Origin of the sequence: Shinella sp. HZN7 (genome assembly GCF_001652565.1) — a bacterium.
GTDB lineage: Bacteria > Pseudomonadota > Alphaproteobacteria > Rhizobiales > Rhizobiaceae > Shinella > Shinella granuli.
Genome location: NZ_CP015736.1, coordinates 2810543 through 2864353 on the forward strand (window position 1 = coordinate 2810543; position 53811 = coordinate 2864353).

The 53811-nt window shown below is 63.2% G+C and carries 67 protein-coding genes and 1 tRNA gene (2 of these 68 only partly in view); 13 read left to right on the forward strand and 55 right to left on the reverse strand.

The features are described 5' to 3' along the window. On the forward strand, nt 1-294 hold the final stretch of the coding sequence (locus shn_RS13500) for a LysR family transcriptional regulator (protein WP_064330869.1). It extends 714 nt beyond the left edge of the window; 294 of the gene's 1008 nt are visible here — the last part of the coding sequence; its start codon lies beyond the left edge, outside the window; it ends in the stop codon at nt 292-294. An 11-nt stretch (nt 295-305) separates the two neighbouring features. Next, on the forward strand, nt 306-809 hold the full coding sequence (locus tag shn_RS13505) for a hypothetical protein (RefSeq protein ID WP_064330870.1): 504 nt from the start codon (nt 306-308) through the stop codon (nt 807-809). A 114-nt stretch (nt 810-923) separates the two neighbouring features. Here shn_RS13505 and shn_RS13510 read toward each other — a convergent pair whose 3' ends face one another. The 5 genes from shn_RS13510 to shn_RS13530 form a co-directional block, all read right to left on the reverse strand. Next, nucleotides 924-1148, reverse strand: coding sequence for a hypothetical protein (locus tag shn_RS13510; protein ID WP_064330871.1), 225 nt, complete (start codon nt 1146-1148; stop codon nt 924-926). A 61-nt stretch (nt 1149-1209) separates the two neighbouring features. After that, nucleotides 1210-2004, reverse strand: coding sequence for a 3-methyl-2-oxobutanoate hydroxymethyltransferase (locus tag shn_RS13515; protein WP_064330872.1), 795 nt, complete (start codon nt 2002-2004; stop codon nt 1210-1212). Nucleotides 2005-2024: 20 nt separating this feature from the next. Beyond that, nucleotides 2025-3248 carry an NAD(P)/FAD-dependent oxidoreductase gene (locus shn_RS13520; RefSeq protein WP_064330873.1) on the reverse strand — a complete coding sequence of 408 codons (1224 nt, stop codon included), beginning with the start codon at nt 3246-3248 and terminating at the stop codon, nt 2025-2027. A 52-nt stretch (nt 3249-3300) separates the two neighbouring features. Beyond that, nucleotides 3301-3615 carry a MocE family 2Fe-2S type ferredoxin gene (locus shn_RS13525; RefSeq protein ID WP_064330874.1) on the reverse strand — a complete coding sequence of 105 codons (315 nt, stop codon included), beginning with the start codon at nt 3613-3615 and terminating at the stop codon, nt 3301-3303. A 26-nt stretch (nt 3616-3641) separates the two neighbouring features. After that, nucleotides 3642-4727: a fatty acid desaturase family protein gene (locus tag shn_RS13530; RefSeq protein WP_064330875.1), complete on the reverse strand. Its 1086-nt coding sequence runs from the start codon at nt 4725-4727 to the stop codon at nt 3642-3644. Between the two features lie 163 nt (nt 4728-4890). Between shn_RS13530 and shn_RS13535 the strand changes: the two genes are divergently transcribed. The 6 genes from shn_RS13535 (at nt 4891) to iolG (ending at nt 11918) form a co-directional block, all read left to right on the forward strand. Then, entirely contained in the window at nt 4891-5922 is a 1032-nt protein-coding gene (locus shn_RS13535) for a LacI family DNA-binding transcriptional regulator (protein WP_064330876.1), read from the forward strand. A gap of 163 nt (nt 5923-6085) precedes the next feature. Next, the gene (locus shn_RS13540) at nt 6086-6898 is read left to right on the forward strand and encodes a TIM barrel protein (protein ID WP_064330877.1); all 813 of its coding nucleotides are present in this window, start codon (nt 6086-6088) and stop codon (nt 6896-6898) included. Between the two features lie 256 nt (nt 6899-7154). Further along, nucleotides 7155-8084 carry a sugar ABC transporter substrate-binding protein gene (locus shn_RS13545; RefSeq protein WP_064330878.1) on the forward strand — a complete coding sequence of 310 codons (930 nt, stop codon included), beginning with the start codon at nt 7155-7157 and terminating at the stop codon, nt 8082-8084. A 103-nt stretch (nt 8085-8187) separates the two neighbouring features. After that, nucleotides 8188-9726, forward strand: a complete 1539-nt coding sequence (locus tag shn_RS13550) for a sugar ABC transporter ATP-binding protein (RefSeq protein ID WP_064330879.1) — start codon at nt 8188-8190, stop codon at nt 9724-9726. A 52-nt stretch (nt 9727-9778) separates the two neighbouring features. Continuing rightward, nucleotides 9779-10798, forward strand: a complete 1020-nt coding sequence (locus shn_RS13555) for an ABC transporter permease (RefSeq protein ID WP_064330880.1) — start codon at nt 9779-9781, stop codon at nt 10796-10798. A gap of 127 nt (nt 10799-10925) precedes the next feature. Then, nucleotides 10926-11918: an inositol 2-dehydrogenase gene (iolG, locus tag shn_RS13560; protein ID WP_064330881.1), complete on the forward strand. Its 993-nt coding sequence runs from the start codon at nt 10926-10928 to the stop codon at nt 11916-11918. Nucleotides 11919-12156: 238 nt separating this feature from the next. Here iolG and shn_RS13565 read toward each other — a convergent pair whose 3' ends face one another. Then, nucleotides 12157-13377: an ROK family transcriptional regulator gene (locus shn_RS13565; protein ID WP_064330882.1), complete on the reverse strand. Its 1221-nt coding sequence runs from the start codon at nt 13375-13377 to the stop codon at nt 12157-12159. A gap of 244 nt (nt 13378-13621) precedes the next feature. On the opposite strand from shn_RS13565, the gene xylF reads away from it, so the two are divergent. From xylF to shn_RS13590, 5 genes are all read left to right on the forward strand, one after another. Further along, nucleotides 13622-14662: a D-xylose ABC transporter substrate-binding protein gene (gene xylF, locus shn_RS13570; RefSeq protein WP_064330883.1), complete on the forward strand. Its 1041-nt coding sequence runs from the start codon at nt 13622-13624 to the stop codon at nt 14660-14662. Between the two features lie 177 nt (nt 14663-14839). Then, complete coding sequence (locus shn_RS13575) at nt 14840-16153, forward strand: sugar ABC transporter permease (RefSeq protein WP_064330884.1); 1314 nt, start codon at nt 14840-14842, stop codon at nt 16151-16153. 14 nt (nt 16154-16167) lie between these two features. Beyond that, nucleotides 16168-16953, forward strand: a complete 786-nt coding sequence (locus shn_RS13580; protein ID WP_064330885.1) for an ATP-binding cassette domain-containing protein — start codon at nt 16168-16170, stop codon at nt 16951-16953. Nucleotides 16954-17122: 169 nt separating this feature from the next. Next, a tRNA-Arg gene (locus tag shn_RS13585) sits at nt 17123-17199 on the forward strand. Nucleotides 17200-17790: 591 nt separating this feature from the next. Then, entirely contained in the window at nt 17791-18699 is a 909-nt protein-coding gene (locus shn_RS13590; RefSeq protein WP_084437990.1) for a tyrosine-type recombinase/integrase, read from the forward strand. Between the two features lie 54 nt (nt 18700-18753). Here shn_RS13590 and shn_RS13595 read toward each other — a convergent pair whose 3' ends face one another. From shn_RS13595 to shn_RS13825, 49 genes are all read right to left on the reverse strand, one after another. Next, nucleotides 18754-19224 (reverse strand): thermonuclease family protein, encoded by a 471-nt coding sequence (locus tag shn_RS13595; protein WP_371328564.1) that lies wholly within the window; start codon nt 19222-19224, stop codon nt 18754-18756. 241 nt (nt 19225-19465) lie between these two features. Beyond that, nucleotides 19466-19690, reverse strand: a complete 225-nt coding sequence (locus shn_RS13600; protein ID WP_145925923.1) for a hypothetical protein — start codon at nt 19688-19690, stop codon at nt 19466-19468. Between the two features lie 130 nt (nt 19691-19820). Next, nucleotides 19821-20138 (reverse strand): hypothetical protein, encoded by a 318-nt coding sequence (locus shn_RS13605; RefSeq protein WP_064330888.1) that lies wholly within the window; start codon nt 20136-20138, stop codon nt 19821-19823. 42 nt (nt 20139-20180) lie between these two features. Continuing rightward, nucleotides 20181-20468, reverse strand: a complete 288-nt coding sequence (locus shn_RS13610) for a hypothetical protein (RefSeq protein WP_064330889.1) — start codon at nt 20466-20468, stop codon at nt 20181-20183. A 72-nt stretch (nt 20469-20540) separates the two neighbouring features. Further along, nucleotides 20541-23099 carry a hypothetical protein gene (locus shn_RS36795; protein ID WP_064330890.1) on the reverse strand — a complete coding sequence of 853 codons (2559 nt, stop codon included), beginning with the start codon at nt 23097-23099 and terminating at the stop codon, nt 20541-20543. 11 nt (nt 23100-23110) lie between these two features. Continuing rightward, nucleotides 23111-23551, reverse strand: coding sequence for a hypothetical protein (locus shn_RS13620; RefSeq protein ID WP_064330891.1), 441 nt, complete (start codon nt 23549-23551; stop codon nt 23111-23113). Nucleotides 23552-23556: 5 nt separating this feature from the next. Continuing rightward, the gene (locus shn_RS13625; RefSeq protein ID WP_084437992.1) at nt 23557-24672 is read right to left on the reverse strand and encodes a phage tail protein; all 1116 of its coding nucleotides are present in this window, start codon (nt 24670-24672) and stop codon (nt 23557-23559) included. Then, nucleotides 24665-25801: a baseplate J/gp47 family protein gene (locus tag shn_RS13630; protein ID WP_084437994.1), complete on the reverse strand. Its 1137-nt coding sequence runs from the start codon at nt 25799-25801 to the stop codon at nt 24665-24667. Before shn_RS13630 ends, shn_RS13625 begins: the two co-directional genes overlap by 8 nt. Beyond that, complete coding sequence (locus shn_RS13635) at nt 25794-26201, reverse strand: GPW/gp25 family protein (protein WP_064332595.1); 408 nt, start codon at nt 26199-26201, stop codon at nt 25794-25796. The genes shn_RS13630 and shn_RS13635 overlap by 8 nt, the downstream gene beginning before the upstream one ends. A 101-nt stretch (nt 26202-26302) precedes the next feature. After that, nucleotides 26303-26812, reverse strand: coding sequence for a phage baseplate assembly protein V (locus tag shn_RS13640; RefSeq protein WP_064330893.1), 510 nt, complete (start codon nt 26810-26812; stop codon nt 26303-26305). Then, complete coding sequence (locus shn_RS13645) at nt 26799-27797, reverse strand: phage late control D family protein (protein WP_064330894.1); 999 nt, start codon at nt 27795-27797, stop codon at nt 26799-26801. The genes shn_RS13640 and shn_RS13645 overlap by 14 nt, the downstream gene beginning before the upstream one ends. Continuing rightward, nucleotides 27797-27988, reverse strand: a complete 192-nt coding sequence (locus shn_RS13650) for a hypothetical protein (RefSeq protein WP_064330895.1) — start codon at nt 27986-27988, stop codon at nt 27797-27799. Before shn_RS13650 ends, shn_RS13645 begins: the two co-directional genes overlap by 1 nt. Before the next feature lies 1 nt (nt 27989). Continuing rightward, nucleotides 27990-28259: a tail protein X gene (locus shn_RS13655; RefSeq protein ID WP_064330896.1), complete on the reverse strand. Its 270-nt coding sequence runs from the start codon at nt 28257-28259 to the stop codon at nt 27990-27992. Then, nucleotides 28256-28732, reverse strand: coding sequence for a phage tail protein (locus tag shn_RS13660; protein WP_064330897.1), 477 nt, complete (start codon nt 28730-28732; stop codon nt 28256-28258). The genes shn_RS13655 and shn_RS13660 overlap by 4 nt, the downstream gene beginning before the upstream one ends. Next, nucleotides 28729-31320: a tape measure protein gene (locus tag shn_RS13665; RefSeq protein ID WP_064330898.1), complete on the reverse strand. Its 2592-nt coding sequence runs from the start codon at nt 31318-31320 to the stop codon at nt 28729-28731. The genes shn_RS13660 and shn_RS13665 overlap by 4 nt, the downstream gene beginning before the upstream one ends. A 75-nt stretch (nt 31321-31395) precedes the next feature. Continuing rightward, nucleotides 31396-31530, reverse strand: coding sequence for a hypothetical protein (locus tag shn_RS37435; protein ID WP_256388466.1), 135 nt, complete (start codon nt 31528-31530; stop codon nt 31396-31398). Between the two features lie 29 nt (nt 31531-31559). Beyond that, nucleotides 31560-31895, reverse strand: coding sequence for a hypothetical protein (locus tag shn_RS13670; RefSeq protein ID WP_064330899.1), 336 nt, complete (start codon nt 31893-31895; stop codon nt 31560-31562). A gap of 81 nt (nt 31896-31976) precedes the next feature. Then, nucleotides 31977-32285 carry a hypothetical protein gene (locus shn_RS13675; protein WP_064330900.1) on the reverse strand — a complete coding sequence of 103 codons (309 nt, stop codon included), beginning with the start codon at nt 32283-32285 and terminating at the stop codon, nt 31977-31979. Nucleotides 32286-32325: 40 nt separating this feature from the next. After that, on the reverse strand, nt 32326-32832 hold the full coding sequence (locus shn_RS13680; protein WP_064330901.1) for a phage major tail tube protein: 507 nt from the start codon (nt 32830-32832) through the stop codon (nt 32326-32328). 14 nt (nt 32833-32846) lie between these two features. Next, a complete protein-coding gene (locus shn_RS13685; protein WP_064330902.1) occupies nt 32847-34115 on the reverse strand; it encodes a phage tail sheath subtilisin-like domain-containing protein in 1269 nt (422 codons plus the stop codon). Between the two features lie 3 nt (nt 34116-34118). Beyond that, a complete protein-coding gene (locus shn_RS13690; RefSeq protein ID WP_064330903.1) occupies nt 34119-34337 on the reverse strand; it encodes a hypothetical protein in 219 nt (72 codons plus the stop codon). Between the two features lie 11 nt (nt 34338-34348). Continuing rightward, a complete protein-coding gene (locus shn_RS13695; RefSeq protein WP_064330904.1) occupies nt 34349-34849 on the reverse strand; it encodes a Gp37 family protein in 501 nt (166 codons plus the stop codon). Then, nucleotides 34846-35313, reverse strand: coding sequence for a phage protein Gp36 family protein (locus shn_RS13700; RefSeq protein WP_064330905.1), 468 nt, complete (start codon nt 35311-35313; stop codon nt 34846-34848). Before shn_RS13700 ends, shn_RS13695 begins: the two co-directional genes overlap by 4 nt. An 82-nt stretch (nt 35314-35395) precedes the next feature. Then, entirely contained in the window at nt 35396-35815 is a 420-nt protein-coding gene (locus shn_RS13705; protein ID WP_064330906.1) for a hypothetical protein, read from the reverse strand. A 13-nt stretch (nt 35816-35828) separates the two neighbouring features. Further along, entirely contained in the window at nt 35829-36782 is a 954-nt protein-coding gene (locus shn_RS13710) for a major capsid protein (RefSeq protein ID WP_064330907.1), read from the reverse strand. 11 nt (nt 36783-36793) lie between these two features. Then, nucleotides 36794-37129 carry a capsid cement protein gene (locus tag shn_RS13715; protein ID WP_064330908.1) on the reverse strand — a complete coding sequence of 112 codons (336 nt, stop codon included), beginning with the start codon at nt 37127-37129 and terminating at the stop codon, nt 36794-36796. Between the two features lie 14 nt (nt 37130-37143). Beyond that, nucleotides 37144-38265, reverse strand: a complete 1122-nt coding sequence (locus shn_RS13720) for a hypothetical protein (RefSeq protein ID WP_064330909.1) — start codon at nt 38263-38265, stop codon at nt 37144-37146. Nucleotides 38266-38540: 275 nt separating this feature from the next. Continuing rightward, nucleotides 38541-39005 carry a phage virion morphogenesis protein gene (locus tag shn_RS13725; protein ID WP_064330910.1) on the reverse strand — a complete coding sequence of 155 codons (465 nt, stop codon included), beginning with the start codon at nt 39003-39005 and terminating at the stop codon, nt 38541-38543. Nucleotides 39006-39107: 102 nt separating this feature from the next. Then, nucleotides 39108-41966, reverse strand: coding sequence for a DUF935 family protein (locus shn_RS35025; protein WP_084437998.1), 2859 nt, complete (start codon nt 41964-41966; stop codon nt 39108-39110). A gap of 74 nt (nt 41967-42040) precedes the next feature. Then, on the reverse strand, nt 42041-43696 hold the full coding sequence (gene terL / locus shn_RS13740; protein WP_064330911.1) for a phage terminase large subunit: 1656 nt from the start codon (nt 43694-43696) through the stop codon (nt 42041-42043). Next, entirely contained in the window at nt 43693-44196 is a 504-nt protein-coding gene (locus tag shn_RS13745; protein ID WP_064330912.1) for a DUF1804 family protein, read from the reverse strand. Before shn_RS13745 ends, terL begins: the two co-directional genes overlap by 4 nt. After that, nucleotides 44186-44431, reverse strand: coding sequence for a hemolysin XhlA family protein (locus shn_RS13750; RefSeq protein ID WP_064330913.1), 246 nt, complete (start codon nt 44429-44431; stop codon nt 44186-44188). Before shn_RS13750 ends, shn_RS13745 begins: the two co-directional genes overlap by 11 nt. Next, entirely contained in the window at nt 44428-44592 is a 165-nt protein-coding gene (locus tag shn_RS36405; protein ID WP_168168909.1) for a hypothetical protein, read from the reverse strand. The genes shn_RS13750 and shn_RS36405 overlap by 4 nt, the downstream gene beginning before the upstream one ends. Before the next feature lie 37 nt (nt 44593-44629). Beyond that, nucleotides 44630-44977, reverse strand: a complete 348-nt coding sequence (locus shn_RS13755) for a hypothetical protein (RefSeq protein WP_064330914.1) — start codon at nt 44975-44977, stop codon at nt 44630-44632. After that, on the reverse strand, nt 44974-46032 hold the full coding sequence (locus shn_RS36800; protein WP_064330915.1) for a peptidoglycan-binding domain-containing protein: 1059 nt from the start codon (nt 46030-46032) through the stop codon (nt 44974-44976). Before shn_RS36800 ends, shn_RS13755 begins: the two co-directional genes overlap by 4 nt. Before the next feature lie 72 nt (nt 46033-46104). Beyond that, nucleotides 46105-46479, reverse strand: coding sequence for a hypothetical protein (locus shn_RS13765; RefSeq protein WP_064330916.1), 375 nt, complete (start codon nt 46477-46479; stop codon nt 46105-46107). Beyond that, on the reverse strand, nt 46476-46922 hold the full coding sequence (locus tag shn_RS13770) for a regulatory protein GemA (RefSeq protein WP_064330917.1): 447 nt from the start codon (nt 46920-46922) through the stop codon (nt 46476-46478). Before shn_RS13770 ends, shn_RS13765 begins: the two co-directional genes overlap by 4 nt. Next, the gene (locus shn_RS35825) at nt 46919-47203 is read right to left on the reverse strand and encodes a hypothetical protein (RefSeq protein WP_145925926.1); all 285 of its coding nucleotides are present in this window, start codon (nt 47201-47203) and stop codon (nt 46919-46921) included. The genes shn_RS13770 and shn_RS35825 overlap by 4 nt, the downstream gene beginning before the upstream one ends. Further along, nucleotides 47196-47453, reverse strand: a complete 258-nt coding sequence (locus tag shn_RS35830; RefSeq protein ID WP_145925927.1) for a hypothetical protein — start codon at nt 47451-47453, stop codon at nt 47196-47198. Before shn_RS35830 ends, shn_RS35825 begins: the two co-directional genes overlap by 8 nt. After that, nucleotides 47450-47905: a hypothetical protein gene (locus shn_RS13780; RefSeq protein ID WP_064330919.1), complete on the reverse strand. Its 456-nt coding sequence runs from the start codon at nt 47903-47905 to the stop codon at nt 47450-47452. The genes shn_RS35830 and shn_RS13780 overlap by 4 nt, the downstream gene beginning before the upstream one ends. Further along, the gene (locus tag shn_RS13785) at nt 47902-48375 is read right to left on the reverse strand and encodes a hypothetical protein (RefSeq protein WP_064330920.1); all 474 of its coding nucleotides are present in this window, start codon (nt 48373-48375) and stop codon (nt 47902-47904) included. The genes shn_RS13780 and shn_RS13785 overlap by 4 nt, the downstream gene beginning before the upstream one ends. After that, nucleotides 48372-48872 (reverse strand): hypothetical protein, encoded by a 501-nt coding sequence (locus shn_RS13790; protein ID WP_145925928.1) that lies wholly within the window; start codon nt 48870-48872, stop codon nt 48372-48374. Before shn_RS13790 ends, shn_RS13785 begins: the two co-directional genes overlap by 4 nt. Continuing rightward, nucleotides 48829-49578 (reverse strand): DUF3164 family protein, encoded by a 750-nt coding sequence (locus shn_RS13795; RefSeq protein WP_084438000.1) that lies wholly within the window; start codon nt 49576-49578, stop codon nt 48829-48831. Before shn_RS13795 ends, shn_RS13790 begins: the two co-directional genes overlap by 44 nt. A gap of 20 nt (nt 49579-49598) precedes the next feature. Then, complete coding sequence (locus shn_RS13800) at nt 49599-49847, reverse strand: hypothetical protein (protein WP_064330922.1); 249 nt, start codon at nt 49845-49847, stop codon at nt 49599-49601. Then, the gene (locus shn_RS13805; protein WP_064330923.1) at nt 49844-50062 is read right to left on the reverse strand and encodes a hypothetical protein; all 219 of its coding nucleotides are present in this window, start codon (nt 50060-50062) and stop codon (nt 49844-49846) included. Before shn_RS13805 ends, shn_RS13800 begins: the two co-directional genes overlap by 4 nt. Next, on the reverse strand, nt 50052-50444 hold the full coding sequence (locus shn_RS13810) for a hypothetical protein (RefSeq protein WP_064330924.1): 393 nt from the start codon (nt 50442-50444) through the stop codon (nt 50052-50054). Before shn_RS13810 ends, shn_RS13805 begins: the two co-directional genes overlap by 11 nt. Then, a complete protein-coding gene (locus shn_RS13815) occupies nt 50429-51028 on the reverse strand; it encodes a hypothetical protein (protein ID WP_145925929.1) in 600 nt (199 codons plus the stop codon). The genes shn_RS13810 and shn_RS13815 overlap by 16 nt, the downstream gene beginning before the upstream one ends. Further along, nucleotides 51025-51792, reverse strand: coding sequence for an AAA family ATPase (locus shn_RS13820; RefSeq protein WP_064330925.1), 768 nt, complete (start codon nt 51790-51792; stop codon nt 51025-51027). Before shn_RS13820 ends, shn_RS13815 begins: the two co-directional genes overlap by 4 nt. A gap of 26 nt (nt 51793-51818) precedes the next feature. Further along, nucleotides 51819-53811, reverse strand: partial view of a Mu transposase C-terminal domain-containing protein gene (locus shn_RS13825; RefSeq protein ID WP_064330926.1) — the 3' portion only. Its footprint extends 278 nt past the window's final position; 1993 of the gene's 2271 nt are visible here — the last part of the coding sequence; its start codon lies beyond the right edge, outside the window; it ends in the stop codon at nt 51819-51821.

A 53811-nucleotide genomic window follows, 5' to 3' on the forward strand; every position in this document is an offset into this window, starting at 1 on the left:
TTCCTCGCCGCCGGCGTGCCGCTGCCCTCCACCGTAGTCAACACCTCGTCCATCCTGCTGACGACCGCGATCGTGTGCGGTTCGAACGCGATCGCCCCCGTCGCCCGCGACATGGCCGTCTTCATCGCCGATGTCGGCGCGCAGGCCGGCGAAATCAGCATCCTCAACACCGATTTCGAGATCGACATCAAGCCTTACAGCCTTATCTCCATAAAAGGCAGGGCGCTGCCGCCGAGCGCCAAACTGCTTTATGATCTGATCCTGCAACGCAGCCGGATGCTTTCGCCGGACTGAGGAGGTCTTTCATGTTCGGCATGACCGTTTTCGAATCCGTGCTGGAGCGGCTGAAGGCCGAGGCGCGCCAGGCGGCCGAGGATGCCGCGGAGGACGAAGCGCGCGAGGACGACGGCCCGGCCGAGGTGCGCGGCCTGCCCTCCGGTTTTGCCGGCCTCGGCACGGGCGGCGCCTTCGTCTCCGGCTCGCAGGCGGCCGCCGCCTATCTCGATCTCTACGAGGAACCCGCTCCGGCCGAGCCGGAGCAACCGGCGCCCGCCGAACCGCCTCCGCCCCCGCCGCATCTCCTGCGCATCGCGCCGGAGGAGGTGGCCAGCGACCTTGGCCTTGACGGCAGGGAAAGCGTGGACGAGCTGCTCGCCCGCCGGCGCGGTTTTGCCCGGGAAAACCATCCCGATCGCGCACCGGAGGAGCTGCGTGCCAATGCGACGCTGCGCATGAAGATCGCCAACATGCTGATCGACGAGACGATCCGGCGGATCAATGTCGAAAGGAGCCTCGGCCTGTCGCGCTGATGGCGATGCGCCTGAAAGCGTTTCCGCTTTTCCTCGAATCGCGAAAACGCTCTGACTCTTTGTTTTTACGCAATTCCGAACGCAAGGCCGCTCCGCACTTTTGCTGGAATTGCTCTAGCCCTTCGGCTCCTGCTCCGGCGGCTTTGCGGCCGGATCGGAGGGCTTGAAGAAGAGGATGAGCTGCGCGAAGGCATAGGCCGAGACGACGAGGAAGATCGTGCCCCAGGTCTGCTCGCCATTGTAGAATTCCACCGCCGTCCACGCCGCACAGGCCCCGACCAGAAGCAGCCGCCGCCAGAGCGGACGGTAGAACGGATGATCGGGATCGATGAACTTCATGAACGTCTCCTCACGCTTCAGCGCCTACATAGGCGGTTTTCCCGCGCGAGGGAACCGGCTTTCAGGCATCGACCCGTTCCAGGAACGCTGCAAGCTCGGCCGGCGCGATGCCGACGAGATGGCCCTTTTCGGGATAGGCGCCCGAGCGCACGTCGTCGGCATATTCGCGGAAGGCGGCGATGCGCTCCTGCTGCAGCCGGTCGTATTCGGCGGCGAAGTTGCGGTAGACCTTCGCATGGCGCGGAGTGTGCCCGCGGTTCTGGCCGAGCACGTCCTCGGCGAAGAGATATTGCGCATCGCAGCCCGTGCCCGCGCCCATGGAGAGCATGACGAGCCCCGTCCTCGCGCTGATCGCCGCGGCGATCTCGCCGGGCACCACCTCGATCTCAGCCGCGAAGGCGCCTGCCTCCTCCAGCGCCTTGACCTGCCGGAAGATCTCCAGCGCGCTCTCCGCCGTCTTGCCGACGGCGCGGAAGCCGCCGGTCCAGGTGGCCTTGGAGGGGATGAGCCCGACATGGCCGCAGACCGGGATGCCCTCCTCGCGCAGGCGCCGGACGGTGGAAAGCCCGGCGGCGCAATAGACGGCATCGCCCCCCGCCTTCATCGCCTGGAAGGCGCCGCGCAGGTAATCGTCCGCCGTGACGAAATCGCCGTATTCCAGCCCCGGAAAGGCAAAGACCGTGGGCGCGGCCTCGCGGAAGGCCGGCCCCAGCAGCGCCGGCGGCACCGAGACGAGGTCGATGCCCGCCTTCTCGGCAGCCTCCGCCTCCTCCAGCGTCACGACGCGCAGCATGGTGAGCTGTCGCTTGCCCTTCATCGCCTTGAGGTCGGCAACGGTTGGTCTCCTGGTCTTCATCCTGTCCTCCGGGCCGCCCTTCAGGCGGCAAGCAATGTCTTCAGTCTGGTTTCCGGCGCGGCAAGCGCGGCCGGATCGGGATGCCGCCGGGCGGCGATCAGCATTTCCGCAAGGCGGATGTCGCGGGCGACCGCATTGCCCTTGCCGATGCCGCTCGCCGCGATCAGCCGGCCCTCGGCATCGAGATGGAAGAGGAGGAAGGCGCCCTCGCCGAGATCGCGCCGCACGGTCGCCGCCGCACCGTCGGCAAGCCCCGCGATCTGCAGCGTCATGTCGTACTGGTCCGACCAGAACCACGGCACGGCACAATGCGCCTTGCCGCCGCCGAGCATGTTGGCCGCCGCAAGCTGGCCCTGCTCCTGCGCATTGCGCCAGGATTCGAGCCGGACGCGCCGGCCGCCGTAGAGCGGCAGCGGATAGGACGTGCAGTCGCCGGCCGCGAGGATATCGGGATCTGAGGTGCGCAGCAGGCCGTCGACGGCGATGCCGTTGTCCACGGCGAGCCCCGCCGCCTCCGCCAGCTCCGTGTTCGGCACGGCGCCGATGCCGACGACCAGCAGGCTGGCCGCGATGACGCGGCCGTCCTCCAGCGTGAGGCGAACCTCGCCCGGCCGCTCCGCGATGCCGGCAACCTTCGCGCCGCACAGCACCTCGACGCCTTCGGCCGCATGGCGGCTGGCGATAATCGCGGCGATCTCCGCCGGCACGCCGCGGCTGAGGATGCGCGGCAGGCCCTCGATGAGCGTCACGCTCGCACCGAGCTTGCGGGCGCTCGCCGCCAGCTCCAGGCCGATGAAGCCGCCGCCGAGAATGGCGACGTGGCTTCCTTCCACGAGATGGGCGCGAATGCGCGTCGCATCGTCATGGCTGCGAAGGGCGGCGATGCGCCCGCCGCAGGCCATGCCCGGCAGGGTGCGCGGGCGCGCACCGGTCGCCAGCAGCAATTTGTCATAGGGAAGCGCCGTGCCATCGCCGAGCCGCACCCGCCGGCCGGCCCGGTCGATCTCAAGGACCGTGCGGCCGGAAAGCACCGCGATACCGGCGGCGGCATAACGCTCCGCGTCCGCGACGAGTTTCGGGCCGGCGCCGGCGACCAGCACCTCCTTGGAGAGCGGCGGACGCTCATAGGGCAGATGCGTTTCGCTGCCGATCAGGGTGATCGTGCCGTCGAAACCCTTTTCTCTCAGCGCGAAGGCTGCGCGTGCGCCGCATTCGCCGGCGCCGACGATGACGAAATCCGCCATGGCATGATCCTCCCGGACGGTTCCGGCAGCCGGAACCGCGAAAACAAGAAAGCTAGAGCCCGATGAAGACCGTGCCGCCCTCGACCTTGACCGGATAGGTCCTGAGGTCGATGCAGACCGGTGCGCCCTTGGCCTCGCCGGTCTTGTAGTCGAAGCGGCCGTTATGCTTGGGACATTCGATAATGTGATCCATCACCAGCCCGTCGGCGAGGTGGATCTTCTCGTGGGTGCAGAGCCCGTCCGTCGCGTGGTAGGTGTCATCCGGGCTGCGATAGATCGCGAAGGTACGGCCCGCATGGTCGAAGCGGATGACATCCTCCTCGTCGATCTCGTCCGCTGCGCAGACCTCGATCCAGGTGTCGCTCATGGTCTCTCCTCCGATGACGTGCTGGTTTATTCGGCAGCCGCGACGGCCGGCTCGCTGTGGAATTCTTCCTTGTAGGGCCGCGCCGTCGCGGGCAGGTCGCGCTTGAGGAAATAGTCCTCGTTGCGAAGCTGGCGCAGGAAGGCGGGGATCATCTCCCGGTAGCCGTGCCACATGGACGGGTTCGGCGCCGGCAGGTCGTGCTTGATCATCGCATGCAGCCGCGGCAGCGCATGGTAGGGCACCATCGGGAACATGTGGTGCTCCACATGGTAGTTCATGTTCCAGTAGATGAAGCGGCTGACCGGGTTCATGTAGACGGTGCGGCTGTTCAGCCGGTGGTCGATGACATTGTCGGCAAGGCCGCCATGCTGGAGCAGCCCCGTCAAAACGTGATGCCAGGCGCCATAAAGGCGCGGCAGGCCGATGAGCATGGCCGGCAGGATCGAGCCGAGCGCGAAACAGAGGGCGATGGTCGCAACGTAGATGGCGAACCAGATGCGGGCGATACGGATCGCCTTCGGCTGCTCGGAGGCGGGAATGAAGGTCTTTTCCGCCGCGCTCATCACGCCCGCCGCATTGCGCAGCATGTCGATGACGGCGTGCCAGGCATCGAGCAGGCCGAAGACGTTGAGCACGAGGCGCGCGAGATCCGGCGGGCGCATCACGGCGATCTCGGGATCGCGGCCGACGATGACCGTATCGGTGTGGTGGCGCGTGTGGCTCCAGCGCCAGGTCACCGGATTGCGCATGATCATGAAGCAGGCGATCTGGTAGACGGCGTCGTTCATCCACATCGTCTTGAAGGCCGTGCCGTGGCCGCATTCGTGCCAGCGGCTGTCGGAGGCCGAACCGTAGAGCACGCCATAGACGAGGAAGAACGGCACCGCCCACCAGCTGCCCCACAGCCAGATGCCGGCAGCCCCGGTGACCAGCATGGTGCCGAGCCAGATCGCGGTGTCGCGGATCGCCGGCGCGTCGCTGCGCTGCATCAGCGCCTTCATGTCCTTGCGGGCGATTTCGGTGTGATACCATTCGGCCGCGGCCAGGCCATTGGCCACGGCGGCCTCGGCATCGCGGCCAAGAAGGCTGTAGTCCCGCTTCGTCGGCTTCATCCCTCGTCTCCTCCCTGCGGCGGCGCTTGCAGGCACCCGCCTCGTCTGATGTACAAACGATACCGCCCCTGCTTGCATCTCTCAATCCTGCCATGATAGAATGCATCAAATTCCATCATTCTCTATCATTCCGCTTTGATGGAAAGATTTCAGGGAGGGGATCATGGCATCGCGACCCACCATTACGGATCTGGCGAAAGCCGCCGGCGTCAGCGTGGCGACAGTCGATCGCGTGCTGAACGGGCGCCACAAGGTGCGCGAGGAAACGGCGCGACGGGTCTACGATGCCGCCAATACGATCGGCTATCACGCGATCGGGCTCATCCGGCAGCGGGTCTTCGAGGACCTGCCGCAATACCGGCTGGGCTTCAGCTTCCAGCGCCCGGGCCAGGCCTTCTACCAGAACTTCGCGCGCGAGATCGAGATCGCCTGCAATGCCTGCACCACGGCGCGCATCGTGCCGCAGGTCGATTTCATCAACGCGCAGACGCCGGCCGCGATGACGGACATGCTGCGGCAGCTCTCCGCCCGCAACCAGGCCCTCGCCGTCGTCGCCCCCGACTATCCGGCAACCACCACCATGGTGGAGGACCTGAGGAACCGTGGCATTCCCCTCTTCTGCCTGCTCTCCGACTTCGCCATGGACGTGCGCCAGGGCTATATCGGCCTCAACAACATGAAGGTTGGCCGCACGGCGGCCTGGATGATCGCCCGCAGCGCCCGCCGGCCCGGCAAGGTGGCGATCTTCGTCGGCAGCCACCGTTTCCACGGCCACGAACTGCGCGAGATGGGCTTCCGCTCCTTCTTCCGCGAGAAGGGCCAGGATTTCGAGGTGCTGGACACGCTCGTCAATCTCGACACCAGCGAGATCACCCACGAGGCGACCGCCAACCTGCTCGCCCAGCACCCCGATCTCGTCGGTCTCTATGTCGCCGGCGGCGGCATGGAAGGCGCGATTTCCGCCATCCGCGAAGAGGGTTACGGCGGGAAGATCCAGCTCATCGTCAACGAACTCACCCCCGAATCGAAGGCCGGCCTTGCCGATGACGTCGTCACCATGGCGATCAGCACGCCCCTTCCCGCCCTCTGCCGCGAACTCGTCTCGCTGATGGTGACGGCCATCGAGAAGGGCGAGGCGGCCGTGCCCGGGCAGACATTCCTGCCCTTCGACATCTTCCTTCCGGAGAATATCTGACGGGCTGAATGATGGTTTTCCATCATCCGCCCGATGAATCTGTCAGCAATGAGGGCGTGGTCGGCGCCTTCGGCTTTGACGCCCGTCAAGCGCTTCCCGATCCTCATGCGTGCATGCGAGGCCGTCCTGTCGGCGGCCCCGAAGACCGGAGGACCCCCATTCCATGCCGCCCCTTGATTTCGCCCTCAACCACATGACGGCGCCCGCGCTGAACCTCGACGCCTTCTTCGCCCTCGCCGCTTCGCTCGGCATCACGAAGGTCGAGATTCGCAACGACCTTACCGGCAACGCCATCCTGGACGGCACCACGCCAGCCGAGGTGAAGACGCTCGCCGCCCGCCACGGCGTCACGATCATCTCGATCAATGCGCTCCAGCGCTTCAACGAATGGACACCCGCCCGCGCCGCCGAGGCCAAGGACCTCATCGACTACGCGGCGGCGGCGTGCGCCCGCGCGCTCGTGCTCGTGCCGAAGAACGACGGCACCGGCCAGGCCGACGGCGAGCGCCAGGCCAACCTCGCCGAGGCGCTGGCCGCCCTGAAGCCGATGCTGGCCGCGGCCGGAATCATCGGCCTCGTCGAGCCGCTCGGCTTCGAGATCTGCTCGCTGCGCTCCAAGCGCGAGGCTGCCGAGGCGATCGAGGCCGTGGGCGGGGAACAGACATTCCGCCTTGTGCACGACACGTTCCACCATCACCTCGCCGGCGAGCCAGACCTCTTCGCGGCGCTCACCGGCCTTGTCCATATTTCCGGCGTCGAGGATGCCGATGTCACCGTTCCCGCCATGCGCGACGGCCACCGCATGCTGGTCGGCCCGCAGGACCGGCTCGGAAACATCAGCCAGATCAAGGCCCTGGCTGCCGCCGGCTATGCCGGACCGCTCTCCTTCGAGCCCTTCTCGCCGTCCGTGCACGACGTCGCCGACCCCAGGGCGGCCGTGGCGCAGAGCCTCGCCTTCATCCGCGAAAACATCTAGGCCCGGCGGGGCCGGCGGCCTGTCCGCCGGCACTTTTCCCCAGGCCTTGCGGGATTCCCGGTCCTGAAAAATGGAACGGGCTTGACGTCCCGAACAGAAAATGGAATAAACATTCCGCAATACGGAATTCGCGGTTTGTTTATTCTGTTTTGGCCTCTTGCCTCCCGGGAGGAGCAAGGGGCCGGCTGCCCGCAAGGGTCAGCCGTCCGGACAATCGAGTGGCGCTGCCGGACGCCACGTTGAGGAGGAGAACGACATGAAAAAATTCATTCTGAGCTCGGCGCTTGCCGTGATGATGTCCACCGCCGCCCATGCCGAGACGATCGGCGTGTCCATGGCGCTGTTCGACGACAACTTCCTGACCGTCCTGCGCAACGGCATGTCCGACTACGCCAAGACCCTCGACGGCGTCGATCTGCAGATCGAGGACGCCCAGAACGACGTCGCCAAGCAGCAGAGCCAGGTGCAGAACTTCATCGCCTCGGGCGTCAGCGCCATCATCGTGAACCCGGTCGACACCGACGCGACCGCCGCGCTCTCCAAGGCCGCCGCCGATGCGGGCATTCCGCTGGTCTATGTCAACCGCGAGCCGGTCAACGTCAACGAGCTGCCGGAAAAGCAGGCCTTCGTCGCCTCGGACGAAAAGGAATCCGGCACGCTGGAAACCAAGGAAGTCTGCCGCCTGCTGAACGGCAAGGGCAAGGTCGTCGTCATGATGGGCGAGCTTTCCAACCAGGCCGCACGCGTGCGCACCCAGGACATCAAGGACGTCATCGCCACCGACGAGTGCAAGGGCCTCGAAATCGTCGAGGAGCAGACCGCCAACTGGTCGCGCACGCAGGGCTCCGACCTAATGACCAACTGGCTCTCCGCAGGCCTGGAATTCGACGCCGTCATCTCCAACAATGACGAAATGGCGATCGGCGCCATCCAGGCGCTGAAGGCCGCCGGCCGCTCGATGGACAGCGTCGTCGTCGCCGGCATCGACGCCACGCAGGACGCGCTTGCCGCCATGGCGGCCGGCGATCTCGACGTGACGGTGTTCCAGGACGCCGCCGGCCAGGGCAAGGGCTCGGTCGACGCCGCGCTGAAGCTGGCCAGGGGCGAGCAGGTCGACACCAAGGTGTATATCCCCTTCCAGCTCGTGACCCCGGCCAATATCGCCGACTTCCAGGCCAAGAACTGACCGGCTCACCGGTCGCTTGAAAACGACCAGTCTGTGAAGGACGCGCGCACGCCGGCGTGCGCGCGTCCGACCCGTTTCAGGTTGCTCCGGGAGGGAGGGGACGATGGTCAGTCCGACCACCATGGCCGCGGTTCGTGCAAGCGGCGCCATTCCGAATGCTGAATATCTGCTGTCTGCGGAAGGTGTCCGCAAGGAATTTCCGGGCGTCGTCGCGCTCGACGACGTCGAGTTCAAGCTGAAGCGCGGCACCGTTCATGCCCTGATGGGTGAAAACGGCGCAGGCAAATCCACGCTGATGAAGATCCTCGCCGGCATCTACACGCCCGACCAGGGCGAGGTGCTGCTCAAGGGCCAGAAGATCCGCCTGCAATCGCCGCTCGACGCGCTGGAGAACGGCATCGCCATGATCCATCAGGAACTCAACCTGATGCCCTTCATGACGGTCGCCGAGAACATCTGGATCCGCCGCGAGCCGAAGAACCGCTTCGGCTTCGTCGACCACGGCGAGATGCACCGCAAGACGGCCGCGCTCTTCAAGCGCCTCAACATCGTGATGGACCCGGAAACCCAGGTGCGCGACCTCTCGGTGGCCAACCGCCAGATGGTCGAGATCGCCAAGGCCGTCTCCTACGAGAGCGACGTGCTCATCATGGACGAGCCGACCTCGGCGCTGACCGAACGCGAGGTGGAGCATCTCTTCACCATCATCCGCGACCTGCGCGCGCAGGGCATCGGCATCGTCTACATCACCCACAAGATGAACGAGCTGTTCGAGATCGCCGACGAGTTCTCGGTGTTCCGCGACGGCAAGTATATCGGCACGCATGCCTCCACCGACGTGACGCGCGACGACATCATCCGCATGATGGTCGGCCGCGAGATCACCCAGATGTTCCCGAAGGAGGAGGTGCCGATCGGCGATGTCGTCCTGTCGGTGAAGAACCTTACCCTCAAGGGCGTCTTCCACGACGTCTCCTTCGACGTACGCGCCGGCGAGATCCTCGGCCTTGCCGGCCTCGTCGGCTCCGGCCGCTCGAACGTTGCCGAAACGATCTTTGGCGTCACGCCGGCAAGCTCCGGGACGATCGAGATCAACGGCAAGCCGGTCGATATCGACAGCCCGAACACGGCGATCCGGCATCGCATGGCCTTCCTGACGGAAGACCGCAAGGACACCGGCTGCCTGCTGATCCTCGACATCCTGGAAAACATGCAGATCGCCGTCCTCCAGGACAAGTTCGTCAAGAACGGCTTCGTTGCCGAGCGCGAACTGACCAGGGTCTGCGAGGAGATGAGCCGGAAGCTGCGGGTCAAGACGCCGAACCTTCACGAGCGCATCGAGAACCTGTCGGGCGGCAACCAGCAGAAGGTGCTGATCGGCCGCTGGCTGCTCACCCATCCGCGCATCCTCATCCTCGACGAGCCGACCCGCGGCATCGATGTCGGGGCGAAGGCGGAGATCCACCGCTTCGTCACCGAGCTCGCCCGCGACGGCGTCGCCGTCATCATGATCTCGTCGGAAATGCCGGAAGTGCTCGGCATGAGCGACCGCGTCATGGTCATGCACGAGGGCCGCGTCACCGGCATCCTCGACCGGGCGGAGGCGACGCAGGTCAAGGTCATGGAACTGGCTGCCCAGTGAAATCAGCCCAAGGGATATTCAGGGCCGCCGAGCGGCCGCAAGGGAGGTAATCATGAGCACGAATTCCGCCGCGCAGGCCCAGGCCGCTGCGCAGAAATCTGCCCGCCGGCTCCCGCCGGAACTCAACATCTTTCTCGTCCTGATCGGCATTGCGCTGGTCTATGAAATCCTCGGCTGGATCTTCGTCGGCCAGAGCTTCCTGATGAACCCGCAGCGCCTGACGATCATCATCCTGCAGGTCTCGGTCATCGGCATCATCGCCGTCGGCGTCACGCAGGTCATCATCACCGGGGGCATCGATCTCTCCTCCGGCTCGGTCGTCGGCATGACGGCGATGTTCACCGCCTCGCTGGCGCAGGCCTCCACCTGGCCGCGCGCGCTCTATCCCTCGCTCACCGACATGCCGGTCATCGTGCCCGTCGCGCTCGGCATCGGCGTCGGCCTGCTCGCCGGCTTCATCAACGGCCAGCTCATCGCCAAGACGAAGATTCCGCCCTTCATCGCCACGCTCGGCATGATGGTCTCCGCCCGCGGCATCTCCAAGTGGTACACGAAGGGCCAGCCGGTCTCGGGCCTGACGGAACAGTTCAACTTCATCGGCACCGGCATCTGGCCCGTCGTGATCTTCCTCGTCGTCGCCGTGATCTTCCACATCGCGCTGCGCTACACCCGCTACGGCAAGTTCACCTACGCGATCGGCGCCAACGTGCAGGCCGCCCGCGTGTCCGGCATCAATGTCGAATCCCATCTGGTCAAGGTCTACGCCATTGCCGGGGCGCTCGCCGGTCTTGCCGGCGTCGTCACCGCCGCCCGCGCCCAGACCGCCCAGGCCGGCATGGGCGTGATGTACGAACTCGATGCGATCGCCGCGACCGTCATCGGTGGCACCTCGCTTGCCGGCGGCGTCGGGCGCATCACCGGCACGGTCATCGGCACCGTCATCCTCGGCGTCATGACATCGGGCTTTACCTTCCTGCGCGTCGATGCTTTCTACCAGGAGATCGTCAAGGGCATCATCATCGTCGCCGCCGTCGTCGTCGACGTCTACCGGCAGAAGAAGCGCAAGACGTAGTTTTAAAGAGCGAATAGGGAATGGCGAATAGCGAATAGTTACCGGCGCAGACCGCTTGCTCTTGCCTATTGCCTACCCCCTATTCGCTCCTCCCTATTTGCTATTCGCCCCACATAACGAGGACAACATGACTGTAAGATTTGGTCTTCTCGGCGCAGGCCGCATCGGCAAGGTCCACGCCAAGGCCGTGACCGGCAACCCGGACGCCGTGCTCGTCGCCGTCGCGGATGCCTTCCCGGCCGCCGCCGACGCGATCGCCAGGCAATATGGCTGCGAGGTCCGCACCATCGAGGCGATCGAAGCGGCGAAGGACATCGACGCCGTCGTGATCTGCACGCCGACCGACACCCATGCCGACCTCATCGAGCGCTTCTCCCGCGCCGGCAAGGCGATCTTCTGCGAAAAGCCGATCGACCTCGATGTCGATCGTGTGAAGGCCTGCATGAAGGTGGTCGACGAGACCAAGGGCAAGCTGATGGTCGGCTTCAACCGCCGCTTCGACCCGCACTTCATGGCCGTCAGGCAGGCGATCGACGACGGCCGCATCGGCGATGTCGAGATGGTGACGATCACGTCCCGCGACCCCGGTGCCCCGCCGGTCGACTATATCAAGCGCTCCGGCGGCATCTTCCGCGACATGACGATCCACGACTTCGACATGGCCCGCTTCCTGCTCGGCGAAGAGGTCGTCTCGGTCTTTGCCACCGCCGCCGTGCTGGTCGATCCCGATATCGGCAAGGCCGGCGACTATGACAGCGTCTCCGTCATCCTCCAGACGAAATCCGGCAAGCAGGCCGTCATCTCGAACTCCCGCCGCGCCACCTACGGCTACGACCAGCGCATCGAGGTGCACGGCTCGAAGGGCATGGTGTCTGCCGAGAACCAGCGCCCGGTCTCCATCGAGGTCGCAAACGGCGACGGCTACACCCGCCCGCCGCTGCACGATTTCTTCATGACCCGCTACACGGAAGCCTACGCCAACGAGATCGCGGCCTTCATCGCGGCCATCGAAAAGGGCGCGACCATCTCGCCCTCGGGCGCCGACGGCCTCGCGGCCCTTGCGCTTGCCGATGCGGCCGTGAAGTCGGTCGAAGAAAAGCGCCAGATTTCCGTCGCCTGACGGAAACCACCTCCCAAGCAACTGGCCGGGCGATTTTCTCGCCCGGTCTTTTTGTTTGGAACGCCTACCCCACCCTCCACGTCATCCTCGGGCTTGACCCGAGGATCCAGGCCACAAACTCCAGGTGAGCGGTGATGCGTGGATCCTCGGGTCAAGCCCGAGGATGACGGAGGAGAGGTGGGTGCCTCCGATCATTGAAGCCGAAGTTCAGTTCCGAAATCCCGCGGTCCCCGCGCCCTCAATCCCCATCGCTCTTGGCCGCTATGATATCGTGGTCCATCTCGCCCAACGCCCGCGCAAGATGCCCCTCCAGCACCAGTGTCGCCTCCTCCGGCACGACGGAGATCGGCGGCGCGCCGAAGAGGCGGACCTGCTGGGATTGCGCAAGGCCTTCCTCCAGGCCCCGCTGGATGAGATCGAAATAGCGCGTTCCGGGGCCGGTGATGGCGATCGGCATGTTCTCGTAGAGGCTCACCACCCGCGAAAGCCCCTGCCCCAGCGCCAGCCCGGCCTGGCGGAAGGCATATTCCGACATGCGGTGGCCCTGGCGGGCGCGCAGCGCGATCTTGTCCATCTCCACGAGCGGCACGAATTTCGCCGGGATCGTGTCCGGCGGCACTTCGAAGGCCGTGCGCAGGATGCCGTAGAAGCCGGCGGAGGCCTCGATGCAGCCCTGCGCGCCGCAGCGACACAGTTTGCCATCCGACGAATTCAGCATGTGCCCGAAATTCGGCGCCGTGACCGAGAGCTCCCCCGACCGGTCGAACCGCGCAATGCCAAGACCGATGCTGTGGCCGAGCGAGAGCGCGGCGACCGCCTGCAGGTCGCGCGCCCCCGCCTTCTCCATGCGCAGCGCCATGGCATGGGCGACGAGCAGCGTCTCGTTGCTGATGAGGATCTTCGCCCGCCAGGGCGGCTGGAGCAGCGCGGCAAAATCCACCTGCTGCGCGCCGAAGACCGGCGACCAGACGAGCCGCGCCGTCAGGGGATCGACAAGGCCCTTGCTGCTGATCGAAACGACCAGCACCTGCCCGCGGTCGATCCGCGACCGATCCGCCAGCCTGTCGAGCGCGGCGACGAAGGCCTCCGTGAAGGGCCGTGTCGCGGTGTCGGCATGGTTGCGCGGCTCCTCGAAACGGTCGAGCAGCGTGCCGCCGTAATCGGCGAGCGAATATTGCACCATGTCGGAGGAGATGCGCACGGTGACGAGATAGCCGGCATCGCGCCGCTGGCCGAAGATGACGCGCGGCCGCCCGCGCGAGGCCGACGCCTGCTGCTCGCGCCGCTCCAGCACTTCGGCCTTCTCCAGCTCCGCCGTGATCACCGAGACGGTCGCCGAGGCGAGCCCCGTATGATGGGAGATGTCGGTATGGGCGAGCGGCCCGTGCCGGCGCAGCGAGGCGAGCACCAGCGCGCTGTTCTGCTGACGCACAAGCTCCGTGCTCGACTTGGTCAGCATCGTCGGTTTCCGCTCGCTTTCACAGGATGCAACACATGCCCCTCCCAAAGCATCTGTCACGCCGTCGTTCAAGGCCTTTCAAGCCGTGTTGACAGCCTCCGAAACTTCTGCCATTTATTTTCTCGACTGTCGAGAAAAAAGTCCCGGCACCGTCGGGAGGGGCATCGAGACAGTGTTATCGTGGCCGGTCGTTGATTGGGCGGGAGGTTCGTCCAGGCGGCCGGTGTTCACTTGGGAGGATATCATGAAGTTCGTTCTGAAGCTGATGGCAGGGGCTGCCGTCATCGTTTCCCTGCATTCCGTCGCGCACGCCAAGGACCTCGTGGTCGGCGTTTCCTGGTCGAACTTCCAGGAAGAGCGCTGGAAAACCGACGAAGCCGCCATCAAGGCAGCACTCGAAGCCTCCGGCGACAAGTACATTTCGGCTGACGCCCAGTCGTCCGCCGCCAAGCAGCTGACCGACGTCGAATCGCTGATCGCCCAGGGCGCAAACGCCATCATCGTTCTCGCCCAGGATAGTGAAGCCATCGGCCCGGCCATCGAAAAGGCCGCCGCGGAAGGCATCCCGGTCGTCGGCTACGACCGCCTGATCGAGAACCCGGCCGCCTTCTACATCACCTTCGACAACAAGGAAGTCGGCCGCATGCAGGCCCGCGAAGTGTTCAAGGTGAAGCCGGAAGGCAACTACGTGTTCATCAAGGGCTCCTCGTCCGACCCGAACGCCGACTTCCTCTTCGCTGGCCAGCAGGAAGTGCTGAAGGAAGCCATCGACGCCGGCAAGATCAAGACCGTCGGCGAAGCCTATACCGACGGCTGGAAGCCGGAGAACGCCCAGAAGAACATGGAACAGTTCCTGACGGCGAACGACAACAAGGTCGATGCGGTCGTCGCCTCGAACGACGGCACGGCCGGCGGCGCGATCGCCGCGCTGACGGCCCAGGGCCTTGCCGGCTCCGTCCCGGTCTCCGGCCAGGATGCCGACCACGCCGCGCTCAACCGCGTCGCGCTCGGCACGCAGACCGTCTCGGTCTGGAAGGACTCGCGCGACCTCGGCAAGCGCGCCGCGGAAATCGCGGCTGAACTCGCCTCCGGCAAGACCATGGACGAGATCGAGGGCGTCACCACCTTCAACGGCGGCCCGAAGGGCGTCGAGATGAAGTCGGTCTTCCTCGCGCCGGTGCCGATCACCAAGGACAACCTGAACGTCGTCATCGAGGCCGGCTGGATCCCGAAGGAAACGGCCTGCCAGGGCGTCGCCGCCGGTTCGGTCGCGGCCTGCGACTGAGCCGCCGCGAATCCGGTACTGACCTGACCATCGCCAGGCGCCGCAACGGCAACCGTTGCGGCGCTTGCGCAAGATGGGCAGCGGGCGGAGGATGAGGCGGCGATACATCCTCGAGGCGGGATATCAACCGAGCGCCCGAACGACACGTTCAACAAAAGTGGGGGGGACGGCAAAGCCATGGCCGACATCACGAATACCACGCATGCCAATCGCGCACGATCGGCAAGCGAGAACCCGGTGAAGCGCTTCTTCCGCGCCACCGAGATCGACACGCGCCTGCTCGGCATGGTCGGCGCCATGCTGATCATCTGGATCGGCTTCAACATCCTGTCCGGCGGCCTGTTCCTGACGCCGCGCAACCTGTGGAACCTCTCGGTCCAGACCGCCTCCGTCGCCGTGATGGCAACCGGCATGGTGCTCGTCATCGTCACGCGCAACATCGACCTCTCCGTCGGCTCGATCCTCGGCTTCGTCGGCATGATCATGGGCGTGCTGCAGGCAGAACTGCTGCCGCAACTGCTTGGCTTCAACCACCCCGCCACCTGGATCGTCACGCTGCTCGCCGGCCTCCTGCTCGGCGCGGGCATCGGCGCCCTGCACGGCGCGATCATCGCCTTCCTCAACGTGCCCTCCTTCATCGTCACGCTCGGCGGCCTGCTCGTCTGGCGCGGCGCCACCTGGTTCGTGACGAGCGGACGCACGGTCGCCCCGATGGACGCGACCTTCCGCCTTATGGGCGGCGGCACGGAAGGCTCGATCGGCGCCACCGCCAGCTGGATCGTCGGCGTCGTCGCCTGCATCGCCATCATCGCGACCATCGTCAATTCGCGCAAGCAGCGCCAGCGCTTCGGCTTTCCGCTGCGCCCCATGTGGGCCGAATATTTCCTGACCGCCGTCGGCTGCGCGCTGGTGCTCGGCGCCATCGCCGTGGTCAACAGCTATCCCTGGCCGGTCGCCATCGCCCGCCGCTATGCCGATGCCAACGGCATCGCCTGGCCGGAGGGTGGCCTCTTCATCCCGCACGGCATCGCCATTCCCGTGCTGATCGCCATCGTGGTCGGCATCGTCATGACCTTCATCTCGACGCGCCTGCGCTTCGGCCGCTACGTCTTCGCGCTCGGCGGCAACCCGGAGGCGGCGGAGCTTGCCGGCATCAAGACCCGCTGGGTGACGGTCAAGATCTTCGCGCTGATGGGCATGCTCTGCGCCATCGCCGCGGCGATCTCCACCGCCCGCCTCAACGCCGCGACCAACGCGCAGGGTGAACTCGACGAACTCTACACCATCGCCGCGGCCGTCATCGGCGGCACCTCGCTTGCCGGCGGCATGGGCACAATCGCAGGCGCCATGCTCGGCGCCCTCGTCATGCAATCGCTGCAATCGGGCATGGTGCTGGTCGGCATCGACACCCCGTTCCAGCGCATCGTGGTCGGTATGGTCCTCGTCGTCGCCGTCTGGCTCGACACGGTCTACCGCGCCCGCGCCAAGTAAGAGGAGCCCATCCAATGACGGACACCCGTACGCCCCTCGTGGAGATGAAGAACGTCTCCATCTCCTTCGGCGGCATCCACGCCGTCGACAATGCCTCGGTCGATCTCTATCCCGGCGAGGTCGTCGCCCTGCTCGGTCACAACGGCGCCGGCAAGTCGACGCTGATCAAGATCCTCTCCGGCGCCTACAAGCGCGACAGCGGCGAGATCCTGATCAACGGCGAACCCGCCGACATCAACAACCCGCGCGACGCCAAGAAATACGGCATCGAGACGATCTACCAGACGCTGGCCGTCGCCGACAATGTCGACGCCGCCGCCAACCTCTATCTCGGCCGCGAACTCAGGACCCCCTGGGGCACCCTCGACGACGTCGCGATGGAAGCGAAGACCCGCGAGGTAATGGGCCGCCTCAACCCCAATTTCCAGCGCTTCAAGGAGCCGGTCAAGGCCCTCTCCGGCGGCCAGCGCCAGTCCGTGGCGATCGCGAGGGCCATCCTCTTCAACGCCCGCATCCTGATCATGGACGAACCGACCGCCGCGCTTGGACCGCAGGAGACGGCGCAGGTCGGCGAACTGATCAAGCAGCTCAAGAAGGAAGGCATCGGCATCTTCCTGATCAGCCACGACATCCACGACGTCTTCGATCTCGCCGACCGCGTTTCCGTCATGAAGAACGGCCAGGTCGTCGGCCACGCCCGCACCGAGGATGTCACCAAGGACGAGGTTCTGGGCATGATCATCCTCGGCAAGGTCCCCGAAAAAGCCATCCCCGGCCCCGGCGCCATGCAGACCGCCTGACCCAAATCACCAAAAGCCGCCGGATACCCCCGGCGGCTTTTCCGCAAGGGTGGCTCCAAAGCGCGCGTCCCCTCAGAACAGATTGCCCTTTCTGCATTTTCCCGATTGAAGCCCGCCCCCACCTGGGTTAAGAACCCTCTCATCGGACAGGCGAGTCATCGCCTTGGGAGCACCCGTAGCTCAGCTGGATAGAGTGTTGGATTCCGATTCCAAAGGTCACAGGTTCGAATCCTGTCGGGTGCGCCATATCTGATTGCCATCATATTGAATTAACTACGCATTTTTAATCTCGGCAATCGATCTTCCCCCATTCCCTCCCCCAATTCGCACAGGAAGGCCATAAATCTCTCTGGACGCCGTTGAACTGTTCACGGCTTTGTTACCAAAGTCTGGAGTCTAAGTTGGTCATCGGCGGGTAAGCCTGACGCGATTGCCGCCGGCATGCTCCATCCGCCTTTCAGGGATTTTACCATGACCTTTAAGCAGGCGGAAAAATGGGCTCCATGTCAGGTTTTGTGGGGTTCTCATCCACCCTGAATTGGTGCGCTGCAATCCTGAATTGGTTCCGCCTATTGATCCGCCACTGATGCAGGATTGATCGGCTCTCGACCTTTTACGGCTTGTGGCGCGGCGCTGCCTTCTGGACACAGCGGCTTTAGCTTCTGGACAGAAAATTTTCCTGAATAGGTGAAAGCGGCCGGATCGGCCCTGCTGGCTTAACGTTAATGCCAGCCTTCGGTTGAGCTATCCGACATCCCGGTTAGGCTCGTCGAGCGTGCCGCCCGGATGGACCCCGGATGACACGCTCTAACCAGCCGAACCTATAGGGAGGCCAAGATGGCTGATGGCATTCTATTGCCCGCGCTCAGCGCCGGCAATGCTCAAACTATCGCGCAGAGCAACCACCATATCCTGCCCGCCGGCAGAACCTTCGCCGAGGCGGCGCAGAGCTACGTCCACCATGGCGGCGAAGGCCGCTACCTGAAGCGCGTCGTCGCCTATTTCGGTGATCGTACCCTCGCGACCATCTTCCCCTTCGACATTCGTCAGATGGCCTTATCGCTCTATCCCGACCACTCTGGCGCAACACGCAACCGGCAGGCCATTGCGCCCGCCCGTGCGGTGATGATCCACGCCTATGAACGAGGATGGTGCGGTCTACTTCGCCTCCGCCGGTTCAAGGAGGAGGCTCCACGGCGCAAGAAGCCGGCATCCCAAGCATGGCTGCACGCCTTCGCGAGGCAATGCCACCACGACGGCCTGGACAACCTTGCTTGCCTCGTCCTCTTCATGGCGACGACAGGCGCGAGGGTGTCGGAGGCGATCAACCTTCGCTGGAGCGAAGTCGATTTCGCGCAACGGACTGCGCTCCTGCTGAAGACAAAAACCGAGCGGAATTCGCCGAGAACCCTGACCGATGAGATGATAAACCGGCTCTCGCAACTTCAGCCCGGCAAAAAGGCGGAAGAACGCGTCTTCCGTTATGCCTGCCGCCAGAGCGTCAACACGCGCATCCGAGCGGTTTGCCAGCGTGCAGGCATCAGCTACAAGTCCAGCCATGCCTGCGGGCGTCATTCCTTCGCCACCAATGCGCTCGATCTCGGCCTCGATATCAAGACAGTGATGCATGCGGGACGGTGGAGAAGCTCCGCCGTGTTCCTTGGCGTCTATGTCCACCCGAGGAAAAACGCAGGGCGCATCGTCGCTGATCGCCTGAGCCAGTACGCGTACGATACCGAGATTTGACGAAGGGTCACGATTTCAAAGAGCAACCGCCCGGTCGATGCCGGGCGGTTTACATCAGCAGCTCGGCTTGCGCTTCGCCCTCTCACCACGGGCGATGCAGGGCTCGGTAAAGGTGCCGCGCCAAATTCCAAGGCGATTGGCTTTGGCGCGAGCCTGAGCGTCAGCATAAAGGCCATCGCTGTAGCGGGGCCAGTCCAGGGAATTACCGGTTTCCACGAGCCAGCGGTTGACCTCGTACCCGTCCGACCGAAAGCACGTTCCGACAAAACGACGATAGCGATCCCGCTCTACAAAGACACATCGTGTCGGCCGGGATTCCGCGAGCCATTGATCCAAGGCAAAGGCTGCTTCCTTGCCACAACGGTATTCGGCGGCATTTTCGTCTTGGCATCTCTGCCAGCTTTCCGGCGCGTCGATACCGTTCAAACGGATACGTTCCCCAGCGATCTCGATCGTGTCACCGTCGATAACGGAGGCTCGGCCTATGATGGGTTCCTCCACAGAAGCTGGGACCGCCATGATCATTGACATTCCGAAGAAGGTGCAGGCCAAAAATCTCAATGGCAATGAACTTCACCGGCTTTCTTATCCATGTGGCAGCACTCCCCCGGCGGGGAGCTTTTCCGGCACCCGCCACCATGGGCTTCAGCGTTTGTAATGAAAGCGAACAGCGTGGCCATCACCAAAACCAGCGTCTTCATAATTCCCCCTCTTACTTGCAATGGGCGGATAATTACACGCAAGGGATGGAGGCGCAATCGCTGGCTTACAGCCTTCCCTTGGACTTTGCAGCATCGCGCAAGGTGGTGAACTCGCTCAGGTGCAGCATAACGATATCGGCATTCTCCATGATCCGGAGGCAGTCAAACCAATCCAGCACCTTTGCGTTAGGATTGGCCGGGGATTTCGCCAGCGCCGCATGCAGATCGTGCGCCTTAGCCCGATCCAGCGCTTCCTCCAGATTGCCGTTATCGGACTTGTAGACTTCCACCCGCCTCATCGCCGGGCCTCGTATTCAAGGATGGTCTGAAGATCGCGGAACTGCCGGTCGGTAGCAGTCTGGCATCCGGCGACCAGAAACACCACGATGCCGATGACAAGAGCACGGATCATCATGGCCGTCACCCTCGCGTGAGATACACGGCCCAAACGAGCGCGTAGACAATCATGTTGCCGGCCATGTCGGTGACGTTGCTCCACCGGGTCCACATGAGATACCACGCTCGGGGCGAGCCGGCCGGCAGCTTGAGGCCCGTCTCGCAGTCCCTCTTCTCGCGGCCCCAGTAGAAGGCGATGCCGAACGCGCCGCCCCAGAAGTAGGCCGTCCACGCGTCCAGGCGAAGCCAGTTGACGAGGATGAGGACAACGATCAGGGCGATGAGCTGGCCTTCGATAATGTGGCCGATAAACGATTTGTCGAGTTTGAATTCGCCTTTCAAGGGCGGCTCCTATGGTTTCAAGCGGGCGGAACGGGGCGGCGGTCAGGCCGCCAGCACCTCGGGATGGGCATAGAAGAGGACGGCATCGCCCTCGGGCGGGAGGCTGAAATGCGCCAGCAGGAGCGTGTCGCGCACGAGGCTCGGCGGGACTTCCTCGACTTCACCGCTGATCGTCTCAACGATGAAGTACCGTTCGGGTCTAACGGTCTCCGGAACCGAATAGACCTTGATCGAGCGATAGGCACCGCTCTCCTCGAATTCATGCGCGAAGGCGTCCAGCCCAAGCACCGGGATGGCGTCCCATGTGGTTTCAAGTCCGAATTGAGCCATGATCGATCTCCGTCAGAGGTTTGAAGTGGTCGCCCTGCCGTGTGGCCGGCAGGGCTTGATTGCAAAGACCGCCTAGACCTTGGCGAGGCGGCTACCCAGATCGCTGTAGGAAGAGGTGCCGTTCCAGGTGAGATCGAGGCAGAACAAGCCCATACGAGCGGCTGCGGACCCGTCGAAGACGCCCCCGAATGCAGCGATCATGACGCCTCCGGACCGCGAGTGATAATCGCCGAAAGTGCCGTTCGCCTGATTTGCGTCGATCGTCTTGGGGAGAAAGATGTCACGCATGTCCCAGAGCCCCGGTGCGACTGCGTCATTCAGGCTGACAATCCAGCCGGTGGAGGGCGGCGTGATCCCCACCTGGACGAAGCTTCCGAACCCGGTGCGGTCCCAGATTTCGAGGGTCCCATCGGCCGCCTGCCGCAGGCCGTCGACAATTTGCCGGGTGTTCGTCCAGAGGCCGACGATGCCGCGCCACGTCGCGGTCGCCACGCTCGCGGCGTTCGTGTTTGCCGCGACCGATGTGGTGTTCCCCTGCCCGATGAGCGCCTGGCTGTCCGAGCCGCCCATTTCGATCAACGCCAGCATCTGGATGGCCGCAAGCTGGTAGACACTCCAGAGCATGAAGCCCTCGACGCCGCCGACGTTGCGCGCCGTGGCCATTGCCTTCAAGGGTGTGAAGTGGGTAGACCCGCGAGGAGTGCCGGCGGCTGACCCAAGCTTGCTGCCATCGGTCGTGGCCGCATACTTTCCGACGTAGAAATGCGGAATAGGCTCATTGGCGTCGTAAAACGCCGGGTGAAGCACATATCCCGGCAAGGGCTGATCGGAAATCCACCAGCAGCGCCGACCGGCGCGGTCGGAATTGATCGGCGCGTCAGCCACCTTGTAGTAGAAGGCCGGGATCTTCACCATCGCCTGCCCGTCGATGGTGACATCGGTAATGCCCGCATAGACCGGGTGATTGTTGAAGTAGCTGGCATCGGCCGCACGGTTGTTGCCGTCGTCATCAACCCGCGCCCAGACACCAGCGCCACCGCCGGAGTTGACGAGAGCGAGGCCAACGACGAGGGCGAACAGTTCCTTCGTCGAGAACCGCGTTTCAACCGACCATTCGGAAAAGCCCTTCTCGGTGCCCTTGTGACGCGCCCGCCAGTAATAGACGGTCTGCCCCTCCAGCAGGAGACCTGCCGGCACCTGAACCTGAAGCTTGTTGACGGCATCCTCGCCACTGTCCCAGACCGGCGCGGCGTAGGTGCCGGTTGCGCGCCTGATCTGCCATTGCGTTGCCGCGTGCGTGTCGGCTCCGCCGTTGACGGCGAAATCCGAGGTGTAGAGCGTCGGCTGTGCCGCGATCTCGGTCGCCGCATTCGCCGGACTGGTGTTGGCCGGCGTCTGGACATAGATGAAGTCGGCCGCCGTCGTGAACCCCGTAGCGACCGACCAGGGCGACCACGCGCCTTCGGCATCCTGCACCTGGGCGCGCCAAAGGTAGGCGGCACCCTCGTCCAGAATACCGGCCGGAACGCTCCAGGCGAGACCGGGCGGCAGGAGATCGCTTTCGGCAAGCGGCGCATTGAAGTTGCCGGCTGCGGTGATGAGCTGGAAGCGAACCGCTGCCTGCGGGCTGTTGGCGGGGGAACTGTAGCTGGCGATCGAGAGCGTCGGACGCTCCGACAGGCCGACAGCGCCGGCAGCCGGCAGGGCATTAACGGGCTGGGCCGGGCCGTTGTGCACGCCGCCGAGCATGGTCGGTTCGGAAATGCCGACGAGGTTCCAGATCGTCACGTCGGTTTCGCTTTCGCCATGATGGCTGGTGATCTTCAGGTTGTGATCGCCCGTCGCCGGCACATGATATTCGATGTCGACGATGTCCGGCCCGATATCGCGGCGGAAGGTCCACAGAGCTTCCGTCCAGTCCGGATGGGCGTCGTCACGGAAATAGACCCGGATTTCCGCGTCATTGGCCTCGCGCCGCAGGATCACCGCACGCGGCCCGGACCCGACGCCGAGATTGATCGGCTGCGAGAAGTAGACGCCGTTGTCGCCGGCAATGGCCTTGCCGTGCTCGATCTGCCAGTTGGTTCGGGCGATGACGGCGCTGGCGCCGTAGGTGTGCGCCAGCACGTCCTTCGCCCGGAAGCGGTTGGCCGTTAAGATATCGTCGATGACGAAGGTCTCGGCGTGCGCGCTGTCGAAGATGACGTATTCTTCGCCCTCGCGAAGGGTCTCGGTGTTTTCGGCGTCCACGCTTTCGTCACCGGCAACCGTCGCCACGACGCCCACCTGATTGGTGTCGAGCAGCGTCCAGCCTTCGAGGAAAAGCTCGATCGCGATCCGATAGGACGAATAGAGCCAGTCGAGCTTGACGGCGCGGGTGAGTGCTCCTTCGCTGGACGGGTCGTTCGGATCGCCGCCGAAGCCGAGGCTGGCGAGCTTCGCGGCAAGCGACGGTGCGCTGCCGCGCGCCGTCGTCACCTCGTCAGCGAAGAGCTTCAGGAACTTCGTACGGTTGGCGAGCTGCTTGGCCTGGATGTTGTCAATGCCGTCCGGGCCACCGACGACGGGGTCATTGACCTCGATCTGATAGATGCCCTCTTCGAAGACGGGACTTTCGGGAAGATTTGCCACGCGGATGCTCCTTAAAAAATGATGGTCCAGATGCCGTCGATGGAGATGTCAGCAGCCTTCTCGATCGCCGCGCGCGCCTTGCGGGCGAACAGGGTGTCGTCCACGGTGAGGAGGCCGAATTCGCGGATGGCCATGCCGTTGGCCTCGCCGACGCCGATGCTCCATTTGAAGCGGACGCGACCGGTCTCCGGATAGTCATGGCTGAGGAGCGGCTTGACGAAGGCGTCCGTCAGGGCGAGATCGGCGGGCGTCGGCGGATTGGCACCCGTGCCGACGCCGATCTTCGTCACGACCTTGTCGGCACCATCGCCGGCAACGAGGCGGGCCAGCGCATTGCGCGCGGCCGTCATGATCATGTTGTTGTCGGCCCAATGCTCAACCAGGACGCCGCCGCGTCTAACGTTCATTTCAAGGGCACCGCGCAGGGTGATGGTGTCGGAAATCTGCATCATGCTCCTCATGCGGAAAGGATCAGCGGGAGCGCGCCCGCGTGGAAAATGCCGGTGAAGTGGGTAGCCGCGCCGTCGTGAAGCAGCGAACCGTCGCGAAGGTCACCGGCATGGAGATAGGTCCCGTCATGGCGAATGTGCCGCCAGACGATGATCTGCATGTCGATATCGGCGACGGAGGGCTGACGGCCGCCATGGGTGTAAGCGCCATCGCGGCGGGCGGTCCCGTCGTGGAAAAGGACGATGCCGGCCGTGTCTTCCGCCTCGTGCGCGAGCTCGGCCGAGAACTGGATTTCCTCGTTGTCGTGCAGCGCGCCATCGCCTTCCCAGCGATCGGGCTGCCAGCCGCTATGGGTGTAAGAGCCGTCGCGGCGGATCATGCCGCAATGGGGCAGACGCATGAGCCGGCCAACCGCCTCGGCCGCGACACGCCGACGCCGCCCGCGATACTCGGCAACGCCGTCGTGATCGTGATCGCCGTCGTGCCGGACATAGGCCGCGTGGTTGCGGCTGGTGGTGCCGTCATGGCGCAGGCCATTCGGCCAGCGATCGACGGGTTCGACAACGGCGGCAATCGCCACCTCGTCGTCAGGTTCGAACGGCTCCTCAAAGCCGGCACGAAAACCAATGCGAAAGTCGATGCCCTGACTTTTCCGCTTCGTCGCCTCAACCACCTTGCCGATCGCGCGGCGCGACGCCGTCGAGAGCAAGGGATGCTCGGCCGCAAGGACGCCGTCTTCCATCCACGCGGTGACGATATGGGTGTTGTGGTGCCCGCGCGGCTCCTGCTGCCACCATTGCTGCCATTCGACTTCAATGCCCATGGCGGAGAGCGCACGGATCGTGCCGGCGACCAGACCTGTGAGGGCATGGATATCGGGCGCGGCGTCGATCAGCGCGCGAACAAGGTCTTCGCGAAGATCGGGCGACACGAAATCCGTCAAGCTCGCCTCAATGACCATGATCGGCAGCATGTCGGAAGGAGCTGTCCAGGCATCGTGCAAAACAAGACGGGCCGGCCTGAATTCGGACAGGCTGGTGGAGAAAGCGGCGATGAAAGCGCGGTTGCGCTCATCGTTGACGCCGGGCGCGATCAGGAGGGGCGAAATCAACGGCTCAGTCATCCGCGTCCACCACGATGTTGACGGTGACCGTGCCGAGGCGGGCGAACTGGTGAGGCAGGAGGTTGGTGTAGGCGTAGCCGCTGGGCTCGACCTCAATGACGGTCGGCAGCTTCTTAACGGCGACCGTGATGTCTGCCCGCGCGATCTGCGGCCCGAGCTGGTCGCGCCATGTCTCGAATACCTCGGCCGTCTTTGCCTTGGCGCGATCGTCCAGGCCGAACGACGCCTCGGAAACGACGATATTCAGCGTCGGATTGAAAACGACCGCCTCCGGATCGTGGATCGACACATAATCGCCCATCGGGCGGCGGGTGTCCGGATCGAGATATTCGAGGATTTCCGCCTTCAGCTCGGCCGACGGAAGAACCCCGCCCTTCATCAGCGGGTAGATCTCGATATAGCCCGGCTCCGGCTTGATCACGGCCACATCGACGATGTCGGGATGAACCTCCTTGACATACTCGCGGTAGCCACTGCCGGGGCCGGCCTTGGAGATTTTGTAGAGCGCATTGGCGGCGCGGCCGCGAAACCGCTCCTGCTCCTCGATGTCAGCGCCGCCGCTGATATCGGTGATGTTGCCGGCGCTGACGACATAGGCGATCGGATCGAGGATTTCCGTCACCTTGCCGAGGCCGAGGCCGTTCCAGCGCCCGCCCGCCGCCTCGGCCGTGGCCGGTATCGCCGCCGCTTCCATGCCGGCCGGGATGATCAGATCGGCGTCCGTCGCGAAGGTGATCGCCGTGCCGGCCGCGACACGCGTGCCTTTCGGGATCGCGGTATCGAGAAGGCGCGGTTCGGACAGGCGGAATTCCAGCGTCGTGGTCGCCTGCTGCGCCAGAAGGCGGAAGGTGGAAACGTTGGCGGCGCGGTTCTCCAGGTGGACGCCCTCGGCGAAGACGACGGTGTTCTGTTCAACCCCGGTCTGGCAGGCCTCGCCGAGGATCGAGAGCGCATACGCCGCCGTCTCGATCAGAAACATCTCTGTTTGCGCCGGATAGAGGGTGCGGCCCGATTCAGCTTCGAAGGTGGCTTTCAGCTTCGCCTTCCAGGCCTCCGGATCGCGTTCGAAGAACTTCGGCGCACCGGCCGCGCGAAGCTCGGCGATCGTGCGCATGACGGGATCAGCCATTGAAGGTGACCTCCGTAACCTGCAATTCGGAAACCACGCCCTCGGCCGGGCGCCAGAGGATTTCCGCCTTGAAATGAGCGAAGGAGATTTCGCTGATCGTCACTTTCTCGACGATGACGCGCGGTTCCCAAATGGTGATTGCATCCCAGATTTCCCGCGCGAGGTAGGGAATACCGATGTCCGGATGCTTGTCGATCGCGCCGAGGATATCGACGCCCTTTTCCGGCTCTGTCGGGACGCTGCCCTTGGGCGTCAGCACGAGATTGGTGATCGACTGCGACAGATCGTTGAGGGAAACCTCGATCTCGCCATAGGTCTTCGGCGCAACGCGCGTCTCGGGATCGGCGCGGCCGACCCTGAGAGACCAATGGCGGTGGGTGATGGTGTCCTTGTCGATCATGCCGGCGACAATGGCGCGCGGCAGAAACAAAAACGACCGGACATATGTCCGGTCAGTTCGCTGCATGAACTACGGTAGCGGCAAACCGCCGAGGTGACAAGTCAGACGGCGCGCACCCGGCTGGCGGAGCCAACGGCGGCATCGCCGTCGCTGTCCATATCGCCCTTGCGGTGGAGGAGCTGGCCGCCTTCGCCGCCGAGATCGACCTCGCCATCCAGGATGATTTGCGCCGCCGTGATGCGCACCGTCCCATTGAAGTTCAAGGTTAGGTTCCCGGAGGCCTGATCGAGATGCATCGAACCGCCCGGAAAGACGCCGCCAACATCGTCGTTGCCGTCATACGGCGTCGGGTCCTTCCGATTATAGCGCGATCCCAGCAGGCACCCCGCTTCTCCCTTCGCATCCATACCGACCCAGACTTCATCATCCTTGCCGGGCATCATGAAGGATCGGAAGCCGGTCGATGATTTGGACGTGACGTCGATCCATTGCGTGACCACGTCGTCTTCATCCTCGAACCGGACCTTGACCTTCATCTTCTTCGGATCGCGGTCAATGACGATCCCGCGCCGGATTTGCTGGTTTTGCCGATATTCGTCACCGTTTCGCACTGAGCAACTCCGCGCTGGATGTGTAGCCGCCGCGCGTCATTGCGTGGCTGGAGCGGTCGACCAGGAGCGGCCCGCTATATTTCCCGAAATCAACGAGATCGACGATAACGCCCGCCAGAAGCCGTACATTGCCGACGACAGATATGGAGCCGGAGCGCTTCTTTCGGTTCTTGAAGTGCAGGCGGGATTTCGCAAGCGCCTTGGCCTGCGCCATGTTCTCCACCCGCTCGCCGGCAATGCGCAACGTGTCGCCCGTCTTGACCTCGCTGTCCTCTTCCTCGGCCTCGATCTTTTCCTTTTCCTCCTCATCGAGCGCGGTCACCTTCGCCTTGCTATAGGTATCGGCCGCTTGATCACGGATGCGGTAATCGAGCAGCGTCTTGCCAAGCTGATTGTGGCTGATCGCCAGTGCCGCTGCCTGCCCGTCGATCGAGCGGAAGGAGGTGAAAACCGCGCGATTGCCCCGCGCCGAGAAATAGTGCCCGGTGTCTTGCGCGAGCCGCGTTAGGAATTCGAGATCCCGTTCACGCCGCTGGGTCACCCGTTCGAAACGCAGGTCCTCGATATCACCCTCAATGGATAAGCCCGTCTCGCCCGCCACCTTCTGGACGATCTGACGAAGCGTCTGCTTTTCGAATGCGCGGGTCTTTTCTGTGCGAAGGGGTTTGGTGATCGGCGCAGCGAGGCCCCGAATGGTCATGGTGTCGCCGCTGCGACTGCCGGAGGCATCCGGTTCATCCATCTCGAAGATGCCGCAAGGCAGGATACCGCCGGCACCATCATGGATGGTCAACTCCATCGTGTCGCCGGCTTCGGGTTTCCAGCTACCCTTCCAGCGGCCATCCTTGTCCTGGACGGTTACGTCGATCTCATCGACCTTGCCGTGATGGTTGTCGGTATAGGTGATCGACGTGGTCAGAGGGTCCAACTCAGAAGAGATGTCCGTGCCCTGGTAGATGAGCGCGAAAGAAGGCTTCAATGCCATCAGGACATTTTCCAGAACATGCGAGCACCGCCCACGATCGCGCAGAACAACTGAACGACGAGGCCAGAGGCAAGGCCGATCTCGTGAAAAAGAGAGATCAGCAGGAGCACCAATGCCGACACGAACGCGCTGACAACAACGCCGGACAGGACAGCAACCAGGGTGAGCAACTTCGCAGAATCGTCATCCATGTCATGCTCCATAAGAGGGGTTCGCGCGCTTCCATGGCGGCAGCGCATCCAGGTTGGTGGCTTCCTCGACGATGACGGGCACCTTCAGGACCAAGCCGCGCGGCAGGATCAGCGGCGGGATCGACAGGTCATCAAGCCAGAGGCGGCGATTGGCTTCGAGCAGCACCGTCTGCTTGTCCGGATCGCCATAGTAGCGATAGGCGAGCAGGTCCCACCGATCACCGGCAATCGTCTTGTGCTCGAAATACTCGCCGGTGAACCTGTCCGTCATCTGCGGACCTCCGGATTGTCGCCGGCTGTCGCCGAGGTCGCCGCCGCACGCGACTTCGCGATGGAATTGATCAGCGCATAGAGGCCACCGGCAACCGGGTCCTCAAGCAAGCTGATCGTCGCCTCGATCCGCACCGGGACACCCCGGCTGCTGGTCTTGGCAATGCGCCCGCTGAGCGCCTCGACAAGCCAGCGCTTGCCGTCATAGCCACCGGAGCCGAGCGACAGGGAATTCGGCGTCTTGGTGAGAAACGCCATCTGAAGCTTGGCGAATTCCTGTTCTACGTCGCAGAATTCCTCCGACAGGAAGAATTCGAAGTTCCGCACGTCCAGCTCGGAACCGACGTCCTGGACGACGGGTTTGCCACGCGTGACGGCATGCTGGACGAAGGTGTTGGTGAAACTGAAGTCGTGACTGATCGGCCCGGTGACCGGGGCAACCCCTAACGGGATATCGCCGAGAAGGTAGATCATGTGGACGTTCTCCCCTCACGACGCTTTTCCTCCTCCAGCAGCCGGGCGATTTCCCGCGAGTGCTGGCGGAGCTGCTCGGCGAAACTCTGCTGGGCCGAAGCCAGATCACCGGAAAGGTGGATCGTCGGCGAATAGACGATCGAAGCGCCTGCGGACTGCTGCCCTGCCTGCGCCCCGCCTCCCGACTGCGCCGAGACGCGAGCGACCTCCGCCCGTGCAGCATCGGCTCCGGTAACAGGCAAGCTCGTTTCCGCCATCGATGGCGCTGCCATGCTTGCCGCTCCCATCGTCGCCAGCGCGGCCGCGCGCATCGCTTTCACCATGGGCTCCGACCTGATGCTTGACGCGATGGTCTCGCCGAATTTGAGCCGGTGAATGTCGGACAACGGCCCGACCTTGGCCGGAGAGGACGGCAGATGATCGCGGACCATCTGTGTGACCTTGCGGATTTCCTCGACGACGACGGCGGCACGTGCACGGATACCTGCCGCCAGCGTATCCATCATCGCCACGCCCTGCGGATAGAAATTCACGGCGGCGAGTGTCGCCTCCGCCTGCCGGATCGCCGCCGTGACAGAGACGGAAATCTTGCTGGCGGCGGCATCCAGCGCCGAAACACGCGCCATCGCCTGCCCGGTATCGATCGCCGCCACGGCGTGAAGGTCGGTGCGGAGCCCGGCCACGGCCTGCGCCGTCGCCTGGATAGTCGCCGGATCGGCTGTGTCGATCGAAAGCGCGTTCTCCCCAAAGGAAAATGCCGATTTCACCTTCGCCCAGGCCGTGCCAAGCCGTTCTGACACAACGCCGATGGCGTTGATTGCCCTTTCGCTGAAGTCGGAAAGGTATCCGACGATATCGGGCAATTCGGGCAAGGTCAGCGCCGGCAGCTTCGGCCATTCGAATTCAGGCAGCGAAGGCCACGAGAAATCAGGAAGAAGGTCGCCCCACTCGAAACGGGGAATGAATTCGAGCCACCGGATGGGGAAAATGTAAGACGCCCAGCTCAGCGCTGTCAGCACGTCACCCCATTCGAGCGAAGGCAGATTATCCCATGCCGCGCTGAGTTGCGTACTGATACTGGAAAGGGCATCCAGCGCCATCTTCCCCGCCGTCGCGTGCAACTCGACAAATGCCGACATTGCCGCCATCGGATCGATACCGGTGAAGCGAGCTATGGCGTCAACGACCTTCTGCGCGCCGGCCGTGATCGTGCCCCACAGATCGACGAAGAAAGCCTTGATCGGCTCCCAGTTCAGATAGATCGCGGCGGCACCCGCCACGATCGCGGCGACGGCGAGCATGATCGGGTTCGCCATCAAGGCGGCGCCGAGCATGGAAAGGCCCATGGCGATCTGGACAAGGCCGGCGGCGGTGGAAATCAGCGTGGATCCGAAAGCAATGCTCGCCAGCACCATGGCGAGGTTTTCCCAGCCACCGACATAGTCCGCCGCCATCTTCAGATAGACCGCCAGCCTTTCGAAGATTTCGTAAACGCGTATGGCAAACGTCCAGCCATTTTCCAGAACCTGAATGATCCTGTTGCTGATATCTGTCGCCCACTGATCTAACGTGCCATCGGAGGCCATCCGATCAATGGTGCTGTTCAGCAACTCCAGCTTGCCCTTCATCCAATCGAAGAGCCCGGCATTCATGATCGACAGCTTAAACTGGAGCCACGTGTCAGAGAGCTTGCTAATCAAGCCGTCCCATGTGCGTGCCATCTTGCCGGATGCGCCGGCATTTCGACGCCCCATTTCGTCAATGATTGCCTGAATGGCCTTCCTACCGAGCTTGCCCTTCGAGGCCATGTCCTGAAGCTGCGCGGCTGTCTTCCCGTATTTTTCCGAAAGGATTTCCCAGACAGGCACGCCGCGCTCCAGAAGTTGGAGCGCTTCCTCCCCCTGCAGCTTCTGCTTCGTCCAGGCCTGACCGAGCGCCAGCGTCAAACCGTCAAGCTGCTCGACCCCTTTGCCCGAAGCCGCCATCGTGTCAGTCAATGCCTGTAAGGTGCCATTGGTAGGATCGAGGCCGAACGTCTTTAGGTTTCGGTAGCTTTCAACGACCTGATCCAGTTCCAGCGGCGTATCGACGGCGAATTTTGTTATCCATGCCATCGCCTCCCGCCCCTTGGCGGCAGAACCTTCGAGGGTTTCCAGCTGGATATTGTAGCTTTCGAAGGCTGTGGCTGTTTCAAGAAGCCCGCCAGCGGCTAATGCAGCCGTGCCATACCAAGCGGTCACCGCCCCTGCCGCAACAGTCAGCCCTCGAAAGACCTTCTTTGCTCCGGATTGGACCTGACCGAAGCCTGCCTTTCCCAATGCTACGGTCTTTTTGTGAAGCGCTACGGTAGCGCGCGCAGCAGCGTTGGCTCCTGCAACGACGGCATTATAGGCGGAGCGGGCAACACCGCCGATGCGGGAAAGAGCGGATGCGTGTTTTTCCGTTGCCTTCGCGGCACCATTGGAAGCGGCAGCGCCAGTCTTGGCCCCTGCCTGCATTGCCTTGGCGGTCTTCTTCTCCGCCGCCGCGATCTTGGACATAACCCTTGTCGCGCGGTCGATGCCCTCGAAAACCATCGCGAAGCGCATGGCAAAAACTCCATCCGGTGTCCCGAATGGAGTTCGCACATTATATAGGAGAGAAGCACCCGGACATGTGTCCGGTCAGTTCTTGCCGGAGGCCTTGCGGATCGCATCCGCCTTCGCCTCTTCAAGCTTCACGGCCTCGTCATACCAGAAACCGAATTCGGCTTCATTCATGGCATTCAGATCGCCGTCCGTCCAGCCCAGCCCGATCATGAAGACGTGCTGGGCCGGCGCTGAAAGCGTCAGGCCGCGTCCTTCCCGTTTCCCTCGGCATCGTCATCGCCGAAGATTTCGCCGAGCAGCTCAATCGTGTCAGCGGCCGGCACCAGTTCGGAAAGGTCGGTGATGGTGATCTGTTCACCGTCGAACAGCACGACCTCACACATGAAAGCGGCCTGCGCCTTCGCGTTATCGCCCTTGGCGACCCGCTGCGCGGCCATCCAGCGACCATGGTTGATGAACTTCGGGATGGTGGCGGTGACACCGCTTTCGGCAAGGAGGAATTCGTAGCTGCCGCTCTTCGCCTCCTTGTTCGCCTTCAGCTTCCTGATGATTGCGCGCTCTGCCTTCTCGGCCATGTCAAATCCTCGGATCGTCGTTAAAAATGAAGAGAAACCGGCCGCGCCTAACGCGGCCGGCAGAAATGCCCTTCAGGATCGTCAGCAGCGCAGGCGCGTTTCGACGAAGTTCAGGGCATCGGTCTTCAGGCTCTCGGCATAGTCCGGGTGCAGCACCGGTGCGCCGTTGCCCGAACTTCGCCAGAAGGCGGTGTCGACGTCCTGGCGGACGGTCACCGTCGCGAGCATGACATGGGGCGAGCCGTACTTTTCGAAGTCGGCAGCGCCGATTTCGAAGCCCGCCGAAAAGGCACGATCATGCGCCGAAGCCGGCGACATCAGCAGAGAAACGGCCAGCAGCGCGACGGCGGCGAGCCCGGTAAAGAGAGGGAAGAGATGGTATCGCTTCATAGGTTCCTCGATACGCGTTACGAATTGCCCGGACGCGCGATCAGCGCGGCCAGACGGGTTCACCGTCGATGTTGTAGATGTTGTTGAAGCCATCATATTCGACGATGGGGGTCTGGTCGCCGTAGACCTTCTGCATCCAGTAGGTGATGGACACGTCGATCTCGCCCCCGAGGGGCTCGCCGAGCTTTGCGGTACGGCCACCGGATTTCATGGTCTGGAAGCGGATATGGGTGATGACCGTATGGGACGCCTCCCGGTCCAGACCGTCCGGTCCCATCATGTCCACATAGGAGTGAAGCTGGAAACGGTGGGCGATGGTCGGGTTGAGGATCGTCCGGCTGACGCTCGCCGCCAGATAGGAGAAGGTGAACTTGCCGGCGACGGACTGCAAAGGCCGCCCGGGCAGCTTCATGATGCTGACCATGCCGAGGGCGCTGTGCTCGACTTCCTGGTGCTCCAGCTCGCCGAGGTCGATTTCGGAAATATGGCCGACGAGGTTCGTCTCGTTGAGGTAGACGTCGCCGGCCGTGATCTGTCCAAGGTTCATGGGAACAGCACTCCTTACGCCGCGAGCGACAGGGCGTCGCGGATGAACGAGGTGTCGACGTAGGAGTGCGTGGTGAGGCGCTCCATGACCGAAACCGGATGGGTCTTGAGGATGTAGTGGAACTTGCCGTCAGCGACCTGCGCCGAGGTGTTTTTCTCCAGATCGAAGCGGAACGTCCCGCCATAGAAGGCCGGATCGGTCCCGCCCGACTTCTCGCGCAGCCAGCCGTTGACCCCATCCTCGCACGCTTCGATCATGTGGCGCGAGCCGAGCTGATCGATATAGTTCATGACGTAGAAGATGATCGTCTCATGCGCCATATCGAGGATACGGCGCGCATGGATGAAGTTCTCGACGTGGTTGCTGGTCGGGAAAGCCGCCGAGCGGTTGCCGAAGGTGCGGAAGCCCGTCGCGAAAGATCGCATCGCCGTGACGATACCGGCTTCGTTGAGGAAGTTGGTGTCGTTCTGGTAGTCGGACGGATAGAAGTTGATCGGCGTTTCGAGGCCGACAACACCCTTGATCTCCCGGTTCGACGGCGAATGGTGCCAGCCGCGCTCCAGGTCGTTGGCGATGATGACGCCGGCAAGGCGCGACGACAGGGGATCGAAGCGGGTTTCCGCCGCGCCCGTCGTGTCCTCGATCTCGACATGCGGATAGCAAAGCACCGTGCGGGCGCTTGACGTGTTTGCCGTGCCCTCCGCGCCGCGCGCTTCCACGGCCTGCTGTTTGGTGAGACCGAGGGGCAGATCGGCGATGGCGATGCCGTTGAGGCGGCTTGCCACCACGTCCATCTCAGCCCTTACGATCGCCGTGGGCGAATAGCCTGGGGTCAGGAACAGCTTCGGGAAGTAGCCGAACCGGTTGTAGCACTCGTAAGCGCCCTTCGCGCCCGTGGCGAGGCCGGCCGGCGAGATCGTCCCGTTGATCTCCTGCGGCGTGACCTTCGACACGTCGGGCGTCGTCTCTTCCTTGTGGAAGTCCGGGTCGAACACGTTGTTGACGATGATGGTGCCGCCCGCACCCTGATCGAAGATCGCGTCCAGGGCGGCCGGGATCGTGAAACCTGCCTCGTGCTCACCGAAGGCGGCGGCAGCTTCGTCGCGGGTGCGGATGACGATACGCTTGTTGATGAACGCCGCTCGCTTCGTGGGCGTATCGTGCAGCTCGTGGATCGGCGCTGTGCCGTTGAGATAGGTCACAGCCGACTTGACGTCGCGGATGACCTGAGAGCCGGTCTTGTACTCGATTACCTCGGGACCGTGATGGAAAGTAGCTGCCATGGATCAGGCTCCTGCGGGCGTTTCGGCGGGCGCGGCGGTCTCACCGGTTTCGGTGGTGAGGAGCTGGCGCTCGATGAGGTTCATGATGATGGGGTGATCCAGCGGCAGGTCGGTATAGGCGCGACCGGGAAACAAGGTCCGGGTGTGGGTGCGTGTTTCGTCGAAGGAGGTCACCGGGCCGGTGTAGCGATAGGCGTTCTTGACGGTCGGCTGCTTTGCCATGGCGTTACCTTTCAGGGCTGAACGGGGATTGCCGGCCGCATCAAGGTCTGAAGCGGCGTGACGGGGTGCTGGCGGGGAACCGCCTGAAGCGGGAGCGCAATGACGATCTGCCAGCGCCAGATGCCGCCCTTCTCTTCCTCGAGCGCATCACGGACGATGCGGGCGGGACCGGAGCCGGCGAAGGGCTTGCCCTGGATGGCAAGGCGGATGTCCTCAAGATGCCGGTACGCGCCGCCCTGTCCGCGCAACGATCGGCAGAGCAGTACCAGGGAGAACTGCATGCCGCGCGCCTGGACGGCATTGGCCGGGCCGGACGGGTCGGCATAGCGGGAAGCGGAATAGTGGATGAGCAGCGCGGCCGGCAGGTTCGAAAAGTCGTACTGGCCGGGATCGTTCGGGAACGCTTCGACCTTGCACTGTCCGGATACGCTTTCCTTCAGGTGCTCCAGCAGTGCGTCCTCAATCTGCTCGATGACGCCGGGGCTGCGCACGTTTCTAACGACATCGGTCATTGCCGCCACCCGTCCAGGATGGAAGGCACGGGCGAAGGCGGGATGATCGCCTCGACGCGGGCGGAACCGGCCTCGCCGTTCACGGGCTCGCCCGCGATCGGCAGTTCGAATTTCCCGGTGGCGACCGCCTTGATGTTGGCCATGGCGGCGTCGTGGCGATCCTGCACGATCTTGTCGACCTGCCCCTGACCGCCGGAACGCGAACGCAAGCGATAACGGGCAACATCCGTGATGAGGCCCTTGACAAGGTCGGGCGTTGCTTCCGGGGTCAGGGTTTCGATGACGGCATAGCGCGCGCGGGCGTAGCCGATCAGCAGGTCTTCGGCATAGGCGATGGCGGTCTCGATCTTCGGCAGATCGAGCGTACGCCCGGCCGCGTCGTTCAGGTTGCCGATGCCGGCGACCTGCGACAGCTCGTCGAGGCCGATGGTATCCCTGAATTCTTCGATCGTTAGAAACCGCATCGCGTCATCGTCCATTTTGGGAAGGTGCGGCGCGGCTGAGGAGAAGCAGCCGCGCCGCTGGTGGAAAGCCTGGCTTGGGAGATCAGGCTTTCTTCGCTGCGCCCTTGGCGCCCGGAGTATTCGCGGTGGCGGCTTCCAGCTCGGCGATACGGTTGCGGAGCGTGCCGGCTTCCACCTCGGCATCGGCCGCGCGCTTTTCGAGCGCCTGGACTTCGGCGAGATGATCGGCCTTCAGTGTGGCGATGGCGTCAGCCTGCTGGTCTTCGGCCATGGTCTGGTAGTGATCCAGGGCCGTGGACCAGTGGGCGTCGCGTTCGGCGATGATGGTCGCAACATCGACAACAGGTGTTGCCGACGCCGTCACCTCGTCCGCGTTGATGACGCCGGAAGCGGCGAGCTGGAGGGCCACCGTCAAGGTAACGGGAACCGATTTTCCGGCCGGCTCCCGAACGCCGTTCACCTTTGCCGGGCCGGTCAGCGTGACGTAGAAGGTCTCGTCCATGTTGTTCTCCCGATCAGGCCGGCGAAGAGCCGGCGTTCTGGAAGAGGAAGCCGCCTTCGGCTCCGACGAGGAGAGGCCGGCGCTCGACCGTGGTCGGATAGACCCACGACTTGATGGAGCGCTCGTAGTAGGGCTGCTCGACCATCGGATAGCCGATCAGCTCATAGGTGTAGGCGTAGCTCGGCACCTGGAAATTGTCGCCGGCCTCCGGAACGTAGGCGAGCACGGCATCATCGCCCCAAACGTCGTTGGCGAGGTCGGCATCCGACGCCGTTTCCGGCAGATAGACGGCCGAGCCGACAACCACCTTCTTGATGTCGAAATAGGCGGCGAGCATTTCCGTCGAGATGCTGTCCTTCGACGTGTACTTGAACTGCTCCTTGATCTTCGGATGGTTTTTCAGAGCGTTCGCGGCGTTCGGACCAAGCGCCAGCGTGTTCGGATAGCGACCGATCGAGCGGCGGATCACTTCCTTCGCCGCATCGAAATCACCCTTGGGGTCGGAAGTGGCGCTCGCCCAGCGATCAGCGCCGGCCAGCGCCAGCTTGTGGTTCGCGGCATAGCTGGCCGGGTTGCGCGCGAGATTGGCGCTGTCGATCTCCAGATTGAGATCGAGAACGTCGAGCACCATGTTGACCGCGCCCGCGCCGAGGTCGATGCCCGGCACCTTCTCCGCTTCCTGCTGGTGCTCGGTCGGCACGATACCTTCCAGCGAATCCTGCACCAGGGCGACCGGATCGGCGGCGTAGCCGTACTGCACGCGCTTCGTGACGGAGCCCGGCGCGCGACGGGTGTTGAGCTTGCGGAAGGCTTCCTTGCCGAACTTGATGGTCAGCATGGAGCGGTTCGGGATCGACACGCGCGGGAAGAGCGCGGAGGCGATGAAGGTCGAATTGCGATAGCCGCGCGCATGCGTCGAGAGGATCGGATCGATGACGGCGGCGGTACGCTGGTTCAAAGGAGCCATTGTGCTGTTTCCTAACGAATGAGGATTTCGACGAACTCGCCGTCTGCGGCGGCGGTCAGGGCGGTAGCGAAGACATTGGCCGGGGTGGCACCGGCAACCTTGACGCCGCCACCAGCGGCGGAGACGAGTTTCGCGCCCTTGGTGATGACACCGCTGGCCCGGACGCGGTGGAAACCGATCGCGGTCACCGCTACGTCGAGACCGATGGTTGCGGGAGCCTGCGCAACGCCCTTCACGGCGGCGTCCTCCGTCGTGATCTTCGCGTCGTTGAAATCGACAAGATCATGCGCGGCAAAGACGGAAGTCGCGGTGGCGGTCAGCGAAAGGATGGCGTGAAAGTACTGCATGGCGGAAAGCCTCCTCAGGAAACGGCGGCGACGGCATCGAGCCACGCCGTACCGGGATGGGATTTCTGATAGGCGACCGCCTTGGCGTGCAATTCCATGCCGGAAGGATCGACCGCACGGCCATCGGCGGCGAAGGACGCCGTCCGCGAGCCCTCGCCGGGATCGTCGGGGAGATCGAGCGCGCCGAAGTTCACGACGATCGGCTGCGCGGCAAGCAGATCGCGCAGCGCCTGGGCGACGGGAACCGCCGTTTCGCCGGCCGCGAAGGACACGGCCGCTTCGGCCGGAACACCGTCGAGAATGGTGACGAGCTTGTCCTTGGAAGCCGGCAGGAGCCGACCTTCCGTCACCAGCTTTTCCGCGAAGGAAACGTTGGCGTCGTGCGCGATTTCGGTTTCGCGCTTCATCAGCGCCGCCTCGCGGGCGGTCAGGTCGGCATCGCGCGCGGCGAAGGCCGGATCGAGCTGGATCACAGCAGGCTCCTTCTTGTCAGGGACGGGTGCGGGGGGCGTGGAGAAGGCCGGGCGGACCTCGGGCGTCTTCTCGATCTCGGTTTCGGCGAGCCATTCGAGGCGGTAGGCCGGCAGCGCCTTGTCGGCGTCCTCCATCCCGAAGCGTTCGATGAAAAATTCACGGATGCTGCGGAAGAGGCTGGCCGCATCCTCGAAACCGCGCTCACCGAAGGCGGCGGCAAAGGTGACGATCGACGCCGGGTCGGCGAACTGGACGTTCTGAAGGCCGGTCACGGCCGGGGCCGCGCCACCGAGGAAGCCGATATGCTTCGGATACCATGTGCCGGGTACGGGATTTGCAGCGGCGTCCGGACGATGGAAGGACAGCGACACCTTTTTATAGGTGCCGTTGCGTACAGCTTCAGCGAAGGCGGGATTGATTTCGCCGACCGTGGCATAGAGCCGACCGGTGGATGCGTCGTAGTCGAAAGACTGCGCCCAGCCGAATGCCGGCGCATCGGTATCGGGATGACCGACGACGATCGGCGCGGGGGCCTGGTCGTAATTGTAGGCGTCGGCGCTCGCCCGCAGATCGGCGGCGGTATAGGTCAGCGAACCGCCCTGCATCGGCGTAAACGTGCCGGGGCGGAAAACTTCGATGCGGGCGGTCGGCTTGGCGGGCATGGCGGCTCCAGAAACAATCTGGGGCGACCATGCGGTGCGCTAAAAAACAAAACACCCGGACACATGTCCGGGCGATCAAGTTAGTGGGTTCGGCCGCACAATGCGTCAGGTCGGAAATGGTTTCAAGGGCAGATCGCGTTCCGCAGGGCGGCGACGGCGGCGCGATGGCCTCTCATTCGATTTCTAACGGGGGTCTAACGGGGCACGAACCCAAAATCGGTATGTGCGGACGTCCCAAGCGTCCGCGCGCGTCAGCAGCCGGATTTCTGCGAAGGTCATTCGACAGCCAGCCACTCCTCCGCGAGAGCGAGAATTTCCTCTTCATCTTCAGCCGAAACCCCGAGATACGGACGCGGTTCGATGACGGCACCTTTCATGTATCCCTTCGATTCACCGCCAAAGTGCTGGATGGCCGCATAGACGAGCGCCGTCCCGATCCGGACCTCGGTGGCGCTGGCCTGCATGTTGATAGAGCCACGCAACGCGCCGGACACACGAAGGATGGGCGTCGGACCATGGCCGGCCGCTTCACGGCGGGCGATCGTCACGGCAGACAAGCCCTTCCACTTCTCTCCATCTGGCCCCTGCTCATTGTCGAAGTTGTCGCCGACCGAATTGAGCAGGTGCTCGCCGACATTCTTGTAGAAGCCCTCGGCGTTCGCCATTCGGTCGATCAGCTCGGCGAGCTTGGCGCGCATATCGGCATCGTCGACCGTGACCTTGTAGCTGATGCCCGACATTGGACTTTCCCTCGTGTGAAACCTATATTGGTCTTGTCAGTGAGCGAGACCGGCGATGGTCACGCCAGTTCGCTGGCATGAAGGCCGGATCGCCCCGGCCTTTTACTTTTTGGGGCGCTTGTAGACGAGCTTGCCGACGCGGCGCTTCTCCAGGGCGGCGAAATCGGCCGCGCCCTTCTTGTCCGTGAAATCGAAGCTGGTGATCGCCTCCCAGGTCTTTTCTCCGATCTCGAAAACGATCTGGATCGCGGTCTTGGGATCGACGCGGATGTAGCGACGGTCCACGACCAGGTCTCCGCTTTCGACCTTGCGCGCAACACCCATCCAGATCTCGTCGGGATCGAGCAAGGCTTCCGCCATCATGGCAAGCACGCGGTGGCGGTTCCGCTTCAGGGCCTTGAACTGGCCCTCACGGTTTCGGAAGAGTTGGTCGGAAACCGGGATATGCGCACCGGCCTTGTCCTCGAACAAGACGCCCTGGTCGATGTCCGCTCCGAAGGGCTTGAGGAACGTGCGGACATAATCTTCTGGTTGGAGGCCGTCTTCCAGGAGCTGGGCCTTGAACGGCTTGGCCGATTTGAGAAGATCGGCAACGGGTTCCGGCTCGTCGATCGCCACGACCATGCGGGGATTGTCGAGGAGTTCCCGACCCTCATCCATAAGAGATGACGGGACGAGGCCGCGCTCCCATAGATCGCCCGGCATGTAGTCCCAGCCGATCCCGACGCCCTGCGGCTGTTCGATCAGCTTGCCGGAGACGGGGTCAATGACGGGCTCCATCAGCGCGGCCGGCGATTCATCCAGTTCCTTCCCCATGCGCTTCAAATCCCGCCACGAGCGAGACCGCACACCACAGGAGCAAAGCCAGTCGTTCGGCGGGAAATGCGTTAGCCAGAAGGGATCATCGTGCGCGAGGCACATGCGATGCCATGCCTCGTGCTGACGGCGTGGAAACTTCGGGCGGCGGGTTTCGCCATGGCGATATTCCCAGATCGGGCGCAGCTTCAGGACATCCGGGTCCCGCATCTGCTTCAGCCGGCCCGCCATGTGGCTCGTGCGCATGTTCGTCTCGAAGATGACACGGGTCCGCCAGCCGCGTTCGCCCTTGTATGCCCAGCCGTGTTTCGCGACGATGCGGTCGAAATCGCCACGGAACGCTTCCAGCGTAGTGCCTTTCTCCATCGCATCGGCAATGGCGGTCTGGAACTCCGAGAGCATCGCAAGATCAGTCGCGCCCGCAATGACGAAGGCGCGGTCGTGAGTGCCGCGCAGAGCGTCGGTCCACACCTTGGTCGGTTTCCCGCGTTTCTGGCGGAAAAATTCGATCTGCTCTTTGAAGGGCTGATTGAAGACCTCAGCATCAGCGAAGTCCGTCTCGTCCTCGCCGTCAAGGAAGACAGCTTCCCGGCCGCGAAGGGCGGCAAGCTCCAGGGCATCGCCGAGGAGATTTCCTAACGCGATAGGCGACCATTTCGCGCCGAGCTGGAGGATGGCGCGGGTGGCGGCCGGGAAGTCAGCAGCAGCATCCAGGGCGGCTTTGATCGCGTCCAGGCGGCGGGTGAAATGTCCCGCCGCCAGTTCCTCCACCCGGTCGGTCAATTCCTCGACCGGATCGGGTTCCACCGCAAACGTTACGCCGTCACTGAAGTTTTTTTTTACGCCGACCGGCCCGAAGAGCGCTGCAAAGGTCGGGTTTTCCTTTGCGAGCTGGCGGAGGTCACGGTCCCGCTTTCCGCCCTCCATGAAGGCGAAGCGGGCCTCAACCAGGCGGTCGATCGCCGTATCGGACAGCGCATGCGTAAGCTCGAAGGATACGATGAACTCCCGCGCCACGTCGTCGTCATCGAACTTTGCAGCCGTCGAGACGATTTCGACAAGCGCGGAATGTTCCGATGTCGCTGCTTCGGCCCGCGATTTCCGCGTTTCAGCCTTGGCCTTTTCGTTCTTTGGACGGACACGCCAGATACGGGGAACACCTGCACCGGGAAAGTTATAATCGACCAGCCATGCCACGAGCTGCTCATACAGCGTGTCCGACAGGTGATCGGCATCGCTATCGACCAGCATGCTCAGCATATCCGCATGGGTTTCGGCGGCGGATCGCGAACCGCTCGAACCGATATCCGTCGTCAGCGTCTCACCGAGAATGCAGATGGAAATCTGCTTGTCCCAATAAGTAAGCCAGTCCTGATAGGACACATTGCCGGAACGGGCCGCTTCGAGGAACTTGACGTCCGTGCCGATCGGCACGGTAATCGCCGATGAGGTTCGGATGGCGGCAAGGTCGTTGAGCAGTTTCTGTTGCTCTTCCGAAATCATGCCGTAGGGCGTCTGCGCGATGGCCGTCGGGCCGGCATACTTGTCGAGAAAGTGCAGCCAGAAGGCAACGCCTTCCCGTTTGAACAGCACCGCCCAGAACAGCTGGTGGCCAAGGCCCAGACCATAGGGATTGTTGCCGATGACACCATGGCGATGAACGATGAACTTCCGATCGGGAAGCTCGACACCGTCGTTGATGTTCGTCCAGGTGCGCAGACGTGGTTTGCTGTCCTGACCGAAGGCGAAGCGGCGCTGGTCGTGGCTGACGATACGCTCGGGCACGATCCGGTCACCCTTGCGGCTCCACACCACTTCCGAGACGGCAAAGCCTTTCAGCAAGGCACCGCCAGACAGCTCCTCGCAAAGGCGATCGAACGGAAGGCCGTTGACAACGTCGCGCACGAAGTCCGCAGCCTCGATGTCGCGGGGCGCTTCGGAGGCGCCATTCACCTCCCAGTCGCGGGCGATCAGCTGTTTGTTTCGCTTGGCGAGGCAGGCCGACGCATGGGTGTCACGCTTGATCTCGTCATAGATTTTAAGACCCTTGCCGCCGCCTCGCTGCAAGAGCGTGTCGTCGGCATGCTGGAGCGCGCCCGAGAAGAACGGGATGGTGATATCGTTCTGGACGTTCGCGACAAGCATACGGGCTTCGGTCGGAAGGTTCTTCCTGTCGGGCGTGGCTGCGAAGCGTGCTGCCTTCTTCTGTTTCCTTCGGCTCACAGGCGATAGTCTCCAAGTCTCTCGCCACCCGAAGCGGAGGCGGTCATGACGCCCGAGCCAGCGCCGGGCGAACCGGCCCGGCCACCGGCATAGATCAGTGTGTTCTGCCAGAGCATGTCGAGTGCATCCGGTCCGTCGTCATGATCGGCATCGGGCCATTGCTGCAGTTGGTCGATCAAGGTTTGCTGGGTGGTGTTGAGGCGGATGAGGCCGGCGGCGACAGGCGGCTGAAGGCGCTCGATGCGCAAATCCTTGTCGGCGTTCGGAATGATCGGCACGGCGGAAATGCCAACGCCGAGCTTCGCCGCTTCGGTCATGAGCGTCGTGCGCAGGAATTCCTGAAACTGGACCGATTCAACGAACCAGAGGAGGCAACGATACTGACGCTGGAAGGCGATGATATCGGAGATGATGACATCCGGCAGGCGGCGGCGGATCGACGCCTCGACCACATCCATATTGCCGGTCAGCCGGTTGAAGCCACCGATCAGGATGGCGGACGGGTCGCGGCCCTTGCCCTTTTTCCCCAACGACGGGTCGACCGCCCCGAAGTAAATCAGGCCGGGATCCCGGAAGGTCCAGAAGGTCAATTTGCTGAAGGGGCTTCCGGCATTGATGGGCTTGTTCTGGTACTCGGTTGCGAAGCTGTCATGGTCGGCGGCGCGTTCGAACATGAGCCAGATGAGCGGCTGCATCGCCGGCCAATTGACCACTGCGCCTTCGTCCATCTCCGCCTTGTGCGCATTGTAGAACGCGCGGGCAGCGTCTTCGCCGTCATTGTTGTAGACCTCCTCGAATTTGTCCCAGAGGTCCATGCGATCGGGAAAGCGGATGATCGCCTGGAACTCGGCAACGCGCCAGACCGGGGATTTCGATGCGCGGACCAGGACGGCGTCATAATGCAGGACCGTCCCAACCCAGATCACGTCCATGGTCCCGTCGGGCGGGCCGACCTTCAGGGCGGCACGCTTGATCCACGTCTCCAGCTTTTTACGCTGATCGGGCGAACGCACCTGTTCGTCGTTTTCCAAGTCGTCGAAGAACATGAGGTCAGGACGATAGGGGCCATGGCGACGGCCGCGCAGCTTCTGACCAGCGCCTAGACCCTCGACGCGGATGTTGTTCGCCGTGACGATCTCGCTTTCGCGCCAGACACGACCCTGACCAGTCGCGTGGGGGAAATCGTTAGAAAGCCGAGGGTTTTCCGTCAGCTCGGCCTTGATCGCCTCGATCAGGAGCGCGGCCTGCGCATAGACGTCGCAGACCTCCAGAATATAGCGCTTATGGTCGAGGCAGATGCAGTAGAGCGCAAAGCCGAGGGAAAGGTGGGTGGACTTTGATGAGCCGCGCGGCGCGACGAACAAATCCCGCACGCCCTTCTTACTGGCAAGGATGTCCGGCACGCGGCCGAAAATCTCGCGATGGAAAAGGCTGTGCTCGCCCTTCACATAGTGCGGAAGGTAGGTTTCCAGAAAGAACTGAAAGCCGCCGGGGCCGCGAACGGTTGCGAGGCGTTCGGCCTTCGCCTTCGCATCGGCCGGAAAGGCAGTGACGGACAGGTCCACCCATCGCGCCAGTTCGTCGGCCTTCCCCGAAATCCATTCGAGGAAGTCCTTTTCGCTGACCTTGGCTTTCAGGCTCGGCCGCTTCATGACGTGAAGGCGCTCGCGATCCGGTCGCCGAACGGGACAAGGATTTCCTGCACGACGGAAATGTGCTGCGGGAACTGCTCCTGGACGAACTCGATCAGATGATTGACGACGGACTGCGCCACGCCCAGCTCGGAAATCTTCGGCGCGAGCTTGCCGGCCGAGGCCGTGACCTTCACCATGGCATCGCCGAGGGCGACCATGTGCTTGATCTTCTGATCGATCGACAGGTCTTTGTTGTTCTTGACCTCGTCCAGCAGGGCCTGCGCCATGATGACGAAATCCTCGACGACGGAGGAAACCACCGTGTCGAGACCTTCACCCGCGATCACGGCAGCCGAGCGCGCCATGTCCCAGTCGTCGCCGTCTTCCTTCGCGGCCTTCTTCCACCGGCCGATCGTCGTCTGCGCCACATTGAGCGTCAGCGCGATCGTGCTGAGCGACATGCGGCGGTAGACATAATCCGCCCGCGCCTTCCGGCGCTGATCACCATCAGAGGCCATTCAAGCCTCCCTTCAAGACAAAGGCCGCGAACGCGCCGATAACGGCCGTGACGAATATCCAAACGATGCGGCTGATATTGTTGTCGATCTTGATGAGCGATGACTGGATGACGGACATGCGTTCCCCTGAGACCGCTTCGTTGCGTTCGAGCACCGTGACGCGATTGTCCATTTCATCGAGCCTGTCGTGCGCCTTCTCGATGCGGGCATGCAGATGGGTGGCGGGATCGGTCACTGCGCAGAGAGCCTTTCGATGTCCTGGTACTGGTTGACGACGCGGCCGTGCTTGCGGGTGCATTCGGCAAGAGCCAACCGTTGCCGGCCGATCTCGGCCTGCGCGACGGCGTTGTCTTTAACGCCGGGATCGACGCAAGCCGCCTTGTCTTCGGCAGACAACGGCGGCACGGGGCGGATGGCGGGAACGGGAACCTTGCTACCGGATAGCGCGCAGCCTGCGAGCATCGTCGGGAGTAAGACGGCAAGAATTGTCAGCAGTAGAGAACGCATTTTCGAGATCATCGACCTGTTCGCGAAGGATGGAGATGGCGGCGGCATCGGTGGTGGCGCGTTCGACGGCTGCGGCGGAAACCTTGCGCATGGCGTCGATGTCCTTGCGCAACTGTGCGTTTTCGCCCGCCAGCGCGGCGGCATTGCACAACGCCGTCGCATCCTTCCGCCCGGTCATGTACGCGCCGAGGATCACCGCACCGGCGAATACGACGAGCAGGCCGACGATCGGCAGGAGATCGACGCCCAGCAGCGACAGCAGCCACTTTTTCATGCCGTCTTCCCGGTGCGGTGATCCTCGGCGCGCGCCTTTCCGGCCCGGATGGCCTGCCAGACGATGATTGCGCCGCCGATCAGGATCGCTCCGCCGATCCACGGGCCAAGCCGGGTCACCGCGTCACCGAAGACCCCGGCATAACCGGTCATCTGCGATACGACGCCGGACGCCTGCTCGACGACGGACAGTGCGCCCCCGGCCGCAAAGAGCCCGCCGACCGCGCCGTTGTTGAGGGAAGCCTGCGCGATGCGGCTTCCGCTGCTGGCAAGACTGGAGACGGTGGCGGCGGCGCGCTTCTCGGAGACCGGGCGCGGCTTGGCGTCCTTCAACGCCTCGCGCGAGGCCGGCCCGAAGACGCCGTCCGTTTCGAGATGATTGTCGGCCTGGAATGCCAGCACGGCCGAACGGGTCCGCTCGCCGAAGTGGCCGTCCACCGCTCCGGGGAAATAGCCGAGGTCCGTCAGACGGCGCTGAAGGTCCATGACGGCGCTGTTGTGGTTTCCGTAGCGGAGCGTCGAGACGACGGAAGGCGTAAGCACTTCCAGCGGCGTGTCGGCGGGAAGCACGGGCGCCTCCAGCGTCTTGAAGCCGGCAAGCACCTTCGAGCGCGCCAGTTTACCGGCACGATCGAGCGAAAGAACCGCCTTGTAGTCGAAGACCGGGCAGGCCTTGTTGGCGACTTCACGGTGACCGTGGAAGGTCACCCGGCCGTCATAAGCCTCGTTGATCTGATGGCAGAGCGTGAGGAGCGAGCGGAACTGCGCTTCGGTGAACTTGTCGACGGCAAGGCCGTGAAGGCAGATGGCGATCGTGCCGGTATTGTGGCCTTCCTGGGCGGCCGGCACCTTTTCGAGATCACGGCCCTTTTCGATCAGGCCGGACTTGCGGATGAAAAGGTGGTATCCGACGCCGGCCCAGCCGCGCTGCTTGTGCCACTGGTCCATCGTGGCGACATTGTCGTGTTCCGGGCGATCGGATGCGGAACAATGCAGGAAAACCCGCGTTACGGGGCGGCGCGGTTTGCTGAAAACATAAATGCCGGTGGTGGACATGAGACCTCGCAACAAAAATATGCGAGGACCGTAGAACAGCCGGGGAAATGCATCGCCCGGACATATGTCCGGTCACGTCCCGAATAGATCGCCTTGGCGAGGTTTGTCCTGATTGGCAACGCGTCGGACGTGGCGCTGGGAAATCCCGAGGATACGGGCGATTTCCTCACGGTTCTTGCCTACGGCCTGGAGCGCAAGCACATCTGACTTTGCGCCCTTCTTGCGGTTCGGCACATAGATCGCGTTGCCGCCGAGCATCCTGCATAGCGCATACCCATCCTCTCTGCCAAGAGCGCGAATGAACGGATGGGTTTCGTCCGGGTGCTTTGGCACCGGCACCTCAATGCCGGCATACTCCTGAAGCAGCTTCAACGCCACGCGCAGACCAAGCGTCTCGGCGACGTCGATCAGCGATGCGGGAACGCCATCAAGAGGGTGGGCCGTCATCGTGCAGCGGCCTTCCCGCGATTTTCCATCGCCTTCAGTGCTGAGATGACCGGGTCGGCCTGCTCCTTCGACAGGAAATCGACGTCCACCGCGATCTTGTCGTCATGAGGCGCGACGAACTTCTTGCAGAAGCGGTTCAGAGCCTTGACCGAACTGTCATCTATAACGCCGTAGCGAGCGCAGCTCTTCCAGAGCGCATGGATGTACCGGCAATGTGGACGGTTGGCGGCGGGCCGGATTTTGTCCAGCTTCGCAGCCATTTTCTTGCCGGGACGCACGACGAAGCCGCATCGTTTCAGTTCGTCAACGATGGAAATCCGCTGGCGTTCGGTCATCGCCCGCAACGAATTGATGCCGGTCACGCGAACATAGAGAGCCCGCATCTCCTGCTCATCCATGCCGAGCTGGGTACGGGCAACGTTGATAACCGCGATGGTGTTCATCGGGAATGTCCCTCGCAAGAACCTGTGCGCACAAGCGTACCGACGACTTCTTCGCCAAGGCCCCGTCCGAATGCGACCCGCTCGGCCTCGGCTCCGGAACGTGCAACGATCAGGCCACCGTAAAGGCGGCGGTTCAGGCGCAGGTCTGTGACGAAGACGAGCCGACGTGCCGCAAGCAAATTGATAACTTCGACCGGCGCACCGTGCAGATCATCGAACAGGATGCCGTCCGCGATCGGGCGGGTCGGGTGGATACGGACGGATGCGAGACGATCACTCATGGCCGGCTCCGCCCGTTCCTGTGGTGGGCACCTCATCGCAATCGCGGCAGAGTTGGTGGCGAGCTTCCTTCCCGCTGCCTGTGCAGGTCGGGCATTCGGTGAGATCGGCCCAGCGGACGGTGCGCCGCTCAAAAGTGCCGTCGTTCCGGCACCATGCCGACCAGCATTCGGGGCAATAAGCGCCCTCGGTGTGTGCGTAGAACTGGCGCTTGCAGTTCGGGCAATGATCTAGGCTGCGATGAATCGTCATGCCGCTGCTCCGGCAATCGGCTGGCCGTCGAGTGCGCGCAGCACCTCCTGCTCATTGATGCAGATCGCGTGCGCCATCAGAGCCATAAGCTCGGGCTCTTCGCCGTCGCGGGTCCAGATGATCAGGCGTTTGCCACGGCCGGCGAACCAACCGGCTTCAAGGTGCGCCGACCGGCCGCACGGCAGCAGCAGGACGCATGTATCGGCCCACTCCATGCCGCGGAAGTCGTTGAGGTAGCCGCGCGAGGCGATCGGGTGCGTGGTGAGCAGGTCGCGGTACTGCTCGGCCTTCCAGCCCAGCCAGTCCGGATCGATCTCTGACCAGGCGAAACCTTTCACGCCGTTCGGTGGGTTGCGGAAATCGTAGACCTCATGGCCGGCGGAACGAAGCATGGCGACGGCGTCGGGCTGGTACGGGTTACGCCAAGAGGACGCGAGATAGATGCGGCTCATTCTTCTTCTCCGGAATTGTGGGTTTGGATGGCGTCCAGCACCTCTTGGTGCTCGCCGGGGCAGGCTTCGTCGGTGCCACTCGTTCCTATGGCGGCCCGGATCGCGGCGGCATAGGAGAGGCCAGCCCGGTTGCCGTCCCAGCGTGGTTCGACGGCCGACCCAGTCGGCGTTTCGACGATCTGGTTTCGCTCAACGATTAGAGCGGCCGCCTCGATCGCTGCACGCCAGCCGTCATTGTGGCCGACGACGTAAGCCCGCTCAGAGCGGAAGCGGGCAAGCTGTTCTCGCAGTTCCGTCAGCTCTTGCTGAACCGACTTCGGCAACGCATCGAACAGCATGGTCTCCAACTCAGCCAGTTCCTCAGCCGTGAGGTTGATCGTCTTGGTGAGACGCCGGCCGGCGCTGATTTCTAGATCGCCTTCGACGGCGGCGCGCTTTTCGAACCATTCCTTCGTGATGGGGAGCCTCATTCGGAAATTCCCTTCGATGATGGGGCGGAGCCAGCCTTCTGCCGTTCCGCATCGTGCTGTTCGCGGGCGAGCTTCAGGACGGCCGGGCCGACTTCGTCGATCGTCTCAGCGTAGAGGGTCCCCTCTTGAAACCAGTTCCAGCTGCTCCGGTAACTGGTGATCGGCGGCGGGAAATAGTGCCGTACGCATACTTCGAACCGCACAATGAAGCCGGAGCGGGAACGCACGACCAGGGCGCGCGCCCATTCGCCAACATCATCCGACATGACGGCGCTGAGTTCGGGGAGCGTCTGGAAGAGAGGGTCGGCTGGATCGTCGGCATCCTCCCACAGTTCGGTGAGCCACTCAGGCGGGTTTTCCGTATCTCCGATCATTCCAAGTGGATAGATCGCAACAACACGGGCTTCTTCTTCTAACAGGGCATCGTTGTAGGTGGCGTGGGACATGAGCGCTTTATGCCTTCGCCAGATTGATGGTGACGGCGCGAAACTCGTCATGATGGGATTTCCGCACTTTGAAGTGCAGGTACTCGCGCACCATGACAGTGCGTTCAGCATCCGAAATCGCCTGCATGGCGCGGACCCATCGCTCGTCCTTGATGTCGTATTTCCTCAGGTCCAGAATTTTCTGGCGATCGAGCTTGCCCTTTTTGTCGACCTCGAAAGCCCCTAGGACGAGGGTCTTCAGCTCCGCCGTGGCGTCGGAGGTGAGTTCGCGGAGGTATTCGTCGATCAGGGACTTGGCGATATGGATTTCGGGGCCGAACTCCATGAACTTCCCGACCTTCATTTCGACGCGCATCAGATCGTCGAAGGTCCGAAGCGTATAGTTGCCGCCCGGCCCGCCGATGGTAACGGAATATTCTTGTTCGAGGAGCGCGATGATGGACGCCATGTCCTGTTCGGTATGGCGACGGAAGCGGGTTACCTGCGCCGAGAGGTCAAGCGCATAGGCAATGATCTTTCTAACGACCTCATCCTGAAGCTGATCCTTCGGCTTGACCAGCGCCCAGTCCATCCAGCGGCCCTCGGCGTCCTGGACATGGTTGCGGCCATTGATTTCGATGAAGCTGCTGGGAGGGGAAAGCTCTTCATACTGATCGGCGGGGATCAGACGTCCGCGAATGTCCTCAATGTAGATTCTGCCGTTGACCTCGAAGCTCGGGCGGGTGGTGTTCGGTTCTGCGATGATGCAGGCTTCCATGATGAAAATCCTCGAATAGATCAGGCCGCGCCGCCATTCGGCGGGGTCGGACGGTTAAATTTGACGTGGATGACGTTGCCTTCGGCCGCGTTGGCGGGCGCGACCGTGGCGGAGGGCTGCAACTGCTCAAGCTTGAGAACCTCGCGTTCGCAAAGATCGAGCAAGGTCGTTACAGTCCCGGCATAGCCCGGATGCATGGGAATCCCGGCTATGCTGTGAAGGTGGCTAAACGCCTTCACGAGGGCGATCATGTCGGACGTCCGGATCATGCCGTGGCTCCGATCTCGAAGACGGGAGCCGGCGAAGAGATCAGCCTGCCGTCGAGCGCGACATGCGGACGGCCGGTCAGATAGAGGATGCGGTCCTCCATGTTCCGCGCCTCCATCTCGAAGGCCCGCAGCGTTAGCAGAAGGCCGGTCGGGTCGTCGTTCCTAACGCCGGACTGGACACGGTCACGCATCTGGCGAATTGCATCAGACAGCATCTTGCACCTCGTTCTGATTAGTCAGCATGAGCGGATTGAGCGGGCATCGCGCGCAGGCGCGATGGTGGCGAAGCTTGTGGGGATCGCTGATCGACATGGGAGCGGCGGCAAACGCTTGGCACTCTTCGCGGGAAATCCCAGCTCTCAGGTGCGGGCAAAGCACCTGGTCCTTGTAGAGGGCCACCACGCGGGCCGCGTATTTCGCAGACACCTTGTCGAGACGGGCCGGATATCCACCCGAGAGAAGCAGCGATAGAGAGCACCGCTTCATGCCGACGCTGGATGCGACCGCCGTGATGGTCCGACCCTTGCCGACCTCCTTGCGCAGAAGCTCGATCCACTCCGGATCGGGCAGATCGAAGAGCGTTACTTCTTTCGGCATGATACGTCCTCCCCGAGATTGTAGTCGTGGAGGGTGCCTGTCTTCGGCCGATAGGCGGGCGCGACCGGCCCGGTATCCTTCGCGAGGGAATAGCGTTTGAAACCGTTGCTGGTGACCTTCGTGCCGGGCTGGCGCGCCCGCATCTCGGTGACATAGCCCGCCAGCCGAAGCCATCGCAGGTATCGCGAGACGTTGTTGTCGGGATCTGCGTCCGCTTCCGTCGCGGCATCCGCGACGAGATCGCCGACCGTGAACTGCCGGCGCATACGCATGGATCGCCATACGCGGTCCCGGAAGGTATTGCGTACCTTCGAACGCACGGTTTTGCTATCCGGACCAATCGGCCCGGACGTGATGACCTCCCCACTCGCCGCGGCTTCAAGGCCGAGGTCAGTCAGCTGGTAGCAGCCCACCGCCATCCGGCAGAGATATTTGCGATAGGCGAGCTTTGCCGCTCCATCGGAAACCTGCCGCTTCGTCAATCCTAACGCCGCCTCCAGTTCGTCGATCGTGCGGCAAGCACCATCGCCGAGATGATGCAATATGGTGGTCGGCAACGCGCCGGGGTTCAGCCTCGCCATCATGCCGCCCTCGGGAGCATGATCGGCTTGCCGGAGCTGCGATCGTTCATGATCATCTGCCCCGCCATGTCCGACATGGTGACGCCTTCCGGGCCGGGCTCCATGCGAAAGCCGAACCGCTCGATATGGGCGATAGCTTCAAGGATTTCGCGGTTGTAGCCGCGAGAGACCTTCCAGACGAACTCCACCAGATCGGGCGCAACTGGAACCTCGCACCGCGCGGCGATGATCGCCCGCGTGTCGTCAAGTGTCGCCGCCTCGAAGCGGACTTTGCGCGGTGCGCGGCTCTCGATCTGGGGGAAACGGCGAAGATTTTCGCGCAGCCGCCCCATGCCGACGAGGATCGTCGGGAGGAACTGGATATCCGAAATGCCCCGGATGGCTTCCATGATGGCCGGTCGGGTCGATACCAGATCGCACTCGTCGATGACCAGGCCGAACGTCTTCCCCTCGAAATCCGCCCGCGCGGCGCGTTCCGCCAGTTCCTTCAGCAGCCGCTCGTAACGCTCCTCCTTCGAGCGCGGCGGGTGGATGCTCATTTCCCGCAGAAGCGTGTTGATGAACCAGCCGTAGTCCCACCCCACCTGAGCGCGGACATAGACGCTGCCAGTCTGCGCCACCCACCGGGAAAGCGTCGTGGTCTTGCCGAGGCCGGGCTCGCCATCGACGACAACCATGCAGGCTTCCACCGCGCCGCGATCGTTGAGCGAAGTCAGCGCCCCCATGAACTTCTTAACGTTGGTGGTATCGACAATCGTATTGCGCATGCTATTTTCCTTTGCGGTTCGGGGTGTCAGGCAACGTTCCGGAGGACGTTGCGAAGGGCTTCCAGATCGATGCCTGACATTCTGAATAGTTCAGCCGACGACTGCCGGTTGAGGCAGTCGCGCAGTACGCGAACCTGATTACTCGTTAGCTTTTCCGGATTTTCGAGCGCCCATAACGCAAGCTCTTCATCGCTTGCGAAGGTGCGCCGACGCGTCTCCTCGACGGTTCCGGCAACCGTGTCGGCACCCTTGATTTCGTTGTCGATGACAAGCACCGGCCCGACCGTGATCGGCTCGCGGCCGAGATCGATGAACGGCATGGGCTGATGGTCCGCCTGCTCGATAAGGATCGGGCTGGAAAACTCGTCCTGGGCATCCCGCAGCTTATCCTCAAGCCGTTTGACACGGCCCTGGCGACGCTTCTCTTCCGCTGTCTGCTGGTATGTGCGCGGCACGTAATCGACCTTGTTGCCGGTATAGTCGGCAACGCAGACGAACCGGCCGGGCTGGCCGCTGTCACGATCGATCTCGCGCACCCAGACATAACGGGCCTGATCGAAATCGTATCCAACGACGAGCTGCTCACCGTGATAGGCTTCCAGCGCCTTGTGATAGTACTGGTTGTTGTTCCACTCGACGAGGCCGCGACGGCTACGGCGGACTTCGTATGGACGGAAGAGATCATCGACCTCCTCGGCATCGACGGGCACGGGCTCGAAACCATCGGCAACATGCAGCGCCCAGAATTCGTCGGGGGAGTAGTGGCGATAGACGCCCCTCTGATCTCGGTAACGCGGCAGGCCATCGTGCGGCTTGCTGTTATAGTCGGTGATGGCTTTCAGGCACATTTCCCGAAACTCCTCCCAGGTGGGGAGAAGGTGCGAGACCCCGAAGAGCTTGATATCCGACCGCGTGGCCTTGTGAGCGGCCTTCGCCGCTTCCTTGTCCATCTTCGCGCCGAGATATGTCGGCAGTTTCTCAGCCAGAGGGTTCCAGACCGTGCCGTTGAACCGCTCGATGATGCCCTTGGCCTGCGAATTGTAAGGCAGGGCATGCATCTTCGTGATGGACAGCCGGCCCATCAAGCCGCCTGCATCGCTATCGAAAGTCTTGTTCTTGTAGCCGGGGCCACGGTCCACGTAGAAGATGGCCGGGATGCCATGCTCGACGCAGGATTTCCGCAAAGCCTCGGTCACGGCGATGACGTTTTCCTTCAGCGCGATGGAAACGCCGACGCACTTGCGGGTCGCAACGTCGAGGATGGAGGTGATTTCGGGCTTGAAGGGCTTTTTCGAAAGCGGATGCTCGATCTCGGCGTCGAAGGTCTTGCCGTCCGCCGTGTAGATGGTGGTCGGGAAGAGGTTTTCCGTCGAGCGCTGGATATAGGCCATGCGGGAGCGAAGCGTCAGCAGCCCTTCGCGGCCCACATTGCGCTCGATGTCATTGAGCTTGTGGCGGAGCGTATAACGCACCTGCTCGATCGTGAGCGTGCTGGTCGGATTTTTTTCCTTGTAGTCCTTCAGCACCTCGGTTGCGGCCCGTTTCGAAGGCTTGCAGTAGAAGGTCAGAAACGCCTTGAATTCCTCGGAGATCGGCTCCTCTTCCTTGGTGAGCGCTGGCGCAAGCGCCGTCATGCCGCCGGCATCGCGAAGGCTGAACCATTCGTAGACGGTGGACCGCGCAATGCGAAACCTGTCACCGCAACGGTCATTGGCCAGCCGCAAGGTATCGACGAGCAGCCCGAAGCCCTGCGTCCCCTGCAACGGCGACGGCTGCTCTAGAAGCATACGTTCCCTATGCGTCAGGCCTTCACCGGCCTCTGCCTTCGCGAGTGCGGCGACACGCTCGGCGTGGGTTGCCTGCGCCTGGACAAATTCGAGGATGGCGCGGCGCAAGCCGACGAAGCCGCGCTCCATGCCATAACGCTCGATCGCGATCAGAATTTCCCCGCGCGCTTCCATGGCCTGGCGCTGGCGGAAACGAAGCGAGGTCACCGGCAGGGACGCCACCTTCTTCCGC

Bases quoted from the DNA above. Each gene is read 5' to 3' on its own strand.
- shn_RS13505 (WP_064330870.1), top strand. From the start codon at position 306: ATGTTCGGCATGACCGTTTTCGAATCCGTGCTGGAGCGGCTGAAGGCC.
- shn_RS13510 (WP_064330871.1), bottom strand. From the start codon at position 1,148: ATGAAGTTCATCGATCCCGATCATCCGTTCTACCGTCCGCTCTGGCGG.
- shn_RS13515 (WP_064330872.1), bottom strand. From the start codon at position 2,004: ATGAAGACCAGGAGACCAACCGTTGCCGACCTCAAGGCGATGAAGGGC.
- shn_RS13520 (WP_064330873.1), bottom strand. From the start codon at position 3,248: ATGGCGGATTTCGTCATCGTCGGCGCCGGCGAATGCGGCGCACGCGCA.
- shn_RS13525 (WP_064330874.1), bottom strand. From the start codon at position 3,615: ATGAGCGACACCTGGATCGAGGTCTGCGCAGCGGACGAGATCGACGAG.
- shn_RS13530 (WP_064330875.1), bottom strand. From the start codon at position 4,727: ATGAAGCCGACGAAGCGGGACTACAGCCTTCTTGGCCGCGATGCCGAG.
- shn_RS13535 (WP_064330876.1), top strand. From the start codon at position 4,891: ATGGCATCGCGACCCACCATTACGGATCTGGCGAAAGCCGCCGGCGTC.
- shn_RS13540 (WP_064330877.1), top strand. From the start codon at position 6,086: ATGCCGCCCCTTGATTTCGCCCTCAACCACATGACGGCGCCCGCGCTG.
- shn_RS13545 (WP_064330878.1), top strand. From the start codon at position 7,155: ATGAAAAAATTCATTCTGAGCTCGGCGCTTGCCGTGATGATGTCCACC.
- shn_RS13550 (WP_064330879.1), top strand. From the start codon at position 8,188: ATGGTCAGTCCGACCACCATGGCCGCGGTTCGTGCAAGCGGCGCCATT.
- shn_RS13555 (WP_064330880.1), top strand. From the start codon at position 9,779: ATGAGCACGAATTCCGCCGCGCAGGCCCAGGCCGCTGCGCAGAAATCT.
- iolG (WP_064330881.1), top strand. From the start codon at position 10,926: ATGACTGTAAGATTTGGTCTTCTCGGCGCAGGCCGCATCGGCAAGGTC.
- shn_RS13565 (WP_064330882.1), bottom strand. From the start codon at position 13,377: ATGCTGACCAAGTCGAGCACGGAGCTTGTGCGTCAGCAGAACAGCGCG.
- xylF (WP_064330883.1), top strand. From the start codon at position 13,622: ATGAAGTTCGTTCTGAAGCTGATGGCAGGGGCTGCCGTCATCGTTTCC.
- shn_RS13575 (WP_064330884.1), top strand. From the start codon at position 14,840: ATGGCCGACATCACGAATACCACGCATGCCAATCGCGCACGATCGGCA.
- shn_RS13580 (WP_064330885.1), top strand. From the start codon at position 16,168: ATGACGGACACCCGTACGCCCCTCGTGGAGATGAAGAACGTCTCCATC.
- shn_RS13590 (WP_084437990.1), top strand. From the start codon at position 17,791: ATGGCTGATGGCATTCTATTGCCCGCGCTCAGCGCCGGCAATGCTCAA.
- shn_RS13595 (WP_371328564.1), bottom strand. From the start codon at position 19,224: ATGATCATGGCGGTCCCAGCTTCTGTGGAGGAACCCATCATAGGCCGA.
- shn_RS13610 (WP_064330889.1), bottom strand. From the start codon at position 20,468: ATGGCTCAATTCGGACTTGAAACCACATGGGACGCCATCCCGGTGCTT.
- shn_RS13620 (WP_064330891.1), bottom strand. From the start codon at position 23,551: ATGATGCAGATTTCCGACACCATCACCCTGCGCGGTGCCCTTGAAATG.
- shn_RS13625 (WP_084437992.1), bottom strand. From the start codon at position 24,672: ATGACTGAGCCGTTGATTTCGCCCCTCCTGATCGCGCCCGGCGTCAAC.
- shn_RS13630 (WP_084437994.1), bottom strand. From the start codon at position 25,801: ATGGCTGATCCCGTCATGCGCACGATCGCCGAGCTTCGCGCGGCCGGT.
- shn_RS13635 (WP_064332595.1), bottom strand. From the start codon at position 26,201: ATGATCGACAAGGACACCATCACCCACCGCCATTGGTCTCTCAGGGTC.
- shn_RS13645 (WP_064330894.1), bottom strand. From the start codon at position 27,797: ATGGCATTGAAGCCTTCTTTCGCGCTCATCTACCAGGGCACGGACATC.
- shn_RS13650 (WP_064330895.1), bottom strand. From the start codon at position 27,988: ATGGATGACGATTCTGCGAAGTTGCTCACCCTGGTTGCTGTCCTGTCC.
- shn_RS13655 (WP_064330896.1), bottom strand. From the start codon at position 28,259: ATGACGGACAGGTTCACCGGCGAGTATTTCGAGCACAAGACGATTGCC.
- shn_RS13660 (WP_064330897.1), bottom strand. From the start codon at position 28,732: ATGATCTACCTTCTCGGCGATATCCCGTTAGGGGTTGCCCCGGTCACC.
- shn_RS13665 (WP_064330898.1), bottom strand. From the start codon at position 31,320: ATGCGCTTCGCGATGGTTTTCGAGGGCATCGACCGCGCGACAAGGGTT.
- shn_RS37435 (WP_256388466.1), bottom strand. From the start codon at position 31,530: ATGATCGGGCTGGGCTGGACGGACGGCGATCTGAATGCCATGAATGAA.
- shn_RS13670 (WP_064330899.1), bottom strand. From the start codon at position 31,895: ATGGCCGAGAAGGCAGAGCGCGCAATCATCAGGAAGCTGAAGGCGAAC.
- shn_RS13675 (WP_064330900.1), bottom strand. From the start codon at position 32,285: ATGAAGCGATACCATCTCTTCCCTCTCTTTACCGGGCTCGCCGCCGTC.
- shn_RS13680 (WP_064330901.1), bottom strand. From the start codon at position 32,832: ATGAACCTTGGACAGATCACGGCCGGCGACGTCTACCTCAACGAGACG.
- shn_RS13685 (WP_064330902.1), bottom strand. From the start codon at position 34,115: ATGGCAGCTACTTTCCATCACGGTCCCGAGGTAATCGAGTACAAGACC.
- shn_RS13690 (WP_064330903.1), bottom strand. From the start codon at position 34,337: ATGGCAAAGCAGCCGACCGTCAAGAACGCCTATCGCTACACCGGCCCG.
- shn_RS13695 (WP_064330904.1), bottom strand. From the start codon at position 34,849: ATGACCGATGTCGTTAGAAACGTGCGCAGCCCCGGCGTCATCGAGCAG.
- shn_RS13700 (WP_064330905.1), bottom strand. From the start codon at position 35,313: ATGCGGTTTCTAACGATCGAAGAATTCAGGGATACCATCGGCCTCGAC.
- shn_RS13705 (WP_064330906.1), bottom strand. From the start codon at position 35,815: ATGGACGAGACCTTCTACGTCACGCTGACCGGCCCGGCAAAGGTGAAC.
- shn_RS13710 (WP_064330907.1), bottom strand. From the start codon at position 36,782: ATGGCTCCTTTGAACCAGCGTACCGCCGCCGTCATCGATCCGATCCTC.
- shn_RS13715 (WP_064330908.1), bottom strand. From the start codon at position 37,129: ATGCAGTACTTTCACGCCATCCTTTCGCTGACCGCCACCGCGACTTCC.
- shn_RS13720 (WP_064330909.1), bottom strand. From the start codon at position 38,265: ATGCCCGCCAAGCCGACCGCCCGCATCGAAGTTTTCCGCCCCGGCACG.
- shn_RS13725 (WP_064330910.1), bottom strand. From the start codon at position 39,005: ATGTCGGGCATCAGCTACAAGGTCACGGTCGACGATGCCGATATGCGC.
- shn_RS35025 (WP_084437998.1), bottom strand. From the start codon at position 41,966: ATGCTTGTCGCGAACGTCCAGAACGATATCACCATCCCGTTCTTCTCG.
- terL (WP_064330911.1), bottom strand. From the start codon at position 43,696: ATGAAGCGGCCGAGCCTGAAAGCCAAGGTCAGCGAAAAGGACTTCCTC.
- shn_RS13745 (WP_064330912.1), bottom strand. From the start codon at position 44,196: ATGGCCTCTGATGGTGATCAGCGCCGGAAGGCGCGGGCGGATTATGTC.
- shn_RS13755 (WP_064330914.1), bottom strand. From the start codon at position 44,977: ATGAAAAAGTGGCTGCTGTCGCTGCTGGGCGTCGATCTCCTGCCGATC.
- shn_RS36800 (WP_064330915.1), bottom strand. From the start codon at position 46,032: ATGTCCACCACCGGCATTTATGTTTTCAGCAAACCGCGCCGCCCCGTA.
- shn_RS13765 (WP_064330916.1), bottom strand. From the start codon at position 46,479: ATGACGGCCCACCCTCTTGATGGCGTTCCCGCATCGCTGATCGACGTC.
- shn_RS13770 (WP_064330917.1), bottom strand. From the start codon at position 46,922: ATGAACACCATCGCGGTTATCAACGTTGCCCGTACCCAGCTCGGCATG.
- shn_RS35825 (WP_145925926.1), bottom strand. From the start codon at position 47,203: ATGAGTGATCGTCTCGCATCCGTCCGTATCCACCCGACCCGCCCGATC.
- shn_RS35830 (WP_145925927.1), bottom strand. From the start codon at position 47,453: ATGACGATTCATCGCAGCCTAGATCATTGCCCGAACTGCAAGCGCCAG.
- shn_RS13780 (WP_064330919.1), bottom strand. From the start codon at position 47,905: ATGAGCCGCATCTATCTCGCGTCCTCTTGGCGTAACCCGTACCAGCCC.
- shn_RS13785 (WP_064330920.1), bottom strand. From the start codon at position 48,375: ATGAGGCTCCCCATCACGAAGGAATGGTTCGAAAAGCGCGCCGCCGTC.
- shn_RS13790 (WP_145925928.1), bottom strand. From the start codon at position 48,872: ATGACGAGTTTCGCGCCGTCACCATCAATCTGGCGAAGGCATAAAGCG.
- shn_RS13795 (WP_084438000.1), bottom strand. From the start codon at position 49,578: ATGGAAGCCTGCATCATCGCAGAACCGAACACCACCCGCCCGAGCTTC.
- shn_RS13800 (WP_064330922.1), bottom strand. From the start codon at position 49,847: ATGATCCGGACGTCCGACATGATCGCCCTCGTGAAGGCGTTTAGCCAC.
- shn_RS13805 (WP_064330923.1), bottom strand. From the start codon at position 50,062: ATGCTGTCTGATGCAATTCGCCAGATGCGTGACCGTGTCCAGTCCGGC.
- shn_RS13810 (WP_064330924.1), bottom strand. From the start codon at position 50,444: ATGCCGAAAGAAGTAACGCTCTTCGATCTGCCCGATCCGGAGTGGATC.
- shn_RS13815 (WP_145925929.1), bottom strand. From the start codon at position 51,028: ATGATGGCGAGGCTGAACCCCGGCGCGTTGCCGACCACCATATTGCAT.
- shn_RS13820 (WP_064330925.1), bottom strand. From the start codon at position 51,792: ATGCGCAATACGATTGTCGATACCACCAACGTTAAGAAGTTCATGGGG.